Source organism: Micromonospora sp. ABR4_055 (assembly GCF_056160425.1).
Map to the genome: position 1 here is coordinate 50926 of NZ_JBSWXD010000002.1, position 54544 is coordinate 105469.

Consider the following 54544-nt stretch of genomic DNA (forward strand, 5'->3'; position numbering starts at 1 on the left):
GCGCGGCCGATCGGATGGTGACCGGCGACGACCCGGGTCGTGCCGTTGACGGTGCGGGTCCAGCCGACCTCGACCAGCGCGGCGTGGTCGGCGGTGTTGACCAGGTCGGTGCCGACCCGGACCATCGGCGGCAGCGGCGGCCGGCCGATCCGGGTTTCGATGATGTCGACCAGGTCGAACGACTGCTTGTACTCGCCGGTGTCCTCCGGAGCGAACGTGATCGCCAGGTCGGTGACGTCTCTGCCGGCCTGCCGGCACACGCTCAGCACCCCGGGGCCGACCGCCATCGCCGCGATCCCCGCCAAGTTCAGATCGAACGTCACCAGCGTCCTCGACACAGGTGGCCCCCTTGTCTTGGTCAGCCGTCGACCCGGGACACGGGGATCACCACCCCCGACGACCCCCAGTCCTGCACCCGGCCAGCAACCTCGAACAGGTCACCGCGGATCCGCATCTGGTCCGTCGGCCGCACATCCGTACCGGCCGGCGCGTACACGTCCCCGGCGAGCCGCACCGTCGCCGACCCGAACGTGTCCTCACTCGTGGTGCCGGGCGCGAACAGGCAGCCCGGCAGCGGAATCTCCTGCACGTCGCCGGGCAGCGGGTCACCGAACGCGTCCTTACCGGGTGGCCGCAAAACTGTGTACGTCTCCCGGTCAGCTGCCATGGCTGTCCTTTGTGGCCCAGCCGGTCATGGTGGTGCCGAACCCGCCGGTGATCGTCGCCGGCACCACCGTGCCGATGTCGTCTTCGTCCTCGACCGGGGTCAGCGCCGCCACGTCGTTGTCGGACAAGGCCAGCAGGCCGGCCGCGACGGTGGTGTCCCACGACCGGCTGAACGGGCCAACCGTTTCCGACCGCAGCCCGTCCGGGTTGCGCAGCACCCGCAGCACCATGTTGACGACGACGCCGCCGACCACCATCGGATCGAGCGTGCCCGCCGACATCCGGTCGGCCAGGTCCGGGAACCGGCCCCGGACCATCGCCGACGCCCGCCGCAGCAGACCCTTAGACACCTGCTCCTGCGCCGGGGTCATGGCACCGTACAGTTCGACGACCTCGCCGAGGGTCGCCAGCGGCGGCGGCCCGCCGACCGGCAGCGCCCGCAGCCACATCTCCTCGACGGTGTCGACCGTTCCGGAGCCCCGGAACCGGGCGCACCACACACCGTCCACGGTGAACATAAACGTCCACGGGAAGTCACCTGGCGTGCTGTCGGACTCGGCGACCGGGGTCTGGTTCAGCACCACGGTGCCGGATGGGTCGATCCACGTCACCGTCACCGTCGCACCCGGCGTCGTGGTGAATGTCAACTCGACGGCGTCACCGACGTCGTACACCGCCACCCCCTTCTATGGGTTCGAGACTGTGATCGACCCGCCAGGGCCGGCGGTGACCCGGATACGTCCCGGACCGGCGATCGGCAGCCTCGCCGCCGGGCCGCCCGAGAACAGGTGCGCGACGGTCATGCCGGCCGCCGCCGACACCTTCCCGGCACCTCCGGAGCCGGCCACGGCGAACGCGACGCCACCACCACGCACCACCTGCTTGATCTGGCCAGCCCCGCCGGTGCCGACCGCCAGCGGCACCCCGCCGGCCGCGACCACGTGCTTCGACTGGGCGCCGACACCGGCGCCGGTGAGCCCGGCGGCGGCCGAGCCGCCTGCCGCGACCCGCATACCGGCCGCGCCGCTGCTGAACATCCCGGCCGCTGTCTGACCGGGCCGGTGCGTGACGAACAGCGCCGACGCCGCCGACGTGAACCCGGCCCCGGTCTGCCCGCCGGCCGTCACCTGCTTACCGGCCCCGCCGGAGCCCGGCAACACGGCGGTGTCGGTCCGGCCGCCGCGCACGAACTGCAGGGCGGCGAGCGGCGCGGCAGTGAACATGCCCAACACGGTCTGCCCGCCGGCCGCCATCTGCTTACCGGCGGCACCAGCCGACGTCACACCGAACGCGGTGCGCCCGGCCGTGACCTCCGGCTCCGGTTCGTCGGCGACGCCCGCCGTGAACAGACCCGCGCCGGTGGACCCGCCAGCGACGACCTGCTTCCCGGCGGCACCGGCCCCGGTGAACCCGGCGGTAGTGCGGCCCGGCGTCGGCCCGCCCGCGTCGGGATCCGGCACGAACAGCACATCAACCAGGTAGCCGGACGACTCGAACGTGGACGTCGGAAACGCGATCGACCCACCCAGGGCGTAGCGGCCGTTGCCGTACGGGCTGCCGTCAGCCGGCGCGGTCAGATCACCACGGACAACGTCGCTCGTGTGCAGACCGTTCGTGGCGACATACCGGTCCGGAGACCACACCGCGGCGCAGAACGGCTCGTCGGCGTCCACATGATGCGACGAGTCGGCACCGACCCCGAGCGGGTCGTACAGCAGAGTGGTGCACCAGTCCGACAACGCCAGCTCGGTGAAGTTCTTCGACACTTCCAGGGTGCCGGTGCTGTTGTCGATGATCGAGTACAGGCCGGCGACCGGGGTACCTGAGATGCCCGTGTCGGGGTGACGCATCCGCCAGCCGATCACGGTGCCCGGCACCGCCGATTCCAGCACGGTGCCGGTCGTCAGGCCGCCCGGCTGGTTGGCGTCCGACGCACCCGGCACCTGATCGACGTAGAGGTGCTGCGGCGGGTCGGACGGCTCCAACGCGACGGCGATCAGGTGCCGCATGCCCATGTCGCCGGTCCAGGACACCGCCGGGGTCTGCCCGACCTTGCTGGCGTACCAGCGGGCACCCACCCACGCCGACATCTGCGACGGCCCGGCAGCGTGCACCGACCCGGACGCGTCCGGCACCGGCGCATACGTGGCCGCCCACACCGGCGACGACGGCGCACCACTGCCGGTGCCGCCGGTCTGCATCAGCGACCCGGCCAGCACCATCCAGCCGTGCGACGCCAGGGCGGCGGTCGTCACCGGCGGCGCGCTGGTGCCGGCGCTCTCGTGCGCCTCCGACGCGGCGACGACCGTGCCCGACGCCCCCCGGACCCGTATCCACGACACCGCGCACTGGTAGCCGTCCAGCGGTGACACCAGCGTCGCCGACACCGTCTCCGCCGCCGACGCCACCCGCGCGAACGCGTAGGAGGCCATCTGCGCCACCTGCGTCGCTCCGGACGGCAGCGTCCACCCCGACGGGGTGGACACGGTGATCTCACCGTGGACGAACAGGATGTCCAGGTCACCGGCCTGCGCCGGGGTGCCCGGCAGCGCGTACACGGTGCCCGACGTGGAGGAGGTGACCGCGGCCCGGTCCGCGTCGACGACATGCCACACGTTGGCTCCTCCCGGACCGCTTCCGGCGGCCGGTTCAGATCGCGGCGCCGGACAGGGTCAGCTGGCCTGAGTTGGCGGTCAGGACACCGTCGACCTCGTAGGTGATGGGGATGCAGTCGGCCCACATCAGCTCGCCCTGGCCGGTGACGTTCACCGACGCGCCGCCTTCGGTTTCGGACAGCTCGAACGTGTCCGTGGTCGCCGACACCACCCAGTAGACGGTGCGGGCTGCGAACCCGGCCGGCAGGGACTCCCCGAACACCGGGTACAAAACGATGCGGTTGCCGTTGGACAGGCCGTGCCCGGCTGACTGGATCGCGTCGGAGGTGATACCCGCCGAGTCGACGGTGCCGAACCCGCGCCGGGTGTTACCGACCAGCGAATGCCCCAGGTAGGTGCCGTCCGTCGACGCCGTCCAGTAGCCGCGCGCATACACCGTCGTCCCGGACGGGATGTTGATGTCGACCTGCGCGTCCGAGGCCACCACGCGAGACGCAGCGGAACCCCACGACGCGGCGACCCGGGCGTAGCTGCCGCCTGCGATCTCGTCCGACCCGGCCCCGTCCGGGACCGCGTCGTGGGCGGAGATGTGGGTGATCAGGGTCGCGATCGCGTCCATACCCGCGTTCGCGGCGGCGTCAGCGAAAGTCATGTCGTCCTCGATTTCGGGAAAGCCGTAGTCGGCGGCGGTAGCGGGGGTCGGATCGGCCAGGCCCGCCGGCACGATCACCGGCGGTACACCCATGTCGGCGAGCAGGTTCAGCAACGCCTGACGCAGGGTGGCGTCGGCGAGGGTTCCGCCGGGGTGCCGGTCGTGGACGTCGTCGAGCGCCCACGCGTACTGCACGGTGCCGGCGGCGAACACGAGCGCCCCGCTGGACGCCTGATACAGGGTGAACGCGTGCGTGTAGGTGCCCGTGTTGTCGTAGGTGTCGCCGTCATCGTCGGCGAGCAGCCCCGTCACCGAGGCGGTCATCGACGACATGCGCAGCAGGGTGGTCGGGGTTTCGCCGGGGTCGGTGTCGGCGGGCTCGTCACCCTCGAAACCGACAATGTGACCCGGCGACTCCCACACGTCCTCCCCTGCCAGGGCGGCGACCGCGGTGTCCCGCCAGAACGGGATCACGGCGCGTGAGGCGTCCGCGCGTACCGGGTAGGCGGAGATGCCATTGAGCCGGAACCGCTGCCCGTTCAACAACGCTGGCGGCCGGCGGTCCGGGTTGAAACCCCGGGTGTCCTGCCACGTGCCCGAGTAGACGCCGGACGGGTTGAGCGCCCCGTCGTGGGTGTCCTTCCAGCAGGCGTACGTGCGGGCACCCGCCCCGGTGGGGTTGATCCGCCAAAACGCCTCGTTGCCGGACAGGAACACCAGATGGGTGCCGGTGTCCCGGGCAGCGGCGTACGCCTGCCACACCCGCGACGACCAGTACTCGTCGTGACCTGACGACACCGCCACGGCCCGACCGAGCAGCAACGTCGGATCCGCGTCCACATCCAACGTCGACACGTAGTCGAGGTCGTATCCGCAGCGTTCCAGCCAGCGGATCAGCGGGTACTCGGCGTTCCAGATCGACGTTTGCGGCAGGTGCAGCCGGGTGACCAGCGGCCGGTCATAGGACACGGCGTCGGCGCGTACATCCAGGCCGGTCACCAGGTCCCAACGGAACTCGGCGGCGTCCCCGTCGCCGTACACGTTGGTGCCGGTGAACGGGTTGTCCGGGTCGGCACCGGCGTGGTTGTACGCCTGCCATGTCGTATCCGACGTCTTGACCACCAAAGGTGCTTTGCGGGACGGATCCCGCACCACGAACGGGCCGACGTGCGACGCCAACGCCGTGTTGTCCGTGCGGGCGATCTTGATCACGTACACGCCGGGGCAGGCATCCGCCGGCACGTTCCAGGTGCCGTTGGTCGCCCAGTTCGCGCACGACGCCATCCCCGTCGTGCCGTCGACGGTGCCGGACGGCTGCGACGTCTGCCCACCGGCGAAGGTGGCCACCTGCCGGGCGCCCAGCCCGGCGTACCAGCCGAGTCGGTACACGGTCGCGGTCCAGTCCGACGACGGCGAATGGACTTTCAACCCGAGCGCCGATCCCGCCTCGACGGACATCTGCGTCGGGAAACCCTGGATTGTCGCCGACCCGGCCCCGGCCACATCCCACTCGGCCTGGCTGGCGCCGGCCAGCCGGTTCTCTGCCTCGATCCGGTTCTCCGGCGGCGGCAGCTCCGAATCGGCGGTGGTGAACGCGAACAGCACACCCTGCACGGACGCGCCGGTCGGTAACCCGGTCACGGTCACCGAGTAGGTGCCCGGCTCGACCGCCACCCCTGACGCCACCCCGAGCCGAATGTCTTCATCCGACCCGGACGGCGACCCCGGCGTGGCGTACACGACGTCGTCGCCGGTCAGCGGCGCCGGCCACACCGGCGTCCACGCCTCACCCGGCAGAGCCTGCGCTACCGCCGCGTACAGTCGGCAGTTCGCCGCCGACGTCACGATCGAGCCGATGGTGAACGCGCCGCCGCTGACGGTGCCCTCCGCGGTGACTGGGTCGCCGTGCGGCGCATCCAGGTCGTCGCGGGACTCCAACCAGCCGGCCAACGCCCGGGTGGCGCCGCCCGGACCCAACGTCACCTGCAGCTGTGTTTCGCCGCCGTCGGCGACCAGGCTCGCGCCGATCGCCTCCACGGACAGCACGCTGGACACATGCTCGGTCCAGCCGGCCGAGTCAATGCCGACCAGCGCCGCCGCCGAGCAGACCGCGACGACCCGGTGCCCGGCGACCGCTGTCTCGTCGAAGGCCAGGTCGTGCTGGTTGGTCGACTGGGTGGGGTTGTAGACGGTTTTCCAGTCGCGCGCCAACGAGCCCCCTTCTGGTGGTGGTGCGTCCTGCCGCGCCCGGCCTGGGGAATGTCCGGGCGCGGCAGGACTACTCGGCGGGGATCACGCCGGCCTGCACGCAGGCGGTGATGATCTGGTCCCGGGTCGCGTCCGGGTCGTGTTCGACACCGGCGTCGGCGGCGAACCGCTGCCAGGCGTCGAGCCCGGATCCCCGGCCGGCGCGGGCCGGCGGCTGCGGCAGGGCACTGCCTTCCGCGTCGTCGTCCGCGCCGGCCGGGTCGAGGTAGGTGATCTCGGCGTCGGCGGCCACGGTTTCGGTGTCCGCTTCCTGGTCCGCGGTCACCACCGGCTCCGTCGACTGGTCCACGACGGACCGCTCCGCGGCACCGGAGGTCGGCGGCACGGCCCACGCCTTCGGATTGCGGATGCGAGCAGCCACCTCGGCCGGAACGTGGTCGCCGGGCCGGTAGGCGCGGCCGTCGACGTGGACGGTCCGGGCCAGCCGGGGGCCGTCGCCGACCCCCGGCTTCACCATCTCCGCAGCCGCGCCGCCGGGGCGCGGCTCGGTCGTCCACGCCTTCGGATTGCGGATGCGAGCCGCGACATCGGCGGGGACCGTGTCGTCGGGGCCGTAGCGTCGGCCGTCGACCCACACCGTCCGCGCCAGCCTCCTGCTGTCGGTCATGTCGCCTCCCGTCACAGGACGTCGGCGACCATGAGCCGCTGCGGGTCGGTGATCAGCGGCATGCCGACCGCGCCGACCTTGGTCCACACGCGCAGCGGGTCGCCTTCCTTGAGGACGACCCCGACCAGGCCCGGCAGATCCTGGAACTCCAGGGACGGGTTCTGCCCGGTGGCGAGTTCCAGCGCTTCGGCGGTGATGCCCCACGCGGTGTAGCCGAGATCCTCCGGGTTCTCCGGCAGGAACACGACCATGCCCTCGTCGATGACCCGCGAGTTGACGCCCTTGACCTGCAGCTTCGTGTTGTACTCGACGATCTGCGGCAGCCCGTAGGCGGTCAACGTCTGGTTCAGCTGCTCCTGGGTGATCAGGTTCGGTGCACCCGCCAGCGTCTGCCCCCGGTAGAACAGAGCACGGATCTCGTCCGACAGCAGCATGTTGCTGATCACCGTGTTGGAGGTGACCATCCGGCCCGGCCGCTCACCGTTGATGTCCACGTAGGCGTCGACCCACGTCTTCAGGTTCGGCAGGATCTGCGCGTTCTCGGTGTCCGACCACGCCACGTCCGGCGACACCAGGTTGTCCGCTGGCACCCCGAAGTCGGCCTCCAGGGTGAGGCCGTTCTCGTCGACGAGAGTGAACTTGCCGTCCATCAGGACGTCGCCGCGGGCGACCTCCATTCGGTTCAGCACCTCGCGGCGCAGCTGTGCGGCGTCGTTGTAGATGTCCTGGACGTAGGCGTTGCGGTTGTCGCCGCCGGTGCGGATGCGTTCCAGCATCAGCCGCTCCTGCTCCCCGATCGGCAGCTTCGTGCTGATCGGCGGCAGCTTGACCTTCGACCGCTGGAAGCGGTCACGGGTCGAGATAGGGCTCTCGGTGTCCCACGACCGGAACTCGGCCGCCCGGTTGACCCGGGTGACCTGGTCGATTGCCGCCTCGATGTCCCCGATGTTGCGGTCGGGCAGGTACTGGTTGAGGACCAGGTTGTAGGGGAGCGGGATCTCCCGGATGTAGCCGGTCAGGACGGCCGGCTCGATGTATTCATCGACAATCATCGGTTAATCCCCCTCTCACGCCTTGAACCGGAACTTCGCGGCCAGATCCGCCTTGGCCGCGACGTCGAGCCCTGAGTTGGCCGGCAGCTTCGACTCGCGGATCACGCCGCGCCACAGCAGCGGCGCACCCACATCGGGGCCGCCCTGACGCATCTCGGTGCTGTTGAACAGGAATCCGACGGCCACCTCGGTGCCGCCGGAGCCGGTGTCGGTGCCACCGGCGGTCGAGGTGGTGATCGCGACCTCCGGCGTCGAACCACCGGTCAGGCCGGCGTCGTCGGCGGTCATCGCCGCGACATCGGACCCGGCGTACTGGCCCTGGAACGTGACCGTGACCGGAGTCGCCGGCAGCGCGCCGCCGGCCGCGACCACGTCACCGGCGTCGATGTTCGACAGCGCCTCCAGCGCGGTCTGCACGTCGGCGGCGGTGGCGTTGTAGGCGATCGCAGCGGTGGTCTGCCCGCCCCAGGTCAGCGTGAACGTGCCGCCGGTCGGAGCGCCGGTGATCGCGATCTGCTGGATCTCGTTGGTCGACGGCGCGTACGGCCCGTACAGGCCCGAGTCGAGCTTCGCCAGGACGGTGCCCGACGGCACGTAGCCGTTCGGGTAGTGGGTGTTGGCGGTGAAGGCGGACGTGTCGAGAGTGATCGACTCGGTGTACTGAGTGCCGTCCTGGCTGCCGAGCCAGGACCGGTCCTCTACCGTCCACGCCTCCGTCCGCAGGGAGATGTCCATGCTGGACGTGTTCCTTCCGGAGAGGTGAATGGGCGCCCAGCGCGGAGCGAAAGGTCTGCTACTGCTGCGCGGGCTTGCCTTGGGTGCCGAACCGCTGCCGGGCCAGTTCCCGGCCGGCCGCGAGTCCGGTGAGCGGAGCGGAGGACGACGTCCCCTGCCCCATGTCGACCCGCGTCGTGCCCGTGGCGGGCTGCGGAGTCGCAGGGGTGCCCGTGGCGGGCGGAGCAGTGGTGCCCGTGGCGGGCTGTTCCGTGGCCGGCGGCTGCGGGGCAGGCGCGGCCTGGGTACGGGCGGGTGCGATCACACCCGCGTACGCGTTCACCTTGTCCATGTCGACGGCCGCGCCGTCGCCGGACAGGAACTGCCGGCGGTCCAGCGGGCCGAGCAGCGCGGCGATCTGGTCACCGGTGAGCCGGTCTCCGATCGCGACCCGCAGATGCGCCTCCACCAGCTGACCCGCCGCCTCGGCGAGACCAGCGGCCCGGCCCTCGTCACGAGCGACCTTGACCGCCCGCTCCTGCTCGGACATGGCAGCCGTCTGCAACTCTTCGAGTTGCTTTGCCTTCTCCAGCAGGTCCCGGTACTCGGGGTCCTTGCCCTTGGCCCGGTCCTCCCACTTGCGGGAGGCAGCGAGCCGGCCGGTGACCTGCTCCGGGGTGAGACCGAGGTCGGTGACGATCGCCTGCAGAGCCGCGTACGGGTCGCCCTCGCCCGTGGCGGGCTGCTGGGGTGACCCGGTACCGCCGGGCGGAGCCGGCGGTTGTCCAGTCGTCGGCGGGCTCTGCTCGCCGCTGGCCGGCGCACCGTCGCCGGTTCCACCAGCTGGTTCACCGGCGGGCTGCGATCCGCCCATGACGGGCCAGATCGGCGTGCCGCGTTTGGTGACGCCGAGCGCAATGATCGGCTGCCCGGTGAGCGGGTGACGCCAGCGGGGGTGCGTCAGCGGGGTCTTCATCGGTCACCGCCGTCGGCCGCGACCTGCTGCTTGACGCGTTCCTTGATGGCCACGCTTTCGCTGTCGATCAGCTTGACGGCCAGCATCTCCACGAAGCTGTCGGCCGCCTCGCCGAGGATGCCCTCTTTGGCGAGTTCGTTCTTGAACTGGCCCAGGATCTCGGCGGTGCTCAGTTGAGTCGCCACCTCATCCTGGAAAACGTTGATGATCATGCTTCTCCCATGTCGGGTTAGGACAAAACAGCCCTTGGCGGGCAAAAAGAAACCCCGCCGAAGCGGGGCAGTAGAACGAGACGATCAGCCGATCGGGCCGCCGTCAGGACGGACATGCCGCCAACACACCCACTGCTCGGCATGACCACAGCGGTCCGTCATCAGCGGCCCGTACCGGCACGGCACGGCCTCTGGGGCGTCCGGGCCGCCGGACTCGGTCACCGCGTAGACCACCTCATCGGCGCGTAGCTGCTCACCGCAGCTCGGCACCGCGCACGGATCTCCGGGACGCGGCATGTGTCCGTAGTCAGCCGGAGTCGTACTCGCCCACGCACTGAGCAGGGTGTACGTCTTGGTGTAGGTGCGGGTCAGGACTACCACGTCGCCCCCTCCGGGACAGGTACCCAGCCGTTGTCGGCGCGGATCGCCGTGTACTGCTCCCGGATCTTCGCGACAGCGACCTCTACCCAGACACCAACCGCCTCGGAGGCAGCGGACACCTGCACGTCAGAGCCAAAGACCCGGCCCCGGCCGCCGGGCTCAGTCGGCAACCCGCCAGGACATTCCCAGTACACCGACCACGACATCCGCTTACGGCCCCGACGCCGACCGCACGAGACGCGTTGCAGCTGCAGCCGCACCTCGACCTCATCGCCGTGCGGAAACCTCACCCGCACCGTCCGGGGCGCACCCACATCGCTGTAGTCGCAACGCTTCGGCCCCAACGTCAACGTCAGCGGGTTCAACTCGACGCTGCCGTGCCGCAGCCGCCGCCGGAACGGCACCCGGTGCGGCTCGGACGCGTCCCGGCCGACCCACCACTGCCACCGCAGCCGGCTGCCGTGCAAGCCCACGGCGATCACCTTCGACTCGTAGCCGACCGGGTTCAACCAGTGCACCAAGCCGGCACCGAACCGCTGCGTGTGTAGGTACAGCGACCCCAGCCGCAGCAGATGAAAGCTGGCGGCGAGCGTGTGTTCGGAGCCCTTGTTGCCGACTTTCAGCTCGAACCCGAACTCCTGCCCGACATCCGAACTGCGACGGCCGACCACCACCTCACCGCCGAGCGTTCCCTTCGGGCTGGCAGGCCACGGCCCCGGCGGGTAGAAACCTGCGGTGTTCTTCAACGCCATCACCGCCGCCGGCCGGCCTTTGCCCTCCGGCAGGCCAGGACCAAATTCGCCCGTGTACCTGGCGCCGGCCGCCCACCGGGCAGGATCGACCGCGCCCTGCGGATCAGGGCGGATGCCGCAGCGGGAGCACTCCACCCACCGCCACGACCGTCGTGGGCTGTCACTGCCGTCCACGACCGGCCGGTGCTCGAACAGCCGGCACACCAGCATCAACCTGGGTCGCCCCGACAGCCAGAACCCGCGATGCAGCAAGCCCCAGCCGATCGGCCGCCGGCCGTCTCTGAGGTAGTTCGTCGAGTAGGCCCGCATCAGCGCGGCCCTTCGCCGGGAACCTGGTGCATTACTTCGTCCGCCCACCGCCGCACCGCCTGGGCGACATCTTCACCCAAGCCGGCGCGCAGCGCCTCCGCGAACGCCTGCGCTGTTGACTCCGGATCGATCCGCAACGTCATCGGACCGTCGTCGTCAACGGACGGCTCGTCGACCAAGTCGATACGGCCGTTGGCGACCAGCACCCCACGGGCGCCGATCTTCTCGCCGAACGCATGCAACACGCTGTCCTCGGCGACCACACCGGCTACCTCGTCGATCACAAGCGCGAACGGCTGATCCCGATCACCGCCGACGTCAACACTGGGAAGGTAAAGCACCTGCAAACGAGCCATCACAACCAACCAATCGAGATGCGCGGGATGCTCAAAGGGCCGACCCGGTGGCATCCCGGACACCAGGCCGACCCAGTCCATGAGGCCGGTCAGCTACCGGCCAACTCGCGGCGAACCTCAGCGATGATCCGCTCCACATGCGCCACCGCCCGATGCAGCGACTCCCCCGCCGCCACCCTCGCCCGGTACGCCTCCAACTCGCGCTCCAACCCCGGCAGCCGCTCCTGCGGCGTCAGGCGGCGGAACGTCGACCGCGACGCCGACGCCGCACGAGGACCGCGACGCTTCGACGACGTCTTCGGTGCGCGCACCAGCACCGGCCCCAACTCGCCGTGCTCCGACACCGCCACCCGTACCCGCTTCAAGGAGGCGCCCGCCGTCGTCCCGCCAGCCGCCCCGTACAGGGTCTGCAGATCCTCGGCGTTCAGCTGCAACCCCGGATCGTTCAGCCGGGTGATCGGCATGACACCGCAGCGGCACCGCTCATGGATCGGCCGCAACTGTTGGATGTAGTAGCGGCGGTTCGACGCCACCACACACAGGCCACACGGCGGGCCACCCGAACCCAGATACGGGCGAAGAATCCGCCGGTAGCCGATCACCTCTTCCGGATCGACCTGCCGGAACGTCTCCCGCGCCTGCGCCCGCTCCGCCAGGACTATGTCCGTCTCGGCGACGATCGCGGCCCGCTCCACCGCCTGGTCGAAAGCCTCAGCCGCGTCCAAGCCGCCGGTGGTGACGTGGTAGCGGTACTGGGCTGCGACCCGCCGGTACGGCTCCACCGGATCCACCGCCGGCACCTCGCGGTCGTCGACCACATCCAGCGGCGGCGACTCGACCACCCGGCCCGGCCCGGACACAACCCGGTCAACCTGCCGATCCAACTCGTCGAGGTCGTCGTAGAAGCGCCACAGGTCGTCGATATCGTCGGCCAACGCGTCAAGGTCGTCGAGATCGTCCAGGTCGTCGTCATCGTCGTCGAAGACGTCGTCCAGGTCGTCCTCGTCTTCCGGTTCGATCAGCCGCGCCGGCCGGTCCAGCACCTCCGCCATGTCCGGAGTCACCAGACGCCGCAGCCGCGACACGTCCACCGCGCCCGCTGGACGCACCGGACGCCCCAACTGGACACCCAGCATCCGGGTCAGGTAGGCGTCGGTAAGCTGCGCCATCCGCCGCTGCGCCGGCTGCACCACCCTGACGATGTCCAACGCCGCCAGCAGCACCGCCGCGTTGTCGAACCAGTTCAGCAGCCGCCACGGCGCCACAGCCGCGGCGACCGCCGTCCGGACCATCTGGTCCCGCACAGCAGCCTGCGCCTGCACCAACGCGTAGATCGCGGCAATATCGGCAGCCGACAGCCCGCCCTGCGGCGCCGTCACCGGCCCGTCTCCACAGGTACGGCCGGCTCAACCGGACGGCTCTCGCCCGCCGGACGGCCCGACGGGAACCCAGTCGGCTGCACCGCCGCCTGACCGCCGGCAGCAGCCGTAGCAGCGGCGATCTGCGCCTCCAACAGCAACTCGTCCGCGCGCTCCGTAGCCATCTGGTCCACCTGCTCCGGCGTGAACTCCCAGATGTGCAGCATCCGCGACCGCCACGGCACATCCTGCGCCTTACTCGCCGCGTCGCCGCGTTCCTGCATCGACAACAGGCTCGGCCGCCGCCACAACACCCGCAGCCGGGACAGATCCGCCCTGCGGGTGTCGCCCATCTGTTCGAACGCCAACGACATCACCCACGCCCACGCATGCGAAGCACGGGTGATGTGCCGGCCAGCCCGGAACACCAGGCCCTCCTTCAACATCGCCGCACCCTCAGCGGACTGGTTCTCGCCCGCCGGCATCAGCATGTGCATCGGCGTCTCCGACACGGCCGCCAACTGCTGCACGTCGTCTTTGATCGCCGACAGGATCGGCGACAGATCGGCCTGCCCGGACTCCCACACCGTCGCGGTCTCCGGCAGCTGCCACAAAGCGGCCGGGTCCATGGAGAAGATGTCCGTGTAGTCGATCTCCTGTCCGGCTTTCTCGTGCCCCTCCGGGTACACGTTCGGCAGACCGGAGATCGCCCGCTGCCGGAACGCCTGCAACGTGGTGACCACCATCCGCTGCAAGATCACCTGGTTGATGCGGGTCAACAAATCCAGGTGCGGCTCGAACTCGCCAAGTCCGTCTTGGTTCTGGAACCGCACCACCGGCATCCGGTCGTGCCGCAACGGCTGGCCCTGCTCGCCGCCCAGGTCGGGATGCCACTCCCAGCCGCGCGGGTCGAAGTGGATTTGCGGGCCGTTCGAGAACCGGCCCCGATGGTCCCACCAGCCGATGTCAGCGACATCCCGGAAACGGTTCGGCCGTCGGGCCACGAACACCCTGCCCGGCCGGTACAGGTAGGCGCGGTCCTCGTCGTCAACGTCGTCGTGCCGCACCTTCAACGCGGCACGCAGCCGCCACGGGATCATCGGGTCCGGGTCTCCGACCATCCACCGCGGGTCCTCGGCGGTGATCGTCGGAACCCCCGTCTCGTCGTCGACCTCACCGACGATGACGTACGCCTCCGACAAGCCCAGCATCAGCGCATGCAGATCAGTGCACCGCACATCCATGCCGGCCCGCTCCCACAGCAGCCGGCCCTCCGGGTCGCCCGTCTCGTCGGAGTCAGCCGCCGTACGAAACCCGACCGGGATCATCCGCTCCGCGACAGCCGCCACCAACAACCGGGCGAAGTTCGTGCGGCTCATGCGCATGAACGCCCGGAACGACTGCCGCGCCGGCTCCACCCCGTCCGGCAGCGGGGCCTCACCGGACTGCCAGTCGTGCAACAGCTGCAGCCGGCGACGACGGCGCGGGTTCGACAGCATCCGGAACTGCCGGTCCAGCCACCAGCCAGGCGACCCGCGCTGCCCCACATCGATCGGCAACCGGATCACCCCCTCCGGGCCTCGGCTCCTACCGGAGCCGTTTCGGCACGTACCGATCCGGCCCCGGCTTCTCCGGTGTCGCCAATGCGTCGAGACGCGCCTGCCACGCCAACACGGCAGCCACCACAGCGTCGATCTTGTTCGCCGAATCAGGGAAGTCCTTCGCGATCTGCAACCCCGTCGACGACCGGCGGCGGCGCGCGTTCAACGCATGCCGCGCCAACGTCGACGACCCGCAGTGCGACAGCTCCTTGTCGACTACCGCCGAGTGGAACTGCTCCAACGCCACCGACACCGCCCGAGCCCGGCCGCCGGTCATCCACCACTCGATCGGATGATCCCGGGTCGACTTCACCAGCAGCCGATCCGCGTACGCGGCCTCCCACGACGCGATGTACGTTTCCCACTTCGCCGGGTCCGCGTAGAAGCCGATCACCTTGTACCTGGTGAACGTCTCCCGCACCTTCGCGACGACCTGGGCGACCGGCACCTGCCAGTCCCTGCCCTTCGGGCCGGTCGGCTGCTCCCACACCTCGATCTCGAAGATGTGGCCGTCCGACACCCGGCATCCGACCAGCGCCGTCGCGTCCGCAACACCACGGGCACGTTTACGCGAGCCGTCGAACCCGAGCGTGATCCGCTCACCGCGTGCGACGACCTTTTCCGGGGCGGCGCAGCCGTTCCACTCCGGCTGTGACAGCCACGAGTCGGAGGCGTGCGTGACCTGGTTCAGGAAGTCAGATCGACTAACTTGAATATCCGATGTGGAATCCCAGATCGTTGCGACCAGATGATCCAAATCAACATGCCCAGGCGGGCACGGCGGATCATGCAACACACAACCGTCCGGATGCCCCGACGAATCCCCGTACGCCACCCGCAACCCGGCGATCAGCGACTCCCGATCCTCCAGATCGGTGTCCGGCGGAGCCTCCCGGTGGTCGTAGTAGATACCGTCCTCACGGGCACGACCCTCACGGATCAGCTTCCACGACGCCGCCGACCGCTCCGCAACCGAATCCTCACCAGGGATGAACGCGTTCGGCGACTCAACAAACGACCCGCCAGTCTTCGCCGTGTTGTTCTTGACCTTCTCGAACAGGTTGTGGCCACCGTTGGCCGCAACCCACTCCTCCGTCTGATCCAGCAGGGCGAAAACGAACGGGATGCCCTTCACCGTCCGCGCCGACGACGTGATCGGCTCAATCCGGCCTCGCGGCAGGTTCACGAACGTGTCCATGGGCTCCAGCCCCGGATACGCGTCCAGAACCGGCCCCTGACACATCTCCAACAGCGGCGACCACGTGTTACCGGTCTGCTTCTCCGACACCGCCAACACGCCCACGCGCGGCGTCCGCACCGCCGACCACGGCTTCCCCACCGGCTGCCCGTCGGCATCCCAACCGGCCGGCACCACCGGCGCCAACCCCTCGGTCAACGCCAACGCCGCCAGGAACGGCGACTTGCCCCAGCCACGCGACCGGGAAATCACCCCACGCCGCCGCCGACGGCGACCCGTGACCGGGTTCAGCTCGTAGAACCGAAGAACGAACTCGGCCTGCTCCGGGTACAACACGAACGGCTCATACTCGCCGCGGTCCGGTGCGGCCAGATACTCGCTAATCCAGTCCAGGACGAGGTCAAAGCCAGCCGAGTGTCGGGAACTCCCCAGGGCTGCTCGGCTTCCATGGCATGGCCTCACCGCCCTCCGTCAGGTCACCTCCAGGACGGTGGACCCCTTTCTCAGGTTGCAGCCCAGATGGGCGCAGCGAACATTGGATCTTGAATGCTCGCCGCCTCTGGATATCGGGATCACGTGGTCGATCGATGGCATCATCGGGTGCGGCCATGAGGCGGTCGGATCAACCGGATTTTCACACAGGTAGCACACCCAGTCATCACGATCAAATATTTCTTCATGCCGAAACGTCTCAACGCGGACGCTGCGGCGACGTGCCCGTGACGCAGCCGACGAAGCGAGATATTTAGCCCTGTTGATTGCGTAGTCGGCAGCTCTGCTGCAGTGTTCGGAGCATCTAAGGGACGACTTCTTCTTCGTCCGAAACTCTTGGCCGCATTGATCGCAGTGGCGAACTGTGCCTACTAGGCTTCCCTCGTAGTTCCTGCCTCGACAAAGCGCCGAACAGAACGGACTTCGGATGTCGCGGCCGTCGATAGAGACACCACACTCTGCGCAGTGCCTCGAACGCGCTTTCGGATGCAGGACTCCAGGATGGCGCCTAACCCAGGCGTGGCAGGACTTTGAGCAGGTACGACGGTTGGATTGCGCCCCGATGATCGGAACTCCGCACCCAGCGCATACAGGAGTTTCTGTCGAAACCTCTCCCCTGGCCCGCCGCCCAGCCTTAGCTCGGCAACTAGAGCCGCAGTACTTTGGCGCGCATCCAGTCTTGCCCCGACGAGATGCCGCAGGCACGACACCACAAGAAACACAGAGGGGTGTAGAATTCGCCATGTCGACTCCAACCAGTCGGCCACAGCCGGGGGGTGTCACCAGCACCCGCCCGGCCTTTAGCAAATTATCCCACCGCTACTAACAAAAGTCACATCGACTCAGGTCGACGATGACCTACGCTTTGCCGTCCCACGAGGTGGCTTGCTGATAGAAACTACCTGGGCAGGTTCTCCACCCGAAACGGCTTTAAGCTTACCGTACCGCTCCCGAGAAGACGATCCAACCGGTCTAGCCGCATCCTTCTCGTCAGCCTCGGCGAAAGCCAGACGCAGACGGGCTCGATCCTCCAAGGTGCTACCCATCTTGGCCACCCGCAGCCGCAACTCCGCAGCCACGCCGACGTTCCCGGACCACAATTCGGCATGCACCAGTGCCGTGTCCAACAGAAACTGCCAGTCGGTCTCCATGAAATGCTCGGCTTGGGGAGCCTCAGCCCACATCGACCACCACTCACGGGTCTGCTGCGGCCAGTCATAGGCGGCCGGCAAATCCGGCTGCACACCCTGCTCGAACCGAATGATCGTCGTAGGGATCGGATCGGCGTTGCGCCGAGCTCGCCGCGTCGGGTCCTTCGGCGGCGGACCAACACCAGCCATCACAATCACTCCCCTGTCGGGACATGCGAAGGCCGGCCGTGCATCTCCCGTGGCGGGAACCCAGCGCGACCGGCCGAACGAACAGAACTGTCAGGTCAGATGTGGTGGTGCGGCGCCGTAAGCCACCTCGTGCAACTCGTCGCTCTCCACCACCACACGCAGCTCCTGCGTCGAAGGAACCACATGCATGTACAGCACCCGGTAGCCGGCAGGAAGCCCGAGCATCGACGCGACATCGGACAGCCGCAGCGACACCACACCCGTCCGGGTCGGCACCGGCGGCGCGGCAGGGGCCAACCCTGCGCACTCGGCGCAGTCCCGGTGAGCCTCCGCGACAAGCGGCTGCGCCAGAACCGCCCGGCGGGTTGCCGCCCAGTCGACGGCCATGTCGGCGTGGACCTCGGCCCGGTCCAGCGGCGAGTACCGCTTCCCGTCCATCAGCACCTCGCCACGTACACGGCCCGGCCGAACACGCCCACCGCGACACCGCACACCGACCGCCATGGGCGCCGGGAGTCCCAGAACATCGGCGACGCGTACAGCGGCAACCACCGGATCCAGCCGCGCATCCGCCAACCGCCTGCCACCCAACGTGAAGCCACCCGACACCCCCTGATGTCACACCCTGTAACCGGAATGCGGGTGTCGGCCCGAGGATTTTCGACACCTCGTCACGCTGCGTCAATCAGCGGAGGATGCCGGGATGCCTCTCCGGAGGCCGCCTCTGCCCCGGCATCCGACGGCGGGCCGCGTTCCCCTGCGCCGACGACCGCCGGTCGTGATGCCAGCTACACAGCAGCCGCTGATTCTCCGGCCGGTGATCGGCTGGATCACCAACATGGTCGACATCGGTACCTGGTTCCGTGCACCGTCGCGGATGCACGGCCATCCCTGGATCGAGAGGCCGCCCGCCGTCCGGCAAACCGTCCACCCACGTGCAGCGGCCCCCGTCGCGGGCGATGACCTTCGGCCTGACAGCCGTCTTCCAGTCCGCCGGCAACTGATCCCTACGCCGCGAACCAGCCCACTTGCCTGCCATCACGCCGCCTCGACCCGGCCGCGACGCGACTTCGGGTTCCGGAAGGTGTCCGCCTCCGCCCGCACCACATCACCCAGCCGGTACAACAACCGGCCACCCGCCGTCCGGCGCACCGTCAACCGGCGGCGCTCCCCCGTCTCCGGATCCACCCAGCCGCGGTCCAACCACGTCCCCACCGTCGACGCCGCAACACCTGCCATGCGGGCAGCCTGCGCCCGGGTAAGAAACGCATCCGGGTTCATCCGCACCACAACCACCCCCCGGACAGCAGAAAACCCGGCCCCAACAGCAGGGAACCGGGTCGACGGGTGAAACGCGTCTGGGCACACTACGCCCATGCGCGGATGATCTCACACCCCGACAACAGCGACAACACACACCCCACAACCGGCGGCGTACCATCCACCCCGATGGACGACACCACCGCCAACGCGCTCCTAACCTTCATCAACGCCCGGCTCGGCGAAGCCGAACGACTCGGACGAGCGCTCGACGGCGAAGGCTGGCACGCACACCCCAACGACCTTCACGGCATGCGTCGAGTGACTGTCGACTTCACCGGCGAGTACGTCGTTGCGGTCACCCTCGCACCGCGCGGCGAGCACATCGCACTCCACAACCCCGCCAGCGTCCTCGCCGACATCGCAGCCAAGAAGAAGATGCTGGACTGCCATCAGCGCGTACTTCTCCGCAAGGGCGGCGGAGCCGACTACCACATCACCGCCTGGGCGTGCATGACCTGCGGCGGCTCGGACGCCGCCTACAGCGACAACACACCAGTCCCCCGAGTAGCCCGATGGCCGTGCCCAACGCTGCGCCTGCTCGCCGAGGCATACGACTGGCACCCCGACTACCGCGAAGAGTGGCGGCCATGAGCGAGCTGACTGACGGCGACCTGGCGAGATGGCTCAACGAGACCCCGGTGGCGACATGCGATCGGTGCGGCCGGAAGAGTTGGGATCCGGAAGCCGTCGACATCGAGGACCGGATGATCCAGCCGGACGGCAACCCGTGTGGTGGCCGGCTTGTCGGGAGCGCGCCGTGAGCGAGCTGACTCAACCGCAGCAGGTAGGCGACGAAGACCCCACCATGCGGCAATGCATGGCCTGGGCGCATGCGACCTACGCACGAGACGGCGTGTTGTCACACGAGCGCGTTGCCGATGACCTCGCCCGATTCCTGTTCGACCGGCTACAAGACCAGCCCCCGTCAACCACCAGAAACGCCCTAGCCTCGGTGATCAACAAGGACTATCACACCGCCACCTACATCAGCTGCGGCCGGAAGTCGATCATCGTCGCACTAGCCCGACTGTGTCGGCTGGCCCTGCCGTACGCCGACGTCGAGGGCTACCGCGAAGAGTGGCGCCCATGAACACAGCCGACGCCGTCGAACAGCTAGAACAGGAAACCAAGGAAGACGAGCAGGCCGCCCGCGCCGCCACCGGGGGTAGATGGGAGGTCGGTCCCACCTTCGGCGGACGCGACAACCGCGTCTACGTCAAACCCGAAGGACCCGGCATCGACACCATCGGCACCTGCGTCATCGCCTGCCAGGTCGCCAACATGCCTGAATACCTGGGCAACGCCCAGCACATCGCCCGCCACGACCCCCACCGGACCCTCCGCAACGCCCGAGCCCGACGGGCCATCATCCGCATGTACCGCGACGCCGTCGCCGCACAACAACCCGAAGCCGTCAGCGCCCTCGCCCAGGTCATCCACCTCCTCACCGACCCCACCCCACCGGAATGGAAGCAGTGAGCTACATCGCGTTCCACACCGTCGACCGGACCGGCTACATCTCCGGCGCCGAACGAGCTCACACCAACCTGCTCGTCAAACACATCGCCGCCGCTTATCGGCACCGCGCGTTCGAGCCAGACCAGCCCGGACAGCCGTCGCTGCTGCGGAAGGCCATCGCGTGGCCAACGAACGCGTTCGGCGACCCATACGGCTTCGACCGAGACGCCGACACCCACATCGCCGTCAACCCGGACCTGCGAGCCGTTCTACCGTCCGGGCCGACCTCCGAGACGGTGTTGAACATCAACCTGAACACGGTGATCGCCAACAGCGAACCCCAGATGCAGCTCGTGGCTCGGATCTCCGGGCAGTGTGAAGTCCACGGCTTCGTCGAAGGCGAAGACCGGGCCTGGTTCGCCGAGTGGATCATCGACGCCCTCATCTCTGGTCGCCTCCGGCAGGACATGTCCTGGTACATGCCGCGCGACGGGCACCCCAATGGCTGGAAGCAGATCGCCGAACTCGCCCGCGCCGACAACACCAGCCCGATGGTCATGTCGTACTCGGTCGAACGCGGGTTCCCTAACCCCGACATCGCCGTCTGGCCAGACACGTGGCCTGGCGAAGAAGACGACCCCGACAGGTGGGCCGCCGCCGACGCAGAGTGGGCCGCCCTCACCGACACCGAGGCGTGGGACCGGGCCGTCGCCGGCCTACGTCGCATAGCCGACGCCGCGCCCATGCTGCGCATCAGCCCAGACAACCTCGCCACAGCCGGATTCGGCGTCGACCAGGCGCTGACCTGGTTGGACATCGCGGCAGCATGGCGGCAACACCAGCCCACCAGCTAAGGAAACGGCGGCAGCTAGTCCAACCAGCCGTACGCCCGCGCAGTGTGCGCCAGGATCGCAAACAACTCGTCCGACAGCCCGAAACGCTTCCGGTTGTACTCCAGACTGTCCGAGAAGTTCCCGCCGTACCGCTCCGACGACGCCTTCCAGTCGGACAGCATCTCCACCACATCCGCCAGCGTCATGCCAGAAACCCCGTCCTCGTGGTGCTCCGGATGGTGAGGCTCGGTCGCGTAGTGGTGGTCAAGGGCAGGCTTCATAGCTGCCAGTCGCCGCCGGTACTCGTCAGTGCCGTACTCGACCGGGTTCAACTCAGGCGAGTACCGGTCGAACGCCTCCAACTGCGGCTCGGCCAGTTTCGACATGTCGTGCCGGTACGAGCGCCCCACCAACTCGGTGATCACAGATCCCATCAGTTCACCGACGCGCCGGCTGTGCTCCAAGGTGTAGGGGCGGCTGTCCTTACGCTCCGGTTCGCTCATCAGGTGATCCTAAGTGACCGGACATGCCTGGCACCGCTGTAAGCCTCTGACCAGCACCAACACTACGCGCGTTACTCAGGGTGCAGATTTTCCCCAGACCCGTAACCAGGGGTAGCGGCAGAACGTCCCGGAGGAGCGGCGCGTGGGGGGGGTGGGGGTGGCCCCCCTGGGTGTGTGGGTGCCGTGAGGTGAGTTGTCGACGCTGACAGCTCGCGGCTGTGTCCTCGTCGACGGGTGCCGGCACCCAGGGCGCCACGTGTCGGCAGGTTGGTTCGTCGACGGTTTTTGTTGCTGCCGGTTGTGCTCTAACAGGAAGACGCGCGCGTGTAGTGGGATTGCCATCCGTATCAAGTTCGGCGAACTTGACACGGTCGGTTCGTTGTGGCCTACTGATGTGGCAACGCCGAACGGGCCGGAAACGGGTCGGGCGGCGGAGCTGGGGAGTTGGGTTGTTTGGTCTGGCTCCCGGCTGTTTGTGTTAGGCGTACTAGCGGCAACTTAGTCGCAGGTCCCAACGTGTTTGGGTCGGCTAGGGAACGCAATCAAGTTCGCCGGACTTGACAGCCGGTAGGCGGTAGGGCAAGCTAACGAACCAACGGCGCAAGACAGGCCGAAAGCAAGCGCCATACCCGACATGTGCGGGCAGGCGTCTGGCCTTCATTGGCTGGAAAGTGTTTTTTGAGAACCGAACAGAACGGCTAGCGAACCGACGGGCACGGCACAGCACCCGACATGTGCGGGCGTTGTGGCACCCGGATCGTGGCCACGTGAGCTGTCTCCCGCTTGGCGGGGGCACGGCTAGTCGCGGTGGCGGTCACCAGCTGGCTAGGAAGCCTGCGGTACGTAGCGGTGAGTGTGACGTGTCAGGCGGTCCGTGTGACCACTACCTGCAATGTCTGCGCTGTGACGCGTACGGGGTGCCCCTAGGAAGGGTCGACGACAAGGGTCTGTCGGTCTGGGTATCTGTTCATTGAGAATTCCATAGTGTGCCGTCCTACCCATGTTGACGTTTTGGTGGCGACAGGCGGAAGAGTGCGGCTTGTCCGCACGGCGTGAGGCCCACGTTTTCCATACTTCCGAGACTAAGTGCCAGTCGACTTTAGTGGTTGAGACGAAGATGTATCCGTAGTCTGCATTGTGGCAGGCGTGCTGGTAAGCACGGCGGCGGATACGTGTTAGTGGGATGAGTACTAGGCATTGCGGTTGCGCCGGGACCTCTTTGCTTGCAAAGAGTAGCGGGCGTGCATGTCCGTATCGCACGGATGTGGATCGGAAGAAATGAGGTTATCTGAGCTCTACACGCCACGACCCGTGGATTACCAAAAGGTGTCCACGGGGAATCCTCCGCCAAAATCCCGCCCGCATTGTACGGGCGGCACCTAGGAAAGTCTCCAGAGTTCGGACGTGCGAGCGGATGTAGCGACCCGACGTGCGTAGTGCTTACCGTCCGATAGGGCGGGGTGTTGTCGATTTTTGGCCGTCGGCCGGTGTGGGCGTGTACCGCACCGGCCGACGTGCCCATCCGGGACCCCGTTTGTGCCTCCGTGGTCGGCGTTTCGTCGGCTGCGGTTCCCCAAACGGGGGGTGGTTCGTGTCCGTAGGTCGTAGGGAAGGGTTTGTCATGGCTGCTGTTCGTAGTCCGATGGACATCGCGAAGGATGTTGCGGCGGCGTGGAAGCGTCAGGACTGGGCTGCCGCGCTGGTGTTCGTTGACGAGGGTGAGGCGAAGTGGCCGAACGCGTCGTTGCCGAGTCAGGCGACGTGGGCGGGTCTGCGGGCGGCGATTTCGAAGCGGGCGGGGCTGGTTTCGGCCGGTTCGGGGCCGGTGGTGTCGGCGGAGCCGGTGGCCCAGGCCGACCCGGAGCCGGTCGCTGAGTCCGTGCCTGAGGTGTCGTCGGAGCCGGTTGTGGAGTCCACGCCGGAAGAAGTGGGGTCGGCACCGATCCCGGAGTTGCCCGATGTCGACCTGGCACGGGTTCGCAACGCGGTACAGGACCACTCCGCGCAGATCTTCGCATCGCCGCTGGTGGGCGGTAGCAGGGAATCTGTAGCGCGGTACTTGTCGGAAGGTGTCCTGTCGAAGGTGACCGACAGGCACACGTTGCAGGCGGTATGGGCGGTTGTCGCCGATCAAGTGGAGCGGTCTCCTGAGTGGTTGACCGCGACGGCTGAGCAGCGGCAGGCGAACATCGATGCAAGGGCGTCGGTGGGGCGGGCGTTGATCGACCGGGCGCACGTGGAGTTTGACGGTGGCGACCCGGATGCGGCGCTGGCTTCGGTGAGGGCGGCGCAGCTTGTCGACCCAGACGCGCGTTACGGTTCGGGCGACTGTGCCAGTTTGTTGGAAACGATCGAACAGAACCGGGACAAGGCCGGTAAGCGGGGTAAGGCTGTTGAGCCGGCTGTCGCACCGCAGGTGTCTCAGCCAGAGCCTGCACCGGTTGCGGCAGACGGGCTCACCATCACGCACAGCGTGGCCGAAGGTACCAACATTCACGGCACCCGCAAGGGCGACGGGGTGAACTCGGTTCTGCGTGGCCTGCGTGCGGGCTGGTCGTGGTACGGGGTGAAGAAGGTTTGGTACATCAAGGGCGCCAAGGGTGGGGGCGCGGACATGCCCCGGATCCTGGCGGCGAAGCGTGCGCTGGAGTCGGCCGGTTTCCGGGTGACGTTGGGTGAAATCAGCAACGTTGACCCGGAGACCGGTGGCGAGGTGAAGCCGAAGCTGTCGAATGCGGAGCTGTTGCGGCGTGCCCGTCGGCGGTCGGCTGCGATGAACCAGATCAACTGGAATCTGACCATGTCCGGGATGCCGTGTGAGTGCGGTTGCGGGGAGACCGTGCGGCTGCGGCAGTCGCAGATCGTGGACGGGCCGAACACGGGTATGCCGATGGTGTTCCTCGACGGGCATCAGCCGGGTGGTGTGCGTGAGGTGCCGGCGAGTCCGGTTGTGGTGCCGGCGGAGCAGGGCGAGGACGGGCAGGAGTTGCGGGACGTCGAGCGCGCCGACACGGTCGTGTACCCGGCGGACCGGGAGTTTGCCGTCAGGGCGCGGGCTGCGCAGGGCGAGTTGGTGCGGCAGTGGGTGGGGCCGACGGTGGAGCCGGTGTTGCCGGTGCCCGTGGGTGAGTTCCGCAAGTGCGTCGGCTGCGGGCAGGACGACGTGTTGCACTCGGCCGAAGGTCGGCCGTGGCCGCACAACAAGCTCGACGGGGTGGCCTGCCGCTCGATGGGCCGGGTTGTCGAAGACGTGGAGCCGGAGCCGGCGCCGGTGCGGCGGAAGCGGACCGGTGAGCGCAAGCCGGCGACGGCCGGGAAGCCGAAGGTGTCGGCGCAGAGGAAGGCGGCGCCGGTGCTGCCGGACGTGTTCGACCTGGCTGCGGGGGCGCGTCCCCGTCAGACGGCGACCGAGGTGCGTCGGCGGATCAACGCTGAGGTGGCGCCGAAGTTGCGCGGGCTGGGTGGTGAGTTCGAGGCGCACGTTTATGTGGACAAGTCGGCCCGCACTCTGCGGGTGACGTTCGTGGTGGCGGATGAGTTCCGCCAGGCGGCGGAGCTCATGTTGGCGGGTGTGGTTATGGCGACGCCGGGTGTGGCGGTGCCGGTCGCGGCCTGATTGTGCCTGTGTTCGCAGGGTTCACGCTGGTATGGCCGGTGTGGACCCTGCGGCGGTTGTGGAGCGCTGACACTGCCCCGAGTTCCCGCGTCGCTTGGTGCGGGGGTTCGGGAGTGTGCCAGGGCATTACTGGATGTTTTGTGCCCACTGTCAAGTTCGGTGTACTTGCTGGGAGGTTGTTGTGGACGAGAAGGTGGCCCGTCTCGGCCCAATCGGTCGGGCGAGGCAGGGTGTCGCCGCGTTGGAAGTGTTGGCCAGAGTGCGGGCGGAGATGCGTCAGCCGACCCCCGGCGAGCGGGAAACGCTCGCCGGTTGGCCGGGCTGGGGTCCGATGGCGCCGGTGTTCGCCCCGAAGGATGAGACGTGGGGCGACATCTCCGATCAGGTGCAGGCGCTGCTGTCCGCCGACGACTTCCGGGCCGGCGAGCAGGCGACGTACAACGCGTTCTACACGCCGGAGCCGGTGGCGTCGGCGATGTGGCAGGTGTTGGCGGAGCTGGGTTTCACCGGCGGCGCGGTGGCGGAACTGGGCTGCGGGTCGGGCCGGTTCTTCGCGACCGCCCCGGACGGTGCCCAGTTGACGGGTGTGGAGCGGGATCCGACATCGGCGGCGATCTGCCAGCTGCTGTACCCGCAGGCGAACGTGATCCGGGGTGAGTTGGAGGGCACCCGCCTGCCGTCGCAGTTCGCGGCTGTGGTCGGCAATGTGCCGTTCGGGAAGGTGGGGGTGTTCGATCCGGTCGCCCCGCGTGCGGTGACGTGGTCGCTGCACAACTACTTCCTGTGGCGGGCTGTGAAGGCGTTGACGCCGGGTGGTGTCGCCGTCCTGCTGACCTCGCGGTACAGCATGGACTCGGGCGACTATCACCGGCATGAGATCGCCGAAATGGCGGACTTCCTCGGTGCGGTCCGGCTGCCGAACGGCGGCCTGGAAGGCGGCACGGAAGCACTGGCGGACGTGGTCATCCTCCGCAAGCGCAGTCCCGAAGAGTCACGCGGCGGCTACCGCTGGTTCGAGACGTCGGCGACGCCGTCTTGGACGTACGGCACCACCGTCAACGACTGGTGGGTGGAACGGCCGGACATGGTCCTCGGGGAGATGACCCAGGGGAAGACGAGCCAGTACGGGCTGAGTCTGGTCGTGAACCGGCGTGACGGTGACCTGCCGTTGCAGGTGGCGTTGCCGGTGGCGTTGCGGAAGTTGGCGACGGAGGCGCTGGGCAGCGGACTCGGCTGGTCTGCTGCGTCGTCCGAGGTCGCCGCGCTGGACACGGCCGGTGTGGTGACCGCCGACGGACGGCATGAGGGGTCGATGCGGCTGATCGAGCCCAGGGCCAAGGGTGGCCGTCCGGAGGTGACGGTGGTTACCGGCGGCCGTGAGGTTCCGCTACCGGTCAAGAAGGCCGGTGACGAGCTGGTGGCGTTGCTGCGGCTGCGTGACCTGGCGGTGCGGCTGATCGGGTTGGAGGCGGAGCACTGGCGGGCCGACGCCGAGATTGAGCCGACGCGTGCTGCGGCGCGTGCCGCCTACGCGGCGTATGTCAAGCGGTTCGGCTACCTGAACCGGTCGAAGCTGGTGGAAGGCCCGGCGGATCCGGAGACGGGGTTGCCGACGTATTCGCGGCGGAATCCGACGATGGGCGGGTTCCGGCACGACCCGGATTCGGCGTTGACGTTCGCCCTGGAGGTGTTCGACGACAACACCGGTGTGGGTGAGCCGGCGCCGATTCTCGTGGAGCGGCAGAACCGGCCGCATGTGGTGCCGGACAGGGTGTCGGACCCGCAGGAGGCGTTGGCGTTGTGTCTCGACCAGCACGCCGGTCGGGTCCTGCTCGACGACATCGCCGGTCGGCTTGGTGTGGCCGAGTCGGAGGCGGTCGCCATGCTGGCCGGTGCGGTCTTTGAGGACCCGCAGTCCGGCGGGTGGGTGACGGCCGACGAGTACCTGTCGGGGGATGTGCGGGCCAAGCACGCTGCTGCAGTCGCAGCGTCGGAGCGTGACGGCCGGTGGCGGGCCAACGTGGAGGCGTTGGAGAAGGTTCTTCCCCGCTGGTTGCGGCCGGGTGAGATCACGGCGAACCTGGGTGCGCCGTGGATCGCTCAGCACTATGTGGAGCAGTTCATCAAGGAGTTGTTGGGGTACGCCGCGTCTGTGAAGCATGTGAAGGCGGGCAACCAGTGGGAGGTGGACGGGCCTCGGCGGCTCACGGTCGCCGCCACCGCCAAGTGGGGCACGCCGGAGGTGGACGGCTACCGGCTGATCGAGTTGGCGCTGAACGGTAAGACGCCGGTGGTGTATCGGGTCGCCACGGTTGACGGGAGGGAGGTCAAGCGGAAGGACCCGGATGCGTCGCTGGTCGCGTCGGAGAAGCAGCAGCAGATTCGGGAGCGGTTTTCTCAGTGGGTGTGGGAGGACCCGGACCGGTGTGATGACCTTGTCAGGCTGTACAACCAGCGCTACAACTCGCAGGTTGCACGTAAGTTCGACGGCCGCCACATCACGGTTCGTGGGTTGGCGCCGTGGTTCGCGGCGAAGGTGTACCCGCACCAACTCGACTACGTGGCCCGCGCTCTGGGTACGCCGGCGTCTCTGTGCGGGCATCCCGTCGGGGCGGGTAAGACGGCGTCGATGGCGATGACGGCGATGAAGATGCGCCAGTCCGGGTTGGCGCGGAAGCCGCTGGTGGTGGTGCCGAACCATCTGATCGAGCAGATCGATCGGGAGTTTCGGCAGTTGTTCCCGGCTGCCCGGATTCTGTCGGCGTCGGCGAAGACGATCAGCGCGAACCGGCGGTCGTTCGCGGCTCGCTGCGCTACGGGCGACTGGGATGTTGTGATCATCACCCACTCGGCGTTCAACGCGATGCCGGTCGCTCCGGAGACCGAGGCCGCCTACCTGGATGACCAGACGGAGGATCTGCGGGACGCGTTGATCGACGCGGCTCCGGACGGGCGGATGGAAGGCCGCATGGTCAAGGGTGTGGCGCGGCGCCTCGACAGCTTGAAGACTCAGGTGCGGGAGTTGCGGCACAAGGCCCGAGGCCGTGACGCTGGGGTGACGTTCGAGCAGTTGGGCGTTGACTACCTGATCGTTGACGAGTTCCACTACTACAAGAACCTGGCCATGCCGTCCCGGACGGACGGGTTTTCGGTGCGTCCGTCGAAGCGGGCCACCGACATGGACGTCAAGTTGACGTGGCTGTCGAGGCGCGGTTCGGGCCGGTATGCGGCCCTGTTCACCGGCACACCGGTCACCAACACCATGTTGGAGCTGTACGTCATCCTGCACTACACGATGCCGCAGTACCTCAAGCAGATCGGGTTGAGTTCGGCTGATGCGTGGGCTGCCGCCTACGTCCAGTTCGTCACCTCCGTGGACGTGACCGTGGACGGCGGCCAGTTCCAACTCAAGACCCGTCCGGCGCTGTTCGTCAACGCCCCCGAGTTGCGGCTGCTGCTGTCGCAGGTCGCCGACATCCGCACGGCGGAACAGCTGGGGTTGAAACGCCCGGCGGCGCACGAACGGATCATCGCCGTCGACCCGACCACGCTGCAGCGGGAGTACTCAGAAGAGTTGGTGGAGCGGGTCGAGAAAGCCAAGAGCGGCGGCCGGGTCGTAGCCAAGGGTGCCGACAACATGCTGAAGATCTGCGGTGACGGGCGCCGGATGGCGACCGATCCGGCGCTGGTCGGCATCAACGACCCCGAGCCGGGGAAGTTGGACCGGGCCGCTGACGAGATCGCCGCGATCTGGCGGGACGCGCCGGATTCGTTGCAGATCGTGTTCTGCGACATCGGCACCCCGAAGGACGTTGACGGTGCGGTCGACCCGCAGACGTACGGCCGGTTGCGGCGGATGCTGGTCGACCGGGGCATGGAGGTCGGCCGTGTCCGGTTCGTGCACGACGCGAAGACGGATGCGGCGAAGGCGCAGCTGTTCGCCGAGTGCCGGGCCGGGAAGGTGTCGGTGATCTTCGGGTCTACCGACAAGCTGGGTGTGGGCACGAACATTCAGGACCGGGTTATCGCGATGCATCACGTGGACGCCCCGTACCGGCCTGCGGATGTGGAGCAGCGGGACGGGCGCGGTCTGCGGCCGGGGAACCGGTACGAGCGGGTGCACGTGTACCGGTACGTGACGACCCGCACGTTCGACGCCTACATGTGGCAGCTTCTGTCACGCAAGATCGGGTTCATCACTCAGATCCTGTCCGGGAACCTGGACCGGACGGTGGAGGATGTGGCGTCGGATCAGGTGCTCGGGTTCGCCGCAGCGAAGGCGGCGGCGACGGGCCAGCCGCTGCTGCTGGAACGCGCCCAGGTGGAGGCCGACGTCAAGCGGCTGCGTGGGATGCAGGCGGAGCACCGGAACACGGTGCAGCGGATGACCCGTCAGATTCCGTCAGCTGTCGGGTCCGCCGACAACATGGAATCGGATGCGGAGGCGTGGCAGGCGATCGCCGACGCCCTGTCGGAGTTCACCGATGACGACCGTGAGGCGCTGCTGGCAGTGGTTGACGGATACAAGGAGTACCGGCCGGTCAGCGGTGTGGTTGCCGGGTTGACGGTGACGTCCGACTACTGGGTGTCGGAGGGCCGCGACGGCGGCCGGGAGCCGCTGATCAACATCGACGGTGGTGGCGGCGCGGTGGAGCTCCGTCTGCGCCGGTTCAACAAGCCGGACCGGATCGTGGAGAAGTTCACCGAGAAGGTCGGTGAGGCTGTCCGGGCGGCGGAGATTCTGCGGCGGAAGGCCGTTGAGTTGCGGGTGGAGATCGGCAACATGCGGCAGGCGCAGGCTGAGCCGTTCGCTGATGAGGCCGAGTTGACGGCGGCGTTGGCGCGGCTCGACCAGATCGACGCGGCGTTGCAGGACGAGGCGACGCACGGCCACATGGCGGGGAATGTGGAGGCCGCCGACAGTGTGGCGGCGAGGTCATCGGATCCGGTGCAGCCGGAACCGTCGGTGGTCGACGTTGCCGAACCGGATGACGACGACGTCAGTTCGCTGTTCGCGGAGTTGATGGAGCAGGAAATCGCCGACGTCAGTTCGCTGTTCGCGGAGTTGATGGAGCAGGAAATCGCCAAGGAGTTCGCGGACCTGTTCGGCCCGGACGCATTCGCCTAGCCGGTTGGTGGGCTACGGAACACGTGCTCCGTAGCCCACCAACCGATCCAACGATAAGGATGGAGGATTTGCTATGGGAACCTACGACCCGTTGACCCCGTTCCAGGTGCCCGATCAGGTGGAGGTGTTCCACCCGGATGCCGAGTGGAACCCGATGCACGTGTACGCCGGACACGACCGGCCCACGCCGTGGGCGTTGACGGTCGGTGACCCGGACGACGGCGGGCCGTCCTGGGCGGGCAGCTACGAAGAGTTGGCGGCGTTCGTCGAGCGGATGGCGGAGGCGCTGCGAGCCGCGCAGGCCGAACACGGCCACAACTGACAGTTTCGACTGAGGTGTTCACCGGCTAGGGAAGGCTGACAGCTCTTTTCTGGCCGGTGCCGCCCGCCGTCGCCCTGCTTCCAAGGTTGGGGTCAGGGTGACGACGAGTGGCACCGGCGAAGGAGACCGGTACCTGAACAAATGGGGAGAATCAATGGACTACGCAGACTTGGACTTGGATGCCTTCATGGAGGCGGTGACCCGGTTCGAGGCACCTAGCCCGGAGCAGGTCGCGAAGAAGGTCGACCAGATCCGGAAGCTGCTGGCGAAGGCTGAGGGCGTCGGCCCGGATGAGGCGCGGCTGTTCACGGCGAAGGCCACTGAGTTGATGGCTACCTACGGTGTGGATCAGTTGATGCTGTCGGCGTCGGGGCAGGTCGTGGACGAGATCGGTGACCGGCGCGTCGACATTCCGGGGCCGTATGCGCTCGACAAGGCCCTGTTGTTGGTCGCGATGTGTAAGCCGTTGGGGGTGCCGAACGTCAGGACCGATCGCAGCCGGTCGGATGTGCAGATGCATCTGTTCGGCGCGAAGTCCACCCTTGACCGTGTGGAGATGCTGTTCGGGTCTCTGCTGGTGCAGCTTGCGAGGGAGTTGGCGGCCGTGGACCGGCCGGCGGGGACGTCGGCGGTGTCGTTCGCGAAGAACTTCTACTACGGGTACGCGGTGCAGGTGATGGAGCGGCTGGAGGCGTTGGAGGTGCGGGCTCGAGAGGACGCGCAGCGGCAGCGCACTGCATGCGGTGAGACCAGCGGTTCGGTTGCTGTGGCGCTGCGGGACCGCAACGCGTTGGTGGCTGCGAAGTTCAAGGAGGTGTACCCGCGGGTGTCGGTGCGGCCGATGCGGCGGGGTAGCGCTGGTGCGGCGGAGGGTCGCGCAGCTGGCCGGCGTGCGGACCTAGGTGGTTCGCGTGTCGGTGGTGGGGGTCGTCAGGCGATCGGTTCCTGATCGTCTCCTATGCCTCGCCGGGCTGTGGTCCGGCGGGGCGTGGAAGGTGATCATGGTCGCGATGCTGTGGGTTGGCTGCTGCGTAGCGGGGCCTTGTCGCTGATGTGACGACGCTTCGTGAGGTTGTAGGGCAGCTTCGGGGTGTGCGGTTGGTGGACGTCTAGCCTGCACACACCTTGCCGAGTCCGCCGAACTTGACAAACCAAGTTCGGCGGACTCACTATTGGTGGGCGGTGAACACCGCAGACCAAGGAGAAACGAAATGACCCAATTCACGAGGCTACCCACACCCGACGACGGGCTCGACGGGCTACTGCAACTTGCCGACGACGCCGGTACCCGGGAAGCCTTCGAGTTGCTGCGCTGGGTCCGCACCATCCCGAATAGCGACGTCAGCGACGCCCTTGCCATCCTTGCCGCGAGGATGTTGTCCGAAGAGATGCGCACCGAACAAAAGTTCGATAAGGCTCGACAGGACCTAGCCGGGAGTCTCGGCTACAACGACAAAACCCGCACCAACTTCTACAAGATGCTGTCCGCCGGACGGCGTCTCATCCAGCAAGCCGAGAACTGAGGAGACAGAGATGATCGACATCACCGAGTGGGTCGAGCGGGCCATGGCAGACATCCGCAAGGACGCCGCCGAAGGCGTCATCCCGGCGAAGCCGACCGGTTTCCAGGAACTCCACGACTACGTGGACGCGAACGAATACTTCCTGCACGCGGAGCCCGCCGGGCTGGACCTCGACCCCGACGAGTGGCTCCGGGTGAGCAACGACGTCGTTGACGAGATCGACCGTCGGTTGAAGGCCGCGAACAGCTAGTGAAGGCGTTCTTCGCGCTCGGCTTCATCGCCGTGATGGCGGCTGTGGCGGTCGACCCTGGCGCGGACTGGCCGAAGTGGGCTGCCGGCGGGTTCGGTCTGCTGCTGGCGTTCCTCGCCGGTGCCGGCAGACGCCGTTGAGTGATGGTCTTCGCCGGGTGGTTTTATTTGTTCAACGAGAAGAAGAGAGCGTTATGCACGAGATCGTCGACCCCAACAAAGTTCGGATGATGGAGCAGCCGTCCGGGCAGTGGCTTGCAGTCTGGCACTATCTCGGCTCGGTGCAAGGTGACGCCCGTTCTGTCGCGGGCCAGGTAGGCGCGAGCTGTCAGGCAGGCGTGGGCCTGCCTGACATGGTTTATGAGCTTCGACGACCCGTCTCTGCGGCTAACATGGTCCCCGTGGATGTAGGGGTCACCAACTCCGAGGTTCAGTTCTTTGTTGGCAGGCGGTGCGTAGCTGCTGTGCCAACGATTATCAACGCTGGCTGACTCCGCGAAAGAGAGCCCGGCCCGACCACCCGCCGCGCAGGCAGGGGTCGGGCCGGGCTTTTCGTGTTTCCGGGGTGGCTAGCCCTCTGCTGGCCGCCGGCTCTGCGGGTCGGCGGATACGCGACGACCGACCAGCAGGCTCCGCCGGCTGGATGCGAGCTTTCGTACGTGGTCGGTCCGCGTATCGATCCAGTCGACCAGCGCCGGGAACGGTTCCCGGCGTGGCATCTCGTCGAGCTGCTTCCACCACTGGTCGGTGGTGGCGAGCCAGTGGGCGCGGTCTAGCTGCCGGTTGCGGCAGATCCACGTGGCTGGGACGGTGAGCACGGCGGTGACTGCGCCGAGCCACAGCAGCCAACTGTCGGGGTGGTCGATGAGTTTCGAGGCGGCGATTCCGGTGGCGCCGGCCTGGCCAATCGCGGCGAACTCCAACCGCTTGGCGGCCCGGTGCGCCTCGTTGATGAGCCGGTTGGGGGCGGGGCTGTTGGTGTCGGTCACCACTGCTCCCAGGCGTTGACCAGCGGGGTGACGGTTATCCCGGCGGGCAGGTCGCTGTCGCGGACCTGCACCTGGTAGTCGGTGTAGGCGCGGGCTGGTCGCGCCTGGTCGGTGCGGTCGATGTGGATGCGGCGTGCCAGTGCTCCGGCGGGGGCGACCCCGTACGGGTCGGGGTGGGTGAACACCCACAGGCCGACGGTTTGCATCACACCGCGCGCCGCCGACGAGGTGTGGTCGAACATGTCGGTGGCGGCACGCCAGAGGGCGGCCAGGTCGTCCGAGGTGACGCCGGTCTTCGCGGCGAGGGGCGCCGAGTAGGACCAGCGTTGCAGGTACAGGCCGTACGGGATGGTCCATTTCCCGCCCATCTCGGTGGTTTCGCCTTTGTCGATGTCTTCCTGGCTGGTTTGGGTGATGCGGGTGATGGCGTGGTCGGAGGGCAGGACGGGGTCGAGGCTGCGTGCGAAGCCGAGTTGCAGCGGGCCGCGCCACGTCAACGGGGTGACCTTGGTGCCGCCGGTGAGGACCCCGCCGAACATGCGCAGGTCGAAGTACCGCCCGCACAGCCACGCTTTCGGGTCGTCGGGTGCGGTGGTGCGGGCCTGGTCGGCGCGTGGCCGGAGGGCGTTTCCGGCTTCGATGAAGATGCCGTAGCGGGGGTCGTCGCCGTGCACGGTGGCGACGGTGTCGCGGATTTTGCGTTTGATGCAGACGTCGGTGACGAGGCCGTGGCCGGTTTCGTCGTCGACACGGGGCTGGTTGGAGGCGTCGGGGTCGCCGTTGGGGTTGCCGTCGGTGACGTCGAACGCGAGGACGATGTCGTGGCGGCGGCCGGGGTCGAGGTGCGCGGCGGTCACTTGTCGCCGTCCTGGGGGCGGACGGCGGCGAGGAGCTGCGAGACGCGCGACTGGCCGATCTGCAGAGCCTCCCCCGCCTGGGTCTGGTTGTAGCCGCAGTCCTTCATGAGTTGGCGGACGGCGAGGCCACGCTGGTGTTTCAGCTCGCCGACGATCGCGTCGTGGATGGCCTGCAGCCGTGCCTGCTCGGCGGTGAGCGCCACGTAGCGGGCGGACGGGTCGGGTTCGTCGGCCAGGTCGGCGACGTCGGTACGGAACTGTTCGACGAGGGCGGCCAGGATTTCGGGTTCGATGCTGTAGCCGGCGGTGGTGGTGTCCATCAGTGGATGACCTGCGTCTCTTCGGGAAGGTTGATCTTCTTGAGGGTGAATCGGGCGATGATGGGTTCGCCATCGGAGCCGACGCAGATGGGGCCTTGTTTGCTGCGGACCTCGTATGCCTGCCGTGCGGCGAAGCCGCCGAACAGGAAGCTGAAGTAGTCGACCCCGCGCATGTCGAGGACGAGGGTGCCGTCGGGGAGGCGGTATGCGGCGTAGCACGACAGCCCGTCTTCGAGTCGGTTGTCGCGGTGGTTGGTGGATCGGTATCCGCTGCGGGCGAACCCGTAGCGGATGTAGATCCGGGTTCCTTCGGCTTCGCATCGGGCGGTGAGTGCCGTGTTCGCTGCACGGGCGGCTGCGGCTCGGGCTTCGTCTTCGGCTCGGGTTCGGTCGATCTCGGCTTGCTGCTCGGGGGTGCGGACGATGGGTGTCCAGTACGGGATGACTGTCATGCCAAGAAACCTACCACCCCCCTCTAATAATTACTAGCGGGGGGTGGTAGGTGGGTAGGGATGCCACCCAGACATCGGATCTGACCAGCAAAAACACGTCTGCCAGGCATCTACCTTGACAAACTACGGGGTACCCCGTAGTTTCGTTGCCAGTCCCCCTCTCTGAGGCCGACTCGAAGGAGAACACCATGCACACCATCACGGCCGAGATGATCCGCGAACTGCACAACTACGCGGAAAACACCGGCAACCCAGCCGAAACCGCACTCGTCCTCACCGACGAAGGCTGGGAATCCAGGGTCACCCCCGGCGGCTGGCCAACCGACCTGATCGCCATCACCGCCGAAGACATCCACGGATGGCTCGACGGCGAAGAACTCGACGACGACTGCTGCGAAGCACTCACCACCCCCGACCCGCAGTACGGCACCACCTACCAACTGCGGAACGAGCACGGCGAGTACCAGGCCCCGTCCGGGGACACGTGGCGGGTCGTCACCGACGACGCGGGCAGCGACGACACCGACATCGCGCACTGGACCAGTGCGTGGTGGTTCGACATGGACGACGCCACCGAGATCGTCGCCGAGCACACGGTCAACGAGGGATCGAACGAGCGCCACAGTGTGTGGCGCGCGGCCGGCGGAACGTGGCTGCTGCGGGTGCGGACCTCGGTTGGTTCGCGCGGCGAGTTCTGGGCGCACCTGACGCCCTCGGCCGCCGCCGCCATCGTGTACGCCGACAACGGCGACCACGCCACCGACGTCGAGACGCCGCTGGGCGTCGCTGCGCAGATGGTCGCCGAAGTTTCCGAGCACCTGCGGCGGACGCGGGAGCAGTTGGGCCGGATGGACATCGACGACCTGGCCGAGTTGGCGGAAGCCCAGCAGGCGGTGTCGGAGTTGATCCGGTCGCGGCTGCTGGCGGACATCCGCGAGTCGCGTGTCCGTGTCGCACGGGAGGTCTCCGTGCGGCTCGGGTCGCAGAAGGAAGCCGCTGAGCGGTTGGGCATCAGCCCGCAGACCCTGTCCGGCCTACTCGGCTGAGGAGTCCCGATGACAAACCTGATGTTGGTCGATCCCCGGCCTGCCGGCCTCGCCAAGCGCATGCCGGGCTGGCTGGTGCCGCAGAAGGATGAGTACCAGTGGGCGCAGATCCTGGTCGCCTACGCCCACCGGAAGGAGGAAGGCCGGTGGCTCGAATACACGCCGTTGCAGCGGCTGATGATGCATCACGGAACGACTTGGCATCGCAGAGACACGGACGTGCTGGACGCCGCGTACTGTCGGCTGCCGCTGTTCGCCGGGCACCTGGCCGCACGCACGCTCCGGCTGGCACTGGAGACACTGCCAGAAGCGGACGGTGACGAGCGTGTCGTCGAACTGGTCGACGCGTTGACGGCAGCGGTGTTCACGCCGATCTCGACGATCGGCCGCAACCTGCAGCCCGGACGGCAAGCTGGCATGGCCCTGTACCGCCACGTGCAGCAGTGGGGGTACAGCGCGCCGGGAATGCCGCCGCTGTTGGAGCTCGCACGGGTGGGCATGGCACATCGGGAGCAGTTCGGTAGGGCAATGCTGCACGTCAACCGGGTGCTGGTGCAAGGGGTGGGTCCGGTCTGGAGCGAGCCTGAGCTGGTCGAGCGGGCAGCCGCAAGCCTGCTGGAGGAGCACGCGATAGCGATCGACTAGCAGGAATGTGGGCGGCCGGCGGCGGGGCGTATCAGCCTCTGTCGCTGGCCGTTTCGCTGTCCTTTCCGGTCCAGGCGATGAACCGCTCCCACATCTCCCCCGCCGGCAACCGCAGCCCATCCCGGAACGCCGCCTCCATCAGCTCCCCCATCCGGGTGGCACCCCGGCCCGGCAGCTTGGCAATCTCTTCCCTGGCCGTGTCGCACGGCCACGGCTTGTCACCGGGACACTTGACGCAGTCCCACGACGGCTGGTGCGGGTCATGCCCGGACACCAGATGCACCACCCCGCGCCGTGTCACGCCGGTTCCTCCGGGGCGAGGACGCGGGGCGGGTTGTCGCGGGTGACCAGCACCGCGCCGCCGGTCCGCAGCGCTTCCCGTACTCCGCCCGGCCACCAGTCGAACAGCGGATGATCAGGGTGGTCGTCGTTGAGCTCGTCGCGGATCGCTGCGAGACGTCGGCCGGCGTCCGGTATGGCCGGGCACACCCCGCCGTCAGCCGGGCAGCGCCAGCACTTCCTATCCGCCCGGTGTGCGGCGAGGATCGCTTCGGATGCTTCGGCGGCGTCGTCGCGGGACACCGGCCCCGGGTCCATGGACGTCACCGGCGGCCACCTCCCGGCACAACGAGGAGTTGCGCGTCGGCGGGCATCAACACCATCGTCTCGGACGGGGTGGACCCGTCGGGCCGATGGCCGAGGGGCGTGACCCACATGGCGACGGCACTTGGGAAACCGTCAGGTGGGTCCGCGACCAGGTGGACCTCGACGATGCCACCGAACAGCGGGATCAAGCTGCCGGCCTGGATGTCCCGAATGTGGGTGAGGGTTTCGACGCCGGTCACCGGTGGGCCGCCGGGTTGCGTCGGTGGTCGTCGGTGGGGGTGTCGGCCGGCGGTGTGGGCTGGGGCTGTTCGGATAGTGCCGCGCCGTCTGCCCAGCAGCCGCGTCGACCGCCGAAGTCGGTGGCCGGGCCGGGACCGACCGGGTCGGGTGTAGGCCGTTTCCAGAATGCCACTCGCTGCCCCTCTCCGTGGTGGGGGTGGGTGCGGCTCCTGCGGCACGGGGGAACCTCAGGTGCCGCACCCACGATCAGGGTGGGGACGTATCAGCGGCGCGAATTTCGGGTGCTGACCACGTTCGCGGCGATACGTCCCCAGTCACGCAAGACGAAACCTGTTCGCCTTGTTATGCCTGTGCTACTTGGCGGCCAAGCCGTACGATGACGGTAATCCGGTATAGACGCCGGCCACAATGGGTCAACCACTTGGCATGCTGTCCGAACAACTCGCCAAGTTCACAGGCCCGGACAGCCCAAGAGGAGGCCGATGAGCACAGTCCTCTACCGCGGCGTCGCCCAAGAGATGCGACGCCACGTCGCCAACCTGCAGCCGGGCACACGGCTGCCACCAGAACACGCCCTCGTCACCAAGTTCAAGGTCAGCCGGGCGACCATTCGCGCAGCGCTCAGGGAACTCGCCGCCGAAGGGCTCATCACCTCCGCACGCGGCCAAGGTTGGGCGACCCGCAGCCAGAACCTGCTCCAATGGGTGGCGTCCACCCCGGAGCGGAACACCGCAACCGACGTCACCCCCGCCGACTCGTGGTCCAACGGCATCCGCCACCAGGGCCGCGACCCGCAGGAGCAGATCCGCACCGAAACGCTGCTCGCAGACGGGCAGATCGCTGACCTCCTCGAAGTCGACCCTGGGACGCCGGTGCTCGCACGCAGGCGGCTCCGCTGGGTCAACGAGCAGTTGCACACCACCGCCGACACGTACTTCCCGTTGGGGATCGTCGCCGGCACCCCGATCGAGTTGCCGGCGCACGTGCGGCCAGGCACATACGCGGTGATGGAAGCGGCCGGGCACGGGTGGCGCACCTACCGGGACCGGCTCCGGGCACGTCCACCGACAGCAGATGAAGCTGACCTGTTCATGCTGGGTGCCGGTGTGGCGGTGCTGGAACACGTGCGCGTCAGGCGCACAGCAGACGGCCGGGTCGTCGCCGTGATGGTCACGGTGCTGCCCGGTGACCGGAACGAAACCATCTACGAAGGAGACGAACGATGACCACCGCGACCATGCTCGGAACGCTGCTGCTCGACCATTCCGAGGAGCAGCAGGGCAGTGACCTGCCGCAGATGTGGGCTCGGCCCGCTGGGACGCCGCTGCGGAACGACGGGATCTGGCATCACTGGATGCAGTCCGGTGTCGTGTACCGAGTCGCGTACGACGGGGTGGGCTGGCGGGTCACCGGTGACACGTGGACCGACCGGAGCCACGTGTACCGGCTGATTGAAGCGATGGACGGCCAGTTCGTCGGCGCGTTGCCGACCGGCGGCGGGATCGTCGTGTTGCAGGAGGGTTCGGCGTACGAGCTGCGGGAGCAGGGGCCGGCGTCGGGGGTGTGGGAGTTGCACCGGCTCTGACGTGTGGGTGTGGAGCGGCCCCGGCAGCGTTGGTGCTGCCGGGGCCGTTTCGTGTGTTCAGGCGCCGATGGAGAACCGGTGAGCGATCCAGTCGTCGGCGCGGACCTCTACCCGCTGGGACGGCCGACCGGATGGCCACGCCCATACGACGATCCCTGCGGCGTCCGTTGGCTTGCTGTCGGGGTCGGCCATCAGATCGGCAAGCCGGATCTCGGCGACGTGCCGGGCGTCGCGGCCGTGCCAGTGAGGGCCGGTGGCGATTACGTCGCCGTGTCGGTGGGCGAGCCACCGGTATGGTGCTCCCTCGGCTGCGTCCGGGTTGACACCGCCACGTCGCCGCCACTCTGCGACGTTCACCGCCGGGACCGCCGTCGGCGAGACCTGACCCGTCGGGGACGCCCCCACCAGCGTCCATACCCCGACAGGACGATGACTGTCGCGGTCGCGCCGACAGCGGCACCCTTCGCGTTGGTGCCGAACACCAGCATCAGCACTGCTGCGGCGGCCATCCAGACAACTCCGTTGATGACGAGTTTCCAGCCGTTGCGTCGCCACCACTTCGACCACGCCGACCGGGGCCGGGCAACCGGTTTGCCGGGCATCCAGCCGGGGTTGCCGCGTGCTGTTTCGCGGGCCTGCCGCTGCTCGATGGCCTGCCACGGCGGGATTCTGGTCAGGTTGTTCCGGTTGTGGTCGATGTTGTACAGCGGCTGCCGTTGGCGGATGTGTGTCTGCTCGGCCCGGTCCAGTTGACCGTCGGACCACGCCTGGTGTTCGGCGATCACGTAGGCGGTGCCGACGATCGTGTCAGCCCACGGCTGCTCCTCGCGGTGCTGCCGCTCGCGTGCGGCGAGCTGCTGCCGGGTTTTGCCGACGTAGCCGAGCACCACCTGCCCCGTGTGTGGGTGGATGACGTTGATGCCGTAGACGATGCCGCGGCGGCGTACCGGTCGGGCACGGGATGGTGGGCGTTGCCGGGGGATGCGGCGGGTTGAGGCGGTCACCGGCGGTCCTGTCAGATATCGCCGAGACGGACGCCGACGACGGTCGCACCAGCCGGCACCGTGTTGATGCGCTGCACCACAGTGGTGTGGCGGCCAGCGGTGGCCAACTCAACGAGGACCTGCAGCAGAGCGGCGGCTTGGTCGGCTTGGCCGTTGTTGGCCAGGTTGACCAGGATGTTGAGGGCGGCGTGGTGGTCGCCACGGTCGAGGGCGGTCGCGAACGTTTCCGGCTGGGGGTTGTTGGGCACGGTGGATCTCCGATCGTGGTGGTGGGTGGGAGCTAGCCGACGGTGATGGTGAAGGTGATGCCGGGGCTGGTCGCGGAGACGCCGGGGCAGGCGTCGCCGTTGCAGTAGGGCGAGTTGCAGTCGACGCACAGGCCGTAGCTGTGGTTCATACGGTGGCATCCCTTTTGCTCACAGGTGACGCACCCACGTTCGGCCTCCCACTGCTGCCACTCCTCGATCGTTCGGGCGTTGCTGGGTATCGGCCGGTAGGTGTCGGTCGGCTGGGCCGGCTTCTTGCTAAACAGGCGCATCGCGCTTCTCCGTTTCTGCCGGCGGTCTGCCGGTCTCCGCAGCAGCCCGACTACAGACGCGGGCGGGCTGCCACAGGGATCATCAGATGGCTAGCGCTGGATGTTGACGCTGCTGCCGGAACCGATCGCGCCGATGCCGCTAACACGGATGCCGATGTGAGTGTCGGGGCCGGTGTAGTGCGGGTCGTACACCTGGGTGCCGCAGCCGCAGGTACCGGACGCGAACCCGGCTTCAGGGTCGGCGTTGAGGACCGTCCAGTTGTTGTTTTCGCCGCATTTCGGGCAGGTCAGAATGGCCATGGTTGGGTCCTTTCAGGGGTTGGGTGGGTTGCCGAGACGGTCAGCGTCTCGGGGTCTTGCAGTTCTCGCAGGTCACCCGATCGGGTGGGTCGTTCTAGGTGCGGACCTTGTCGTTGATCAGGTCGAGTTGGCTGAACGGCAGCCATGTTGTAGGCCACCGTCGGCAGGTCGGCCTGACCAACGACTGCGGCACCGGCCGCGAACACCAGCCCGGCCACAGTGAGCACACCTTGGGCTTTGCTGTCGACCCGCACCAGCTCGGCATGGGCCTGCTCGATCAGCCGGTCCACGTTGTCTTGCATGAATGTCTCCTCGTGGTCAGACACGAGCTGAGTCCAGCTCGTACAAGCCGTTACGAATCCTGCGGAGGGTGCCGTCCTCCACCAGGCCGGTCAGCAGCGTCCGGACCGTGCTCTCCGGGATCCGGCCGCCGATCTCGGCCATCAGCGCGTCACGCGTGATCAGACCGCGGTCGTCGACCGCAGCCCGTGCGGCGTCGAGGATTTCGACGCGACGCGACGCCTGCTGTCTCGGCTGCTGGCCGCCCTGCGACTGTCCGGGCAGGCTGCCGGTGACCACCTCGATCTGCGCCGCGCTGACCGCAGCCTGCTCCAGCAACTCCAACGCCTTACCGCCAGACAACAGATCTGCGTCCGATCGGCCCGCGAGCACGGCACGTTTGGCGCGTTCCTTCCGGTCCCCCCACAGCGGGCCGGACTCCATCTGCGCTTCCAGGCCGAACACTCCTGGGGACAGCGTCGACTGGCCTTCGTAGTCGACCAGCCAAACGTCCATGTTGTCGCCGGTCCAGTAGGCGCGGCCGTACACGTCGCGGCCGTTGACGCCTTGTACGAACATCAGCCCGGCGGTCGGGTCCCCGGCGGCGCAGGTGTTCTTGCCCCACTTCACCGGCAGCTCGGTGGGGTCGATCGGGCAGTCGCCGTCGGTCGCGGACCGGCCGGCGATGTCCGTCATCGCCCGGAAGATCAGCGACTGGCCTGCCTTCAGCTGCTCCTTGATGTAGGTGGAGCCGCCCAGGTTGTAGGCGGCCGGGATCTGGGTGATCAGCCGCATCTTGATGCCGCACTTACGGCCCTGCCCGACCAGCTTCTCGACCAACTCCAGGATGGTCGGGTCGTCGATATACGACTGGACCTCGTCGAGGGTGAGGACCAGCAGCGGCATCGCCGTGCTGGCCTGCCACGTCTTGATGTTGTTACGGGCCAGCTCGTCGTTGCGGCGGTACATCTCCTTCAACGCCGCCAACAACAGGAAAGTGATCTCGGTCTTGTCGCGGGCAAACCAATCGACTGCGTCCTTGAGCGCCCCGTACGACTGGCCGCCCTGCGGGTCACCAACCCAGTCGATGACCAACCCTTGCGAGTGCAGCGACGCCAGCAGCAGCTGCGCCACCAACTCGGACTTACCGGAGCCGGTGCAGCCGGAGATCAGATCATGGGCGGCTCCGCCCTTGGTCCACCACTGGTAGTGGATCGGGTCGCCGTCGTCGAACGGGCCGACCGTGGACCGGCCCCGCTTCCAGTCCGACGCACCGGGTCCCGGCCACATCTTGGTCTCGGCGAGCACATTGTCCGGTTGGACGCGCACCCAGGCGACGCTCAGGTCGGCTTCGTCGGCGGTGAAACTGACGTCGGCGTAGGTGCAGTGGTAGGCGGCGGCGATCCGGCCGCGCAGGGTAGGACGCTGTTCCCTCATGTTGATGGTGCCGGCCTGCTTCGCGACGACTTTCGCGACCCAGTTCGGCAGGCGGGTGCGGGACTCGGCGTTGACGTCGCAGCCGGGCAGGCGTTGGAAGTCGATGAGTTCGGTGCCGGACAGCGGCCCGCCGGGGCAGCCGATCCTGGTTGCCCACGTCGACACAGCCTCCACCTCGACGGGGTCGATCTGCACGTCTGCCTGGTCGGCTGCGGCCTGCACATCAACCTTCACCGCCGGGGTGTCGTTGGCGGGGGTGGTGGTGCCGCGGTTGCGGCGTTCTTCGACGGCAGCCCACCACGGCACCGACCCGGCCGCCCAGCGGAGCATCCCTGCGGCGGCCACGGCCCGGCCGGGCCACGTCGACAGGTCGGTGCCCGAGAGAACGGTCGCCCACACGCCGGCCTCTGCGCCGAGCATCCCGGCGGCCCGTGCCCGGCGGCGGATCTCTTCGACCCGGCGGCCCTTCTTCTGCCCTTTCTCGATACGGCGGTGCTTGACTGCGTCGGCGGTGAGCTGCTGCCGGCGTGCCCACCAGGCGGCAGACGCCAGAGCGGGCGCAGTCAACGCGACCTCAAGGGGGCTGAGCTGGGCCAGCGCCAATGCCGTGTCGGCGACAGCTGCCGCGGCAGGGATCGCCCACGGTGCCGCCGCCCGGCCGTACATGCGCCACACGTCGGCGGCGACCGCGCCGGGCCGTGACGGTTCCTTCACCTCGGCGAGCCGGTTGCCGTGGTCCTGGCAGTGGACCCGCTGGTCGGACAGCAGCCACATCGTGGTGGGGCAGCGTTCCTTCCCGCCGCCGTTGACAACCCGCTGGTGGGTGCACTGGTGGCGGCGGTGCGGGGTGCGCTGGTCGTCACCGTCGACGGGCACCTCGTACGGCATGCCGTGTTTACGGCCAGACTGGTCGATGTACCAGTTCTGCATCTTGGCCGCGCCGGCTGGCGGCGGGACGTGTGCCCCGCCGCCGTGGTGGTTCCGCCCTGGTGCCGGCGCGTTCGGCAGCGGCGCCGGGCGGTGCGTCGTCACTGCCACGGTCGAACTCCTTCTCTGATCCCGGTGTTGGTGGGTTAGCTGTTGATGCGGTTGAACTCGCGGCGGATCTGGCCGATGACCGCGCTGACTTCGGCGTCGCAGGAGGTGACCGCGTGCTTGGCAGCGGCGGTGGCCTCCGCGGCGGTGGCGATCGCCGCGACGACCCGCGAGTTCTGGGACATCTGGACGGTGCCGATGGTCTGCTCGCCGAGGGCGGCGGCACCGTTGACGATGCGGGTCAGTTCGGCGACGTAGGCGGCGGTGGCGGCGGCCAGGCGGCGCTGCAGAGCGTTGGCGGCTTCGGCGCCGGAGACGACGCCGGTGACGACGGTGACGGCGTTGCCGGGGCGGGTGTCGAGTGCGTTGCTCATCGGTCCTCCAAGTTGTGCGGGTTTCGGCGATGCCGGCTGGTGGGGTGGGTCGGTGAGGATGGTGGCGGTGACCCGAATGGGTGGCCGCTGCTGTTCGCCGGCTGCGGGTTCGGGATCCGGTTCGGGTCGAGGTGGTGGAGGGCTGTCGTCGGTGGGTTTGCTGTGGTCGGGGCCGTCGAGGTCGATGTCAACGTCTTCGTGGCCCGGTGTCAGGTCGGGTTCTGGTACCGGCCTGCGCCCGTCAACCTGCTGCCCGTCGGCGGTGTCACCGGTGCTGGTGTCGTACAGGTGGCGGTCCCGCAGCGGGCGTGCCCGCCACCTGTCGGCGTAGTAGTCGGTTTCGGTGTCGATGCGGTCCCGGACCCGTGCCCACCAGCCCTTCGCAGACTCATCCCCCGCCGCGTCCGGATCGGCGTCGGTGTTGACGCCGTCGGCAGTCTTGCGGATACGGCCAGCGACCCGCTTCGCCTCTTTGTCGACCCAGTAGTCCCGCCACACGTTGCCGGCGTACTGGCGGAACGCGCCGCCGGTGGCCGGGTCGACCCCGGCGTCGATGAGCCGCTGCCGGCGGGCCGCCGCCTCCGGGGACTCCTCCCCCCGGCGGGCGTAGCTGAACTCGCGAACGGCTTCGCCGACGAGGCCGGGTGCCCGTTGCAGGAATGCCCACAGCGCGAACACCGTGACGATGGCGGAGAACGGGTCCACGGGTCAGGCCCCGATCAGCCCGGCGGCGTTGGAGGACACCAGCGAGCCGGGCAGCAGCAGCAGGTCGAACAGTGCGCCGACGGGTCCGCCGACAGCGGACATGAACGCCGGGGCGAGGATGATGAGGATGAACGCGGTCCAGTCGGGCCGCTTGTCCCACAGGTCGGCGATGATGAAGGCGAGCATCACGAACGAGGCGACGGTGGCGCCGACGACGGTGATGCCGGTGGCGGAGCTGATGTCGGTGGCGATGCCGACGCCACCGATGTACGCCATGGCCCAGGCGACCCAGGCGTAGTAGCGGCGGGCCTTGCCGTCCTTGAGGCGCTTGGTGAGGACGTACTGGGTGGTGAGGGCGATGATGACCAGCGCCGCTCCGATGCTGATTTCGACTCCGGACATGGGTTAGCTCCTTCCGAGCAGGGTGTGGGCGACGGTGGTCGCGGTGAGTGCTGTGATGGCGATGTACAGGCCCCACCGGCGGGTGGGGCGGGTAGCGGCCCACCGCAGCGGCCCGGTCAGGGCGGTGGGCGCGGCCAGGATGAGGGCGAACATGAGCAGCCGGTCGGTGGCGTTGGAGATCCGCCACAGCACGGTCAGCGGGCCGGCGTTGCCGGGGACCCGTCGGGGGTCGACCTTGGATGTTTTCCAGGTGTCGGCGAGTGAGGCGGGTTGGGCGGTCCACACCCACCAAGTACGGGCCGCAGCCCGGATTCCGGTCCACAGTTGGCATGCACGCTGGGTGACGGGTAGTCTCGGGGGCGCGCGCGCGGGCGCAGCCGGGCTGTCCCCGGTGGCCGCCCGGGGGGTGTCGAGGTTTCGAGTTTCACTGTCGGTGACGGTCACTGGGTTCTTCCTTTCGTTCTCGCGTCTTCCAGTTCATCGATGAGTTTCTTTACGGCGTTGGTTGTCTCGGCGATCCGGTCGGCGTGCCAGGCCGCTGATACCAGCCAGTGGCAGTAGGCCCAGAGCTTGCTTTTCGGCGTCTCCGCCTGCCCGATTCGGGCGGTATGCCAGGTTCTACGGCTGACCGCTGGCTTGGTCTTCCGGCCAGCCACCTACACCTCCTCCACCACGGGATGCACCCAAATCCGGCGGGTGCCCGACGGCTTGCCGTGCCCGTCCATCTCCCGAAACTCCAGATGGAATTCGTGCAGGTCAGAGCGGGTTCCACCCGCCCGGAGAGCGGCGCCGATCAGGTGCCGGTTCAGCCGGTTGTAGGTGACCTCGGCGTTGTCCAGGTCGAGCCCGGTCACGAACGGGTTGACCCCGTCGACCTCACGCTCCTTGCGGAACACCTTGATCTCAAACAACTTCGACGCCACTGGATGATCTCCGTTTCTGCAGGTCAGTAGGGGTTGCGGCTGTCGTACCGGGCTTCGGCGACCCGGGCGGCGAGGCCCAGTCCGGCGAGCAGGAACGCGGCCACGACCAGCCAGGTCAGCGTCTCGTGGTCGGTGTACTCGGCCCAGCAGGCAGCCAGGGCGGTACCGGCGGTGGCCACGTACAGGCCGTACATGGCCGGCGTGTACGGGTTCCGGCCCGGCACCACCACGGTCTCGATGGGGTCGGCGGTCGGGGTGGTGTCCCGGACAGCGGTCGCGGGCAGGTCGATGACGGTCACTGGTCGGTCTCCTTCTCGGTGTGCGGCTTGGGTGCGCGGAGGGTTCGCAGGATCTGCGCGGCGTCCTTCGCGGCGACGACGAGCGAACGTGGCTCGGGTTCGCTGCCGGTTGGCGGCGGCAGCGTGCTGTCAGCGGTTGTCATTCGCGGCTTCCTGGTGCGAGTGGTGGTTGTGGCCGTTCACTGCGACGACTGCGAGCTGTTGCGGTGCGGGCAGGGGTGCCATGGGTGGTAGCCCTGCCGGGGCGGTGGCTTCGCGGTTCGCAGCCGGGTTGTCCGGGACGGCGGGTTGCGGGGCCGGCGGGGTGGGCTCAGGCTGGTTCGCTTCGGCAGCGTCGAGTTCGGCGACGATCCTGCGTACGCGGGCCATGTACCGGTTCGCGGTGCCAACCGACACGCGGGCGGCTTTCGCCACTTCACGGTTGGTTCGGCTGGGCTTACGCGAGAGTGCGGCGACGAGCTTGTCGACGGTCTCCTGGGCTTGCGGTCCGAGTGGCTTCTCATCCCCGGTGGGGGTGTCAGTTGGGGTGGTTGCACGGTTGGTGGCCGGGTTGGCTGGCCGGTTCGCAGTGGGCTGCGCGCTGGTGTTGGCGGCGGTGTTGGCTGCCGGCGTTGGGGCGGGTTGGCGGCGTACCGTGGCGGTGAGAGCGGCACGGGCGGCAGGGGTTGCCTTCGCGGCCTCTCCCCCGACGGTGCGAGGGCCACTGCTGCGAGTGGTACCGCCGAGCAGAGTGCCCTTCGCGATGTCCTGTGCGAGGTGCGAACCAGCCAGCTGCGACACCGACTGCGGGTGGGTGCGAACGGCGGTCTCGGGGACCACGTCCGCCCAGTCGTCGAGAAGATCCACCTCAGCGAAGGCCGGTGCCGGGGCGGGCTCGGACGCAGCTTCGATGGCCGGCTGGTCGACAACCGCATCCACCGTCGGCACCGCGCTGCCGACGATCACTTCAGCCTTGCCTGCCGCCCACGGGGCGAGCCCGGCGACAGCCGTCGGCGCGGTCGAGTCCTCCATTCCGTACAGGGCGGCAACGTCGGCGCGGGCACGCTCAAGCTCGGCAGCCCCGTAGCGGGTCATGATCGCCAGCCCGGCGCGGCGCAGACGCCAACGGGCGATGCGCACCAGCGACTTCGATGCACCATCAGTGCGGCAGGTGTGAAGCCGGTACGCGGCAACGGTGTACGCGGCGCGGCGCCGGGACCGGTCGACGTCGTCAACGTCCCGTCGGGTTGGTTCGGCGATCCGCAGGAACACCAGGACCCGTTCCAGGGAGATTCGCAGGGCGATCTTCTTGGTGGGCTTACGGCGGCGGAACTGCTGCAGCTCGCCGACGAGGCCGCGTTCCCAAAGCCAGGCTGCGATGACCGGTGCGATGAGCCGTAGTGCGATGGCACCGAACTCGGTTTCGTGGGTGGCTGCGAGGACGCCAGAGATGATGGCGAGTACCCACACTGCGATGCCGTCGACGTCGATGTCGCGGGTGTCGTCGTCGCTGGGGTTGTTCGCTTCGGCTTCGGCGCGGCGCAGCCGGAAGCGGCGGGACCGGAGGGCTTCGGCGAGCATCGCGATCTCGAAGAATGCGAAGAGGCCGACGAGCAGCGGGAGGCTGCGGACGCCGAGGGTGTCGTGGAAGAAGGCCCACATGCCGGTGCCGGTGACGGCGGTGGCGACGCCGGCTGCGAGGAAGGTCATGGCCTTGTCGCTGGCCCAGGATTCGCGCTTGGGGGTTTCGCGGTTGCGAAGCCGGTTGATGGCGCGGGCGGTGGCGGTGATGAGGAGTGCGACGGCGACGACGGTGATCGCAGCGGCCGTGACGACGAGAAGCCAGGTGGGGATGCCTGCGAACCAGTCTGCGAGGCGTGCGAACGCGCTGGGGGCAGGCGGGGGCGTCCCGGTGTTGCCCGGGTCGTGGATGGCCAGCGTGTGTCCGCTCATGCACCCGACTATACAGGTAGTGCACACGGGACGTCTATACGGGTATGCTGTGAGCGTGTCGTCTAGACGTGTGATCCACACCCAACCCGCCGGAAGGTACGGTGACCGCCATGGCCGCCCCACCTGACCAGCCCGCCTACCGGCGCGTCGCCGACGACATCCGCAACCGCATCCGGTCCGGCGAACTCATCCCAGGGGCACTCATCCCGGCCGAACCCGAACTGCAGGCACGCCACAACTGCTCACGTGGCACCGTGCGCAAGGCCATGAACGTGCTGCAGGCCGAGGGTCTAATCGACACGTTCATGGGCCGCGGTTCGCAGGTCCGGCTACAGCGGCCGATCCGCCGGCTCGACGCCTCCCGATACCGCCTCCGGCCGCAGCGGTCTGGAGGCGGGTTCACCGACGGGGACGTCGAGTGGTCCCACACGGAAACCGTCGCCGACGGTGTCGTCGCCGAACGACTACAGGTGGAGATCGGCACACCAGTGCTGGAACGCCGGTACCTCATCAGGGCGCACGGGGTACCGCAGCAGATGTCCACGTCGTACGTGCTGCTGGATCTGGTGGCTGGCACGCCCGTCGCTGACCTGTCGCGGGAGCCGTGGCCGGGCGGGGTTGTTGAACAGCTCGCTTCGCTGGGGATAGAGGTGACGCAGGTCCGTGAAGAGGTCCGGACCCGGATGCCGTCACCGGAGGAACGCGACGGGCTGCAGATCGCGGTGGCGGTGCCGGTGTTGGCGTTGACCCGGACCATGTTGGCCGACGACCGTCCGGTGGAGGCAGGGGTGGAGATCGTGATCCCTGGTGACCGGGTCGTGCTCGACTACGTGATCGACCTTTGAGCCGCGCCGAGCGCGTTGATGTCCTGATCCTGCGCTAGGGCGACCCGCTGTACGAGCCGGTGATCGGCGGTCTGCGTCGGGACCGGGCGCTGCTGGACCGGATGTGGCGTGAGGCCGAGTCCTGGCTGGATGAGCGCCCGGACAAGACGTGGATCGTCGCGGCGGCCGGCGGCAGGGCGTTGGCGTGGTGCGCCTACCAGCCCGACGAGGGCGGCGGGGTGAAGGCGGTCAACTCGTTTGAGCGGCCGGAGTGCTGGGATGACGACTGGTACGGGGTGGTGTACGCGGTGCGGCACGAGCTGATCCGGGGCCACGAGGCGACGACGTTCGTGTTCGACGAGATTCTGCCGCTGCATGTGTGGGACGGGTGGGTGCCGTTCACGGACGGCTGGTCGGCTGAGCCCGGCGTGCCGTCGCACCACTGGACCGGGTTGCGGCGGGCGGCTGACCTGCCTCGGTGAGGATCGGCGTGGGAGAGACTGTCGGGAACCTGCCCATGTCTAACCCAGGCTCTGACCGGTTGTAGCCGTTACGCTGCCGGCCGTGACTACACGATTTCGTCTACTCCCCCGCATCGGTGCCCTGGTCGCCCTAGCCGTGCTCGCCTCCGGCTGCGACTACCTGAACCAGGATGAGTACGAGGACCGCGTCGAGGCGATCGACGCCGTCTACCAGCAGGGTGTGGAGGTGCGGGCCAAGTTGTTGGAGACCGGCACTGACCTGCCCGATGAGGCTTCCTGCTCGGATGCGTTCTACCGGTTCCGTCTCGACGAGGAGCGGTTCCCTCGGCATGGGGACAGCGCGGAGGCGTTTGCTGAGCTGCGGGAGTTGTCGTTCATCAACGGCTGTCTGGGGCGGCCGAATGATCTGCCGCCGATCCCGCTTCCGGGTGATGTGGTCGAGTCGGGTTCGCCGTCGCCGTCGCCGTCGGGGTCGGTGGTGCCGTGACTGGTTGAGCCGGCCGGGTTGAGCCCTCGCGACCTGATGGTCGCGGGGCTCTGCCGTCGATGCCTTGAACAGGTCAGACGGGTAGAATCGGGGACGTCCAACTACAAAAAGTCGAGCCCGGACGCGGTGTTGGTAGCACCGGCCGGGCTCTTGATCGCCTAGCAGGAGGCGACCCACGATGACAGTACGAGTCTACCCTGTCCGCACGTCTGTGCGACCCGCCGGCAGCCGCTCGTGAGCGGGCATCCTCCGAAGCTTCTCGCCTTGAAGCCGTTCGAGTGGTGCCGGATCATTCGGCGGCTCGACCTGCCAGCTCACCACCGCAAACTCAAGCTCGTCGCGTACACCCTCGCTACCTACGCCGACTTCGAGACCGGGAAGAACGTGCGTCCGGGAGTGAAGCGACTGATGCAGGACACCGGGTACGGCGACCGGTGGGTACGAGAGAGCCTGAAGGTGCTGCGGGACAACTTCCTGCTGTACCGCAGCCAGCGTGGATCCAACACGGGTAAGGCGAACCTTGTGGACATCTACCAGTTGTGTGCGCCGGATGACTGGGAGACCAGGTTCTTGTTGACCGCCGAGGTGGGTGTTGATGGAGGTCCGGACTTGCACGCTCCGGTGTGATGGAGGCCGACCACCGGTACTGGGATGCCGGTGGTCGGCCTCACCACCGGCACTGGAGTGCCGGTACCACCGGTAGTGCAGTGCCGGTACCACCGGCACTGGGATGCCAGACCACCGGCACTGGAGTGCCGCCTACCGACACAAGGACCGAGCCAACTACCGAATCAATCACCGCCTCAACCCTTCCGCCTCCGCTGCGCGTCGGCTGCCCGCTCGCAAGCGAGCGGGTGCGAAGTTTTCGATCTCAACGAAGCACTGACGTACGACGACCTGAACAGCCAACAACTGGAGACGAACGTGACCAACGACCTGCCTGACATCGTCTGCGGGGTCAACGTGCCCCACACAGCAGACAAGACCACCGGAATCCCAGAGCTGTGGCTGAACGATCCTCGGCGGACCTTCGTCGGCTTGGGCCTGCTCGGCTACCTGCTGAGCTTCCCCGAGGAGACGCTGGTTGTCGGCGACGGGCTCGCAGCGACGCAGCACCCGGACGATCCTCCGCTCGTCGAGGTGTTGAAGGATCTGGAGTTCAACGGCTACCTGGTCCGTGAGGAGCACGGGGACGGTTGGCGGTACCGGCTGACGCATCCGGCCCGGTTGGGGCCGCTGCCAGAGGTTCGGTGAGCGGTTGCGGGGATAGGCCATCTCGGTTCCAGGGATGGCCTATCGGATAGCCTATCCACCTGCGGAAACGCTGTTGTCCGTACCGCGTGGCGGTATAGGCCGTACCGCGTGGCGGTCTAGCTGGCCGGTCCGCGCAAACTTTCTGCGCCGGGTCCGGGTGAAGCAAGTTGCTTAGTTGCTGGCAGCAAACGTGAAGCAAACCCGAAGCAAGTTGCTTCGGGTTTGCTCGCCGACGCCCGCCGGTTGGAAGGTCATTCCCAGCCGTCCGCCCGGCCAGCGCGGGCACGGGCCAGCGACCACGCGAGGACGGTTGACCGTCGCCAGCCCTTTCCGGCGTCTTTCGGTGGCGCCTCTTCGCGGGCGACGTGCGACCGCCAGCCGGACGCGCTGATGGATGCGATCCGGGCGGCTTCGTCGCCGGCCACGGTCGGCATTCCCCATTCGATGTTGGCTGCGCTGACGGCTGCGTCGATGGTTTGTTTGTGCTCCAGGTAGTTGCGGGCGTAGTCGGCTGGTGGCCGGTCGACCCAGCCGATCATGTCGAGGGTTTCGGCGAACACCTTTGCGGGGATAGCCGGGCGGTTGGTGGCGCGCATCCGGTACGCGGCGTCGCGGGCGAGTCGCAGTCCGCCTTCGGCGAGGGTTTCGGCCGTGTCCCAGGTGATGAGGTTGTTGGCGACGCCGGTAGCGAGGGCTACGGCGACGAGGTCGGCGGCCTTTTCGGCGGCGGCGACGAGTGCCGTGTACCGGCTGGGATGGATGGGGGTCGGCCCTTCCATCGGGTGGATGCGGCGGATTGCGGCCCAGGTCTGCTCGTAGGCGGCGTCTCTTGTCTTTTCGCGGCTGGCCGCGTCTCGTACGTGGGCTGGGCTGCCTTGCAGGAGGTGCTGCAGGTCGGGCAGTGTGATCGTGAAGCATGTGTCGTCGTGTCCGGCTTGGGCTCGGACGGTGTCCCACTCGTGTGGTCCGAGGTATTCCCACCCGCTGTTGGGGGTGATGCGGTAGGTGGGCTGGTTGCTTGTTGCTTCGTCGGTTGCGTGCCGAGCGATGGCGCTGGCGCTGGCGGTGTAGCGCTTGAAGTGTGCCTGTTCAAGGGCTATGTGGTTGTTCTGGTGGGTGGTGGCGGTTGCTGCTTCGATGAGGAGGGGGTGTGCGGTGTTGGTGGGGAGGGTGGTTGCCATACCCGCCACTCTACAGCGTTTCTGCTGTAGTTGCTAGGTTGGGTGATCCACCCGAACCACCAACCCGCACTGCTCCGGCGGTAGCCATCCCGGCCCGGCCGGCGACACCACTTGGTCGGCGCGGCCAGCCCGTTCGAGCACAACGCCCAGGCAGGTTTCGACGATCGCGGACGGCGGGCAGTGCCAGCGTGCCCCGTTCGGCACCACGTCCAGGGCGTGCTCGACGGCTGCCACCAACTCCGGCATGACGTCGGGCATGCGGTGCCGCGGTAGTTGGGTTGCGCCGACCCTGCGCCAGTAGGCGAGCAGGGCTGGCTGTACGACGAGGGCGACGTCCACGCCGCTGATGATGCGGGCCGGGTACGACAGAGCGGCCCACCCAAGACGTTGGGTGGGCCGCTCCCGGCCATGACGAGTTCAGATTCGGTGCAACAGCGTCCCGCCAACCGCCGGGTCCCGCAGTCGAGCCCAGTCGCCACTGATACCGACTGCTTCCAACGCCGTGATTGCCTCGTCGACAACCTCCGGAGCTGTGTCGCTGTCGGCAGCCAGCACCACCTCGCCGTCAGCAAGGTAGCGACGCCGGATGTTGACCATCGACTCGCCGGGCTCGCCGGCCGGGAATCCGGCGTCCTGCAGCGCAGTCAGCGCAGCCTCCGCCAGCCGTGCCGTCTCCAGGTGGCGGGCCATTCTCTCGATAGCGTCGATGGGCACCTGCTTGTCGGCGGGCCGCCCGGCCTGCCGGGTGATCGACTCGTTGACGCCGAGGTCGAAGTTACGAACCTCGAAGGATGCGCTGGACTCGGCGGCGAGCTGCCGCAACTGCTGCACGTGCTGGTGCTCGCAGTTGGTGTCGTCGACCACCACATCCGCGCCGACCGCCAGCGCGGCTGCGATCCGCGACAACTGGATCTTCGTTACCTCGTCCTCGTCGACCTCGTCACCGCCGTACCGGATCTCGGCGCGGATGTCGTCCCGGCTCACCCGCCGCCGGTTGTCCGGGTCTTCGGCTACCCAGGCGCGGGCGTAGGTAGTTTTGCCGGATCCGGGGAGGCCGCGCATGGCTTCCAGCGTCGGCTGCCGGTCTGTCACCGGCGTGGCCTCGCCGCCGCCGTCGAGGAGCGCGACCAGCTCGTCGGCGGCGTGCTTCGTGTCGTCGGGCTGGCCGCCGTTGGCGGCGGTGCGCCAGCCGACCCGGCCCCAGCGGGCGAACAGCGCCCGTTCGACGGCGGCGGCGATGCTGCGGCCGGCGTCCACGTACCGCGTGATCTCGCCGGTCTTCGGCGAGCTGACGACGGCGACACCGCCCGGAACGGCGTCGATGTAGGTCTGCCACCAGTCATCGACCGTCACCACAAACCGTGCCCGGATCGCCCAGCCGCGCCCGCTCCAGCAACCGCTGTCGCTGGACAGGGTCACCTCGACGATCCGGGCGAGCGGGTCGCCGGCGCCCTGCTCGTATTCGTCGGTGATCCCCTCGGTGTCGGGGATCACCTTGCAGACGGCGGACGTGTTTCCGTCCCGGCGGCTGCCTGCGGAGTTGAGTGCGGCGGCGAGCCGCCGGTAGATGCCTCGCTCTGCGGCGAGGGCTTCGATCCAGTCGACGCCGCCGGGGATCCAGCCCGGGTGGCCGTTCAAGACAGGGCGGACGGGGACGGTTTCGGTAACCACGATTGGCGTCGGCTGCCCGTTCTCGTTCTGGGTGTCGCTGTCCGTCGTGGCGGCGTGCGGGGTGTCGGTCTCGGTGACGCCGAGTACGGTCTGCCAGTCGTTCATGGTGGTCTCCTTCGATGGGTTGGGTAGCGGGGTGGGGTGGCGGTAGGTCAGTTACCGCGTTTCCGCAG

67 protein-coding genes (1 of these 67 cut by a window edge) are annotated in these 54544 nt (G+C 68.0%); 21 read left to right on the forward strand and 46 right to left on the reverse strand.

Annotated elements, in window-relative coordinates:
* The 20 genes from ACXAHD_RS01090 to ACXAHD_RS01185 form a co-directional block, all read right to left on the reverse strand.
* Nucleotides 1–323 carry the 5' portion of a hypothetical protein gene (locus ACXAHD_RS01090; RefSeq protein WP_475047792.1) on the reverse strand. It extends 49 nt beyond the left edge of the window, so only the first 323 of its 372 coding nucleotides appear in the window; it begins with the start codon at nt 321–323; the stop codon falls past the left edge of the window.
* Nucleotides 324–358: 35 nt separating this feature from the next.
* On the reverse strand, nt 359–667 hold the full coding sequence (locus ACXAHD_RS01095) for a hypothetical protein (RefSeq protein WP_475047794.1): 309 nt from the start codon (nt 665–667) through the stop codon (nt 359–361).
* Complete coding sequence (locus ACXAHD_RS01100) at nt 657–1340, reverse strand: hypothetical protein (RefSeq protein ID WP_475047797.1); 684 nt, start codon at nt 1338–1340, stop codon at nt 657–659. Before ACXAHD_RS01100 ends, ACXAHD_RS01095 begins: the two co-directional genes overlap by 11 nt.
* 12 nt (nt 1341–1352) lie before the next feature.
* Nucleotides 1353–3281 (reverse strand): DUF4082 domain-containing protein, encoded by a 1929-nt coding sequence (locus tag ACXAHD_RS01105; RefSeq protein WP_475047800.1) that lies wholly within the window; start codon nt 3279–3281, stop codon nt 1353–1355.
* A 34-nt stretch (nt 3282–3315) separates the two neighbouring features.
* A complete protein-coding gene (locus ACXAHD_RS01110) occupies nt 3316–6144 on the reverse strand; it encodes a N,N-dimethylformamidase beta subunit family domain-containing protein (RefSeq protein WP_475047805.1) in 2829 nt (942 codons plus the stop codon).
* Between the two features lie 67 nt (nt 6145–6211).
* On the reverse strand, nt 6212–6808 hold the full coding sequence (locus ACXAHD_RS01115; RefSeq protein WP_475047808.1) for a hypothetical protein: 597 nt from the start codon (nt 6806–6808) through the stop codon (nt 6212–6214).
* Nucleotides 6809–6819: 11 nt separating this feature from the next.
* Nucleotides 6820–7860 (reverse strand): major capsid protein, encoded by a 1041-nt coding sequence (locus ACXAHD_RS01120; RefSeq protein WP_475047811.1) that lies wholly within the window; start codon nt 7858–7860, stop codon nt 6820–6822.
* A 15-nt stretch (nt 7861–7875) separates the two neighbouring features.
* The gene (locus tag ACXAHD_RS01125; protein ID WP_475047813.1) at nt 7876–8595 is read right to left on the reverse strand and encodes a hypothetical protein; all 720 of its coding nucleotides are present in this window, start codon (nt 8593–8595) and stop codon (nt 7876–7878) included.
* Nucleotides 8596–8653: 58 nt separating this feature from the next.
* Nucleotides 8654–9550: a hypothetical protein gene (locus tag ACXAHD_RS01130; protein WP_475047816.1), complete on the reverse strand. Its 897-nt coding sequence runs from the start codon at nt 9548–9550 to the stop codon at nt 8654–8656.
* Nucleotides 9547–9762, reverse strand: a complete 216-nt coding sequence (locus ACXAHD_RS01135; RefSeq protein WP_475047818.1) for a hypothetical protein — start codon at nt 9760–9762, stop codon at nt 9547–9549. Before ACXAHD_RS01135 ends, ACXAHD_RS01130 begins: the two co-directional genes overlap by 4 nt.
* Before the next feature lie 84 nt (nt 9763–9846).
* Complete coding sequence (locus ACXAHD_RS01140) at nt 9847–10143, reverse strand: hypothetical protein (protein ID WP_475047822.1); 297 nt, start codon at nt 10141–10143, stop codon at nt 9847–9849.
* Nucleotides 10137–11099, reverse strand: coding sequence for a hypothetical protein (locus tag ACXAHD_RS01145; RefSeq protein ID WP_475047825.1), 963 nt, complete (start codon nt 11097–11099; stop codon nt 10137–10139). The genes ACXAHD_RS01140 and ACXAHD_RS01145 overlap by 7 nt, the downstream gene beginning before the upstream one ends.
* Nucleotides 11100–11203: 104 nt before the next feature.
* A complete protein-coding gene (locus ACXAHD_RS01150; protein ID WP_475047827.1) occupies nt 11204–11641 on the reverse strand; it encodes a hypothetical protein in 438 nt (145 codons plus the stop codon).
* An 8-nt stretch (nt 11642–11649) separates the two neighbouring features.
* Entirely contained in the window at nt 11650–12939 is a 1290-nt protein-coding gene (locus ACXAHD_RS01155; RefSeq protein ID WP_475047829.1) for a hypothetical protein, read from the reverse strand.
* On the reverse strand, nt 12936–14477 hold the full coding sequence (locus tag ACXAHD_RS01160; RefSeq protein ID WP_475047832.1) for a phage portal protein: 1542 nt from the start codon (nt 14475–14477) through the stop codon (nt 12936–12938). The genes ACXAHD_RS01155 and ACXAHD_RS01160 overlap by 4 nt, the downstream gene beginning before the upstream one ends.
* Nucleotides 14478–14505: 28 nt before the next feature.
* Complete coding sequence (locus tag ACXAHD_RS01165; protein WP_475047835.1) at nt 14506–16053, reverse strand: hypothetical protein; 1548 nt, start codon at nt 16051–16053, stop codon at nt 14506–14508.
* A gap of 135 nt (nt 16054–16188) precedes the next feature.
* The gene (locus ACXAHD_RS01170; RefSeq protein WP_475047838.1) at nt 16189–16953 is read right to left on the reverse strand and encodes an HNH endonuclease; all 765 of its coding nucleotides are present in this window, start codon (nt 16951–16953) and stop codon (nt 16189–16191) included.
* 98 nt (nt 16954–17051) lie between these two features.
* Nucleotides 17052–17549 carry a phage terminase small subunit gene (locus ACXAHD_RS01175; RefSeq protein WP_475047841.1) on the reverse strand — a complete coding sequence of 166 codons (498 nt, stop codon included), beginning with the start codon at nt 17547–17549 and terminating at the stop codon, nt 17052–17054.
* Between the two features lie 90 nt (nt 17550–17639).
* Complete coding sequence (locus ACXAHD_RS01180; RefSeq protein WP_475047844.1) at nt 17640–17987, reverse strand: hypothetical protein; 348 nt, start codon at nt 17985–17987, stop codon at nt 17640–17642.
* A gap of 600 nt (nt 17988–18587) precedes the next feature.
* The gene (locus ACXAHD_RS01185; protein ID WP_475047846.1) at nt 18588–18788 is read right to left on the reverse strand and encodes a hypothetical protein; all 201 of its coding nucleotides are present in this window, start codon (nt 18786–18788) and stop codon (nt 18588–18590) included.
* 210 nt (nt 18789–18998) lie between these two features.
* On the opposite strand from ACXAHD_RS01185, the gene ACXAHD_RS01190 reads away from it, so the two are divergent.
* Genes ACXAHD_RS01190 through ACXAHD_RS01210 form a run of 5 tightly spaced genes read left to right on the forward strand, consistent with a single transcriptional unit; the run spans nt 18999 to nt 21184 of the window.
* Nucleotides 18999–19463, forward strand: coding sequence for a DUF6221 family protein (locus tag ACXAHD_RS01190; protein WP_475047849.1), 465 nt, complete (start codon nt 18999–19001; stop codon nt 19461–19463).
* Complete coding sequence (locus tag ACXAHD_RS01195; RefSeq protein WP_475047852.1) at nt 19460–19633, forward strand: hypothetical protein; 174 nt, start codon at nt 19460–19462, stop codon at nt 19631–19633. Before ACXAHD_RS01190 ends, ACXAHD_RS01195 begins: the two co-directional genes overlap by 4 nt.
* The gene (locus ACXAHD_RS01200) at nt 19630–19962 is read left to right on the forward strand and encodes a hypothetical protein (RefSeq protein ID WP_475047854.1); all 333 of its coding nucleotides are present in this window, start codon (nt 19630–19632) and stop codon (nt 19960–19962) included. The genes ACXAHD_RS01195 and ACXAHD_RS01200 overlap by 4 nt, the downstream gene beginning before the upstream one ends.
* Complete coding sequence (locus ACXAHD_RS01205; protein ID WP_475047856.1) at nt 19959–20351, forward strand: DUF6221 family protein; 393 nt, start codon at nt 19959–19961, stop codon at nt 20349–20351. Before ACXAHD_RS01200 ends, ACXAHD_RS01205 begins: the two co-directional genes overlap by 4 nt.
* Complete coding sequence (locus tag ACXAHD_RS01210) at nt 20339–21184, forward strand: hypothetical protein (protein WP_475047859.1); 846 nt, start codon at nt 20339–20341, stop codon at nt 21182–21184. Before ACXAHD_RS01205 ends, ACXAHD_RS01210 begins: the two co-directional genes overlap by 13 nt.
* 14 nt (nt 21185–21198) lie before the next feature.
* Here ACXAHD_RS01210 and ACXAHD_RS01215 read toward each other — a convergent pair whose 3' ends face one another.
* Nucleotides 21199–21666 (reverse strand): DUF5662 family protein, encoded by a 468-nt coding sequence (locus ACXAHD_RS01215; RefSeq protein WP_475047861.1) that lies wholly within the window; start codon nt 21664–21666, stop codon nt 21199–21201.
* Nucleotides 21667–23308: 1642 nt separating this feature from the next.
* Between ACXAHD_RS01215 and ACXAHD_RS01220 the strand changes: the two genes are divergently transcribed.
* The 7 genes from ACXAHD_RS01220 to ACXAHD_RS01250 all read left to right on the forward strand — a co-directional run bounded on the left by ACXAHD_RS01220 (nt 23309) and on the right by ACXAHD_RS01250 (nt 32645).
* Nucleotides 23309–25282 (forward strand): hypothetical protein, encoded by a 1974-nt coding sequence (locus tag ACXAHD_RS01220; RefSeq protein WP_475047862.1) that lies wholly within the window; start codon nt 23309–23311, stop codon nt 25280–25282.
* 181 nt (nt 25283–25463) lie between these two features.
* Nucleotides 25464–30410 carry a DEAD/DEAH box helicase family protein gene (locus ACXAHD_RS01225; protein WP_475047865.1) on the forward strand — a complete coding sequence of 1649 codons (4947 nt, stop codon included), beginning with the start codon at nt 25464–25466 and terminating at the stop codon, nt 30408–30410.
* A 73-nt stretch (nt 30411–30483) separates the two neighbouring features.
* Nucleotides 30484–30732, forward strand: coding sequence for a hypothetical protein (locus tag ACXAHD_RS01230; RefSeq protein ID WP_475047867.1), 249 nt, complete (start codon nt 30484–30486; stop codon nt 30730–30732).
* Between the two features lie 154 nt (nt 30733–30886).
* Nucleotides 30887–31681: a DUF2786 domain-containing protein gene (locus ACXAHD_RS01235; protein WP_475047869.1), complete on the forward strand. Its 795-nt coding sequence runs from the start codon at nt 30887–30889 to the stop codon at nt 31679–31681.
* Nucleotides 31682–31943: 262 nt separating this feature from the next.
* A complete protein-coding gene (locus ACXAHD_RS01240; RefSeq protein WP_475047872.1) occupies nt 31944–32255 on the forward strand; it encodes a hypothetical protein in 312 nt (103 codons plus the stop codon).
* Nucleotides 32256–32265: 10 nt separating this feature from the next.
* Nucleotides 32266–32505 carry a hypothetical protein gene (locus ACXAHD_RS01245; protein WP_475047874.1) on the forward strand — a complete coding sequence of 80 codons (240 nt, stop codon included), beginning with the start codon at nt 32266–32268 and terminating at the stop codon, nt 32503–32505.
* Nucleotides 32505–32645, forward strand: coding sequence for a hypothetical protein (locus ACXAHD_RS01250; RefSeq protein WP_475047877.1), 141 nt, complete (start codon nt 32505–32507; stop codon nt 32643–32645). Before ACXAHD_RS01245 ends, ACXAHD_RS01250 begins: the two co-directional genes overlap by 1 nt.
* Nucleotides 32646–33073: 428 nt before the next feature.
* On the opposite strand, the gene ACXAHD_RS01255 is transcribed toward ACXAHD_RS01250, so the two are convergent.
* The 4 genes from ACXAHD_RS01255 to ACXAHD_RS01270 are packed head-to-tail and all read right to left on the reverse strand — an operon-like array spanning nt 33074 to nt 35122.
* Nucleotides 33074–33493 (reverse strand): hypothetical protein, encoded by a 420-nt coding sequence (locus ACXAHD_RS01255; RefSeq protein ID WP_475047879.1) that lies wholly within the window; start codon nt 33491–33493, stop codon nt 33074–33076.
* A complete protein-coding gene (gene cas7c, locus ACXAHD_RS01260; protein WP_475047881.1) occupies nt 33490–34350 on the reverse strand; it encodes a type I-C CRISPR-associated protein Cas7/Csd2 in 861 nt (286 codons plus the stop codon). Before cas7c ends, ACXAHD_RS01255 begins: the two co-directional genes overlap by 4 nt.
* Nucleotides 34347–34670, reverse strand: coding sequence for a hypothetical protein (locus ACXAHD_RS01265; protein ID WP_475047883.1), 324 nt, complete (start codon nt 34668–34670; stop codon nt 34347–34349). Before ACXAHD_RS01265 ends, cas7c begins: the two co-directional genes overlap by 4 nt.
* On the reverse strand, nt 34670–35122 hold the full coding sequence (locus tag ACXAHD_RS01270; RefSeq protein WP_475047885.1) for a hypothetical protein: 453 nt from the start codon (nt 35120–35122) through the stop codon (nt 34670–34672). Before ACXAHD_RS01270 ends, ACXAHD_RS01265 begins: the two co-directional genes overlap by 1 nt.
* Nucleotides 35123–35310: 188 nt before the next feature.
* On the opposite strand from ACXAHD_RS01270, the gene ACXAHD_RS01275 reads away from it, so the two are divergent.
* Together ACXAHD_RS01275 and ACXAHD_RS01280 are read left to right on the forward strand one after the other, a co-directional pair.
* Nucleotides 35311–36168, forward strand: coding sequence for a hypothetical protein (locus tag ACXAHD_RS01275; RefSeq protein ID WP_475047887.1), 858 nt, complete (start codon nt 35311–35313; stop codon nt 36166–36168).
* Between the two features lie 9 nt (nt 36169–36177).
* Nucleotides 36178–36813 (forward strand): hypothetical protein, encoded by a 636-nt coding sequence (locus tag ACXAHD_RS01280; protein WP_475047890.1) that lies wholly within the window; start codon nt 36178–36180, stop codon nt 36811–36813.
* Between the two features lie 31 nt (nt 36814–36844).
* Here ACXAHD_RS01280 and ACXAHD_RS01285 read toward each other — a convergent pair whose 3' ends face one another.
* From ACXAHD_RS01285 to ACXAHD_RS01295, 3 genes are read right to left on the reverse strand one after another with little or no spacing between them, the layout of a single operon-like run.
* On the reverse strand, nt 36845–37114 hold the full coding sequence (locus ACXAHD_RS01285; RefSeq protein ID WP_475047892.1) for a hypothetical protein: 270 nt from the start codon (nt 37112–37114) through the stop codon (nt 36845–36847).
* Nucleotides 37111–37419 carry a hypothetical protein gene (locus tag ACXAHD_RS01290; RefSeq protein WP_475047895.1) on the reverse strand — a complete coding sequence of 103 codons (309 nt, stop codon included), beginning with the start codon at nt 37417–37419 and terminating at the stop codon, nt 37111–37113. The genes ACXAHD_RS01285 and ACXAHD_RS01290 overlap by 4 nt, the downstream gene beginning before the upstream one ends.
* Complete coding sequence (locus ACXAHD_RS01295; RefSeq protein ID WP_475047898.1) at nt 37416–37658, reverse strand: hypothetical protein; 243 nt, start codon at nt 37656–37658, stop codon at nt 37416–37418. The genes ACXAHD_RS01290 and ACXAHD_RS01295 overlap by 4 nt, the downstream gene beginning before the upstream one ends.
* A 483-nt stretch (nt 37659–38141) precedes the next feature.
* On the opposite strand from ACXAHD_RS01295, the gene ACXAHD_RS01300 reads away from it, so the two are divergent.
* Together ACXAHD_RS01300 and ACXAHD_RS01305 are read left to right on the forward strand one after the other, a co-directional pair.
* Nucleotides 38142–38885 (forward strand): GntR family transcriptional regulator, encoded by a 744-nt coding sequence (locus tag ACXAHD_RS01300; protein WP_475047900.1) that lies wholly within the window; start codon nt 38142–38144, stop codon nt 38883–38885.
* The gene (locus ACXAHD_RS01305; protein ID WP_475047902.1) at nt 38882–39244 is read left to right on the forward strand and encodes a hypothetical protein; all 363 of its coding nucleotides are present in this window, start codon (nt 38882–38884) and stop codon (nt 39242–39244) included. Before ACXAHD_RS01300 ends, ACXAHD_RS01305 begins: the two co-directional genes overlap by 4 nt.
* A 57-nt stretch (nt 39245–39301) precedes the next feature.
* Here the strand turns inward: ACXAHD_RS01305 and ACXAHD_RS01310 are convergent, their stop codons facing one another.
* The 15 genes from ACXAHD_RS01310 to ACXAHD_RS01380 all read right to left on the reverse strand — a co-directional run bounded on the left by ACXAHD_RS01310 (nt 39302) and on the right by ACXAHD_RS01380 (nt 48472).
* The gene (locus ACXAHD_RS01310; protein WP_475047904.1) at nt 39302–39601 is read right to left on the reverse strand and encodes a hypothetical protein; all 300 of its coding nucleotides are present in this window, start codon (nt 39599–39601) and stop codon (nt 39302–39304) included.
* On the reverse strand, nt 39598–40248 hold the full coding sequence (locus ACXAHD_RS01315) for a hypothetical protein (protein WP_475047906.1): 651 nt from the start codon (nt 40246–40248) through the stop codon (nt 39598–39600). Before ACXAHD_RS01315 ends, ACXAHD_RS01310 begins: the two co-directional genes overlap by 4 nt.
* Nucleotides 40249–40259: 11 nt before the next feature.
* Nucleotides 40260–40496: a hypothetical protein gene (locus tag ACXAHD_RS01320; protein WP_475047908.1), complete on the reverse strand. Its 237-nt coding sequence runs from the start codon at nt 40494–40496 to the stop codon at nt 40260–40262.
* A gap of 32 nt (nt 40497–40528) precedes the next feature.
* Nucleotides 40529–40786: a hypothetical protein gene (locus ACXAHD_RS01325; RefSeq protein ID WP_475047910.1), complete on the reverse strand. Its 258-nt coding sequence runs from the start codon at nt 40784–40786 to the stop codon at nt 40529–40531.
* Nucleotides 40787–40876: 90 nt separating this feature from the next.
* Complete coding sequence (locus ACXAHD_RS01330) at nt 40877–41086, reverse strand: hypothetical protein (RefSeq protein WP_475047912.1); 210 nt, start codon at nt 41084–41086, stop codon at nt 40877–40879.
* Nucleotides 41074–41388, reverse strand: coding sequence for a hypothetical protein (locus tag ACXAHD_RS01335; protein WP_475047914.1), 315 nt, complete (start codon nt 41386–41388; stop codon nt 41074–41076). The genes ACXAHD_RS01330 and ACXAHD_RS01335 overlap by 13 nt, the downstream gene beginning before the upstream one ends.
* A gap of 16 nt (nt 41389–41404) precedes the next feature.
* Nucleotides 41405–43840, reverse strand: coding sequence for a P-loop NTPase family protein (locus ACXAHD_RS01340; protein WP_475047917.1), 2436 nt, complete (start codon nt 43838–43840; stop codon nt 41405–41407).
* A gap of 35 nt (nt 43841–43875) precedes the next feature.
* On the reverse strand, nt 43876–44916 hold the full coding sequence (locus ACXAHD_RS01345) for a hypothetical protein (RefSeq protein ID WP_475047920.1): 1041 nt from the start codon (nt 44914–44916) through the stop codon (nt 43876–43878).
* 3 nt (nt 44917–44919) lie between these two features.
* Entirely contained in the window at nt 44920–45318 is a 399-nt protein-coding gene (locus ACXAHD_RS01350; protein ID WP_475047923.1) for a hypothetical protein, read from the reverse strand.
* Between the two features lie 3 nt (nt 45319–45321).
* Nucleotides 45322–45762 carry a hypothetical protein gene (locus tag ACXAHD_RS01355; protein ID WP_475047925.1) on the reverse strand — a complete coding sequence of 147 codons (441 nt, stop codon included), beginning with the start codon at nt 45760–45762 and terminating at the stop codon, nt 45322–45324.
* Nucleotides 45759–45974: a hypothetical protein gene (locus ACXAHD_RS01360; RefSeq protein ID WP_475047928.1), complete on the reverse strand. Its 216-nt coding sequence runs from the start codon at nt 45972–45974 to the stop codon at nt 45759–45761. Before ACXAHD_RS01360 ends, ACXAHD_RS01355 begins: the two co-directional genes overlap by 4 nt.
* Nucleotides 45975–46241: a hypothetical protein gene (locus ACXAHD_RS01365; RefSeq protein WP_475047931.1), complete on the reverse strand. Its 267-nt coding sequence runs from the start codon at nt 46239–46241 to the stop codon at nt 45975–45977.
* Between the two features lie 23 nt (nt 46242–46264).
* On the reverse strand, nt 46265–46540 hold the full coding sequence (locus ACXAHD_RS01370) for a hypothetical protein (protein ID WP_475047934.1): 276 nt from the start codon (nt 46538–46540) through the stop codon (nt 46265–46267).
* Nucleotides 46537–46683 carry a hypothetical protein gene (locus ACXAHD_RS01375; RefSeq protein WP_475047937.1) on the reverse strand — a complete coding sequence of 49 codons (147 nt, stop codon included), beginning with the start codon at nt 46681–46683 and terminating at the stop codon, nt 46537–46539. The genes ACXAHD_RS01370 and ACXAHD_RS01375 overlap by 4 nt, the downstream gene beginning before the upstream one ends.
* Nucleotides 46670–48472 (reverse strand): hypothetical protein, encoded by a 1803-nt coding sequence (locus ACXAHD_RS01380; RefSeq protein WP_475047940.1) that lies wholly within the window; start codon nt 48470–48472, stop codon nt 46670–46672. The genes ACXAHD_RS01375 and ACXAHD_RS01380 overlap by 14 nt, the downstream gene beginning before the upstream one ends.
* A 110-nt stretch (nt 48473–48582) precedes the next feature.
* Here ACXAHD_RS01380 and ACXAHD_RS01385 point away from each other — a divergent pair, with 110 nt between their 5' ends.
* The 5 genes from ACXAHD_RS01385 (at nt 48583) to ACXAHD_RS01405 (ending at nt 51519) form a co-directional block, all read left to right on the forward strand.
* The gene (locus ACXAHD_RS01385; RefSeq protein ID WP_475047943.1) at nt 48583–49317 is read left to right on the forward strand and encodes a GntR family transcriptional regulator; all 735 of its coding nucleotides are present in this window, start codon (nt 48583–48585) and stop codon (nt 49315–49317) included.
* A gap of 59 nt (nt 49318–49376) precedes the next feature.
* Nucleotides 49377–49778, forward strand: a complete 402-nt coding sequence (locus ACXAHD_RS01390; RefSeq protein WP_475047945.1) for a hypothetical protein — start codon at nt 49377–49379, stop codon at nt 49776–49778.
* 82 nt (nt 49779–49860) lie between these two features.
* The gene (locus ACXAHD_RS01395) at nt 49861–50265 is read left to right on the forward strand and encodes a hypothetical protein (protein WP_475047948.1); all 405 of its coding nucleotides are present in this window, start codon (nt 49861–49863) and stop codon (nt 50263–50265) included.
* Between the two features lie 264 nt (nt 50266–50529).
* On the forward strand, nt 50530–50892 hold the full coding sequence (locus ACXAHD_RS01400) for a hypothetical protein (protein WP_475047950.1): 363 nt from the start codon (nt 50530–50532) through the stop codon (nt 50890–50892).
* Nucleotides 50893–51189: 297 nt separating this feature from the next.
* Nucleotides 51190–51519 carry a hypothetical protein gene (locus ACXAHD_RS01405; protein WP_475047953.1) on the forward strand — a complete coding sequence of 110 codons (330 nt, stop codon included), beginning with the start codon at nt 51190–51192 and terminating at the stop codon, nt 51517–51519.
* A gap of 251 nt (nt 51520–51770) precedes the next feature.
* Here ACXAHD_RS01405 and ACXAHD_RS01410 read toward each other — a convergent pair whose 3' ends face one another.
* From ACXAHD_RS01410 to ACXAHD_RS01420, 3 genes are all read right to left on the reverse strand, one after another.
* Entirely contained in the window at nt 51771–52700 is a 930-nt protein-coding gene (locus tag ACXAHD_RS01410) for a hypothetical protein (protein WP_475047956.1), read from the reverse strand.
* A gap of 33 nt (nt 52701–52733) precedes the next feature.
* Complete coding sequence (locus ACXAHD_RS01415) at nt 52734–53039, reverse strand: hypothetical protein (protein WP_475047959.1); 306 nt, start codon at nt 53037–53039, stop codon at nt 52734–52736.
* 78 nt (nt 53040–53117) lie between these two features.
* Complete coding sequence (locus ACXAHD_RS01420) at nt 53118–54476, reverse strand: AAA family ATPase (protein ID WP_475047962.1); 1359 nt, start codon at nt 54474–54476, stop codon at nt 53118–53120.
* Between the last annotated feature and the right edge of the window lie 68 nt (nt 54477–54544).

What these genes read in the sequence shown, in the direction of transcription:
- ACXAHD_RS01280 (WP_475047890.1), top strand. Translation starts at nt 36,178, where the DNA reads ATGACAAACCTGATGTTGGTCGATCCCCGGCCTGCCGGCCTCGCCAAG.
- ACXAHD_RS01170 (WP_475047838.1), bottom strand. Translation starts at nt 16,953, where the DNA reads ATGGCGAATTCTACACCCCTCTGTGTTTCTTGTGGTGTCGTGCCTGCG.
- ACXAHD_RS01275 (WP_475047887.1), top strand. Translation starts at nt 35,311, where the DNA reads ATGCACACCATCACGGCCGAGATGATCCGCGAACTGCACAACTACGCG.
- ACXAHD_RS01210 (WP_475047859.1), top strand. Translation starts at nt 20,339, where the DNA reads ATGGAAGCAGTGAGCTACATCGCGTTCCACACCGTCGACCGGACCGGC.
- ACXAHD_RS01190 (WP_475047849.1), top strand. Translation starts at nt 18,999, where the DNA reads ATGGACGACACCACCGCCAACGCGCTCCTAACCTTCATCAACGCCCGG.
- ACXAHD_RS01180 (WP_475047844.1), bottom strand. Translation starts at nt 17,987, where the DNA reads ATGGACGGGAAGCGGTACTCGCCGCTGGACCGGGCCGAGGTCCACGCC.
- ACXAHD_RS01325 (WP_475047910.1), bottom strand. Translation starts at nt 40,786, where the DNA reads ATGCGCCTGTTTAGCAAGAAGCCGGCCCAGCCGACCGACACCTACCGG.
- ACXAHD_RS01235 (WP_475047869.1), top strand. Translation starts at nt 30,887, where the DNA reads ATGGACTACGCAGACTTGGACTTGGATGCCTTCATGGAGGCGGTGACC.
- ACXAHD_RS01240 (WP_475047872.1), top strand. Translation starts at nt 31,944, where the DNA reads ATGACCCAATTCACGAGGCTACCCACACCCGACGACGGGCTCGACGGG.
- ACXAHD_RS01410 (WP_475047956.1), bottom strand. Translation starts at nt 52,700, where the DNA reads ATGGCAACCACCCTCCCCACCAACACCGCACACCCCCTCCTCATCGAA.
- ACXAHD_RS01120 (WP_475047811.1), bottom strand. Translation starts at nt 7,860, where the DNA reads ATGATTGTCGATGAATACATCGAGCCGGCCGTCCTGACCGGCTACATC.
- ACXAHD_RS01420 (WP_475047962.1), bottom strand. Translation starts at nt 54,476, where the DNA reads ATGAACGACTGGCAGACCGTACTCGGCGTCACCGAGACCGACACCCCG.
- ACXAHD_RS01380 (WP_475047940.1), bottom strand. Translation starts at nt 48,472, where the DNA reads ATGAGCGGACACACGCTGGCCATCCACGACCCGGGCAACACCGGGACG.
- ACXAHD_RS01230 (WP_475047867.1), top strand. Translation starts at nt 30,484, where the DNA reads ATGGGAACCTACGACCCGTTGACCCCGTTCCAGGTGCCCGATCAGGTG.
- ACXAHD_RS01350 (WP_475047923.1), bottom strand. Translation starts at nt 45,318, where the DNA reads ATGTCCGGAGTCGAAATCAGCATCGGAGCGGCGCTGGTCATCATCGCC.
- ACXAHD_RS01185 (WP_475047846.1), bottom strand. Translation starts at nt 18,788, where the DNA reads ATGGCAGGTGTTGCGGCGTCGACGGTGGGGACGTGGTTGGACCGCGGC.
- ACXAHD_RS01245 (WP_475047874.1), top strand. Translation starts at nt 32,266, where the DNA reads ATGATCGACATCACCGAGTGGGTCGAGCGGGCCATGGCAGACATCCGC.
- ACXAHD_RS01305 (WP_475047902.1), top strand. Translation starts at nt 38,882, where the DNA reads ATGACCACCGCGACCATGCTCGGAACGCTGCTGCTCGACCATTCCGAG.
- ACXAHD_RS01150 (WP_475047827.1), bottom strand. Translation starts at nt 11,641, where the DNA reads ATGGACTGGGTCGGCCTGGTGTCCGGGATGCCACCGGGTCGGCCCTTT.
- ACXAHD_RS01330 (WP_475047912.1), bottom strand. Translation starts at nt 41,086, where the DNA reads ATGGCCATTCTGACCTGCCCGAAATGCGGCGAAAACAACAACTGGACG.
- ACXAHD_RS01335 (WP_475047914.1), bottom strand. Translation starts at nt 41,388, where the DNA reads ATGCAAGACAACGTGGACCGGCTGATCGAGCAGGCCCATGCCGAGCTG.
- ACXAHD_RS01130 (WP_475047816.1), bottom strand. Translation starts at nt 9,550, where the DNA reads ATGAAGACCCCGCTGACGCACCCCCGCTGGCGTCACCCGCTCACCGGG.
- ACXAHD_RS01115 (WP_475047808.1), bottom strand. Translation starts at nt 6,808, where the DNA reads ATGACCGACAGCAGGAGGCTGGCGCGGACGGTGTGGGTCGACGGCCGA.
- ACXAHD_RS01375 (WP_475047937.1), bottom strand. Translation starts at nt 46,683, where the DNA reads ATGACAACCGCTGACAGCACGCTGCCGCCGCCAACCGGCAGCGAACCC.
- ACXAHD_RS01095 (WP_475047794.1), bottom strand. Translation starts at nt 667, where the DNA reads ATGGCAGCTGACCGGGAGACGTACACAGTTTTGCGGCCACCCGGTAAG.
- ACXAHD_RS01125 (WP_475047813.1), bottom strand. Translation starts at nt 8,595, where the DNA reads ATGGACATCTCCCTGCGGACGGAGGCGTGGACGGTAGAGGACCGGTCC.
- ACXAHD_RS01215 (WP_475047861.1), bottom strand. Translation starts at nt 21,666, where the DNA reads ATGAGCGAACCGGAGCGTAAGGACAGCCGCCCCTACACCTTGGAGCAC.
- ACXAHD_RS01175 (WP_475047841.1), bottom strand. Translation starts at nt 17,549, where the DNA reads ATGGCTGGTGTTGGTCCGCCGCCGAAGGACCCGACGCGGCGAGCTCGG.
- ACXAHD_RS01195 (WP_475047852.1), top strand. Translation starts at nt 19,460, where the DNA reads ATGAGCGAGCTGACTGACGGCGACCTGGCGAGATGGCTCAACGAGACC.
- ACXAHD_RS01135 (WP_475047818.1), bottom strand. Translation starts at nt 9,762, where the DNA reads ATGATCATCAACGTTTTCCAGGATGAGGTGGCGACTCAACTGAGCACC.
- ACXAHD_RS01300 (WP_475047900.1), top strand. Translation starts at nt 38,142, where the DNA reads ATGAGCACAGTCCTCTACCGCGGCGTCGCCCAAGAGATGCGACGCCAC.
- ACXAHD_RS01220 (WP_475047862.1), top strand. Translation starts at nt 23,309, where the DNA reads ATGGACATCGCGAAGGATGTTGCGGCGGCGTGGAAGCGTCAGGACTGG.
- ACXAHD_RS01265 (WP_475047883.1), bottom strand. Translation starts at nt 34,670, where the DNA reads ATGGACACCACCACCGCCGGCTACAGCATCGAACCCGAAATCCTGGCC.
- ACXAHD_RS01205 (WP_475047856.1), top strand. Translation starts at nt 19,959, where the DNA reads ATGAACACAGCCGACGCCGTCGAACAGCTAGAACAGGAAACCAAGGAA.
- ACXAHD_RS01270 (WP_475047885.1), bottom strand. Translation starts at nt 35,122, where the DNA reads ATGACAGTCATCCCGTACTGGACACCCATCGTCCGCACCCCCGAGCAG.
- ACXAHD_RS01385 (WP_475047943.1), top strand. Translation starts at nt 48,583, where the DNA reads ATGGCCGCCCCACCTGACCAGCCCGCCTACCGGCGCGTCGCCGACGAC.